Origin of the sequence: Collimonas antrihumi (assembly GCF_018304965.1) — a bacterium.
Lineage (GTDB): Bacteria > Pseudomonadota > Gammaproteobacteria > Burkholderiales > Burkholderiaceae_D > Collimonas > Collimonas antrihumi.
Map to the genome: position 1 here is coordinate 1 of NZ_JAGQED010000025.1, position 57,671 is coordinate 57,671.

48 protein-coding genes and 1 pseudogene (1 of these 49 running past the window's edge) are annotated in these 57,671 nt (G+C 56.6%); 28 read left to right on the forward strand and 21 right to left on the reverse strand.

Translation table 11 applies throughout. The features are described 5' to 3' along the window. Positions 1 to 124: 124 nt before the first annotated feature. A pseudogene (locus KHU29_RS17605) lies at positions 125 to 469 on the reverse strand (helix-turn-helix domain-containing protein); the annotation flags it as partial. Between the two features lie 220 nt (positions 470 to 689). On the opposite strand from KHU29_RS17605, the gene KHU29_RS22260 reads away from it, so the two are divergent. Together KHU29_RS22260 and KHU29_RS17610 are read left to right on the forward strand one after the other, a co-directional pair. Beyond that, positions 690 to 839 (forward strand): site-specific integrase, encoded by a 150-nt coding sequence (locus KHU29_RS22260; RefSeq protein ID WP_246542205.1) that lies wholly within the window; start codon positions 690 to 692, stop codon positions 837 to 839. Positions 840 to 902: 63 nt separating this feature from the next. Continuing rightward, the gene (locus KHU29_RS17610) at positions 903 to 1,250 is read left to right on the forward strand and encodes a site-specific integrase (protein ID WP_343216070.1); all 348 of its coding nucleotides are present in this window, start codon (positions 903 to 905) and stop codon (positions 1,248 to 1,250) included. A gap of 320 nt (positions 1,251 to 1,570) precedes the next feature. On the opposite strand, the gene KHU29_RS17615 is transcribed toward KHU29_RS17610, so the two are convergent. Further along, positions 1,571 to 2,104 (reverse strand): cysteine hydrolase family protein, encoded by a 534-nt coding sequence (locus KHU29_RS17615; protein WP_211454261.1) that lies wholly within the window; start codon positions 2,102 to 2,104, stop codon positions 1,571 to 1,573. Between the two features lie 305 nt (positions 2,105 to 2,409). On the opposite strand from KHU29_RS17615, the gene KHU29_RS17620 reads away from it, so the two are divergent. Continuing rightward, positions 2,410 to 5,304, forward strand: a complete 2,895-nt coding sequence (locus KHU29_RS17620) for an autotransporter serine protease (RefSeq protein ID WP_211454263.1) — start codon at positions 2,410 to 2,412, stop codon at positions 5,302 to 5,304. Here KHU29_RS17620 and KHU29_RS17625 read toward each other — a convergent pair whose 3' ends face one another. Beyond that, positions 5,305 to 5,655, reverse strand: coding sequence for an H-NS histone family protein (locus KHU29_RS17625; RefSeq protein WP_246542206.1), 351 nt, complete (start codon positions 5,653 to 5,655; stop codon positions 5,305 to 5,307). Between the two features lie 147 nt (positions 5,656 to 5,802). Here KHU29_RS17625 and KHU29_RS17630 point away from each other — a divergent pair, with 147 nt between their 5' ends. From KHU29_RS17630 to KHU29_RS17640, 3 genes are all read left to right on the forward strand, one after another. Further along, entirely contained in the window at positions 5,803 to 6,228 is a 426-nt protein-coding gene (locus KHU29_RS17630) for a hypothetical protein (protein WP_211454265.1), read from the forward strand. 170 nt (positions 6,229 to 6,398) lie between these two features. Then, positions 6,399 to 6,713 carry a hypothetical protein gene (locus tag KHU29_RS17635; protein WP_211454267.1) on the forward strand — a complete coding sequence of 105 codons (315 nt, stop codon included), beginning with the start codon at positions 6,399 to 6,401 and terminating at the stop codon, positions 6,711 to 6,713. 113 nt (positions 6,714 to 6,826) lie between these two features. Continuing rightward, positions 6,827 to 8,476: a diguanylate cyclase domain-containing protein gene (locus KHU29_RS17640; RefSeq protein ID WP_211454269.1), complete on the forward strand. Its 1,650-nt coding sequence runs from the start codon at positions 6,827 to 6,829 to the stop codon at positions 8,474 to 8,476. Between the two features lie 89 nt (positions 8,477 to 8,565). Here KHU29_RS17640 and KHU29_RS17645 read toward each other — a convergent pair whose 3' ends face one another. After that, positions 8,566 to 8,934 carry a hypothetical protein gene (locus KHU29_RS17645; RefSeq protein WP_211454271.1) on the reverse strand — a complete coding sequence of 123 codons (369 nt, stop codon included), beginning with the start codon at positions 8,932 to 8,934 and terminating at the stop codon, positions 8,566 to 8,568. 388 nt (positions 8,935 to 9,322) lie between these two features. Between KHU29_RS17645 and KHU29_RS17650 the strand changes: the two genes are divergently transcribed. After that, positions 9,323 to 9,769, forward strand: a complete 447-nt coding sequence (locus KHU29_RS17650; RefSeq protein ID WP_211454348.1) for a DUF1178 family protein — start codon at positions 9,323 to 9,325, stop codon at positions 9,767 to 9,769. 34 nt (positions 9,770 to 9,803) lie between these two features. Here the strand turns inward: KHU29_RS17650 and KHU29_RS17655 are convergent, their stop codons facing one another. The 3 genes from KHU29_RS17655 to gmk all read right to left on the reverse strand — a co-directional run bounded on the left by KHU29_RS17655 (position 9,804) and on the right by gmk (position 13,086). Next, on the reverse strand, positions 9,804 to 12,089 hold the full coding sequence (locus KHU29_RS17655; protein ID WP_211454273.1) for a RelA/SpoT family protein: 2,286 nt from the start codon (positions 12,087 to 12,089) through the stop codon (positions 9,804 to 9,806). Positions 12,090 to 12,183: 94 nt separating this feature from the next. Beyond that, positions 12,184 to 12,387: a DNA-directed RNA polymerase subunit omega gene (rpoZ, locus tag KHU29_RS17660; protein ID WP_092351791.1), complete on the reverse strand. Its 204-nt coding sequence runs from the start codon at positions 12,385 to 12,387 to the stop codon at positions 12,184 to 12,186. A 54-nt stretch (positions 12,388 to 12,441) separates the two neighbouring features. Continuing rightward, complete coding sequence (gmk, locus tag KHU29_RS17665) at positions 12,442 to 13,086, reverse strand: guanylate kinase (protein WP_211454350.1); 645 nt, start codon at positions 13,084 to 13,086, stop codon at positions 12,442 to 12,444. 280 nt (positions 13,087 to 13,366) lie between these two features. On the opposite strand from gmk, the gene KHU29_RS17670 reads away from it, so the two are divergent. From KHU29_RS17670 to rraA, 9 genes are all read left to right on the forward strand, one after another. Next, positions 13,367 to 13,621, forward strand: coding sequence for a DUF2164 domain-containing protein (locus KHU29_RS17670; RefSeq protein ID WP_211454275.1), 255 nt, complete (start codon positions 13,367 to 13,369; stop codon positions 13,619 to 13,621). 141 nt (positions 13,622 to 13,762) lie between these two features. Further along, positions 13,763 to 15,223: a threonine synthase gene (gene thrC / locus KHU29_RS17675; protein ID WP_211454277.1), complete on the forward strand. Its 1,461-nt coding sequence runs from the start codon at positions 13,763 to 13,765 to the stop codon at positions 15,221 to 15,223. A 53-nt stretch (positions 15,224 to 15,276) separates the two neighbouring features. Continuing rightward, a complete protein-coding gene (locus tag KHU29_RS17680; protein WP_211454279.1) occupies positions 15,277 to 16,500 on the forward strand; it encodes a molybdopterin molybdotransferase MoeA in 1,224 nt (407 codons plus the stop codon). A 69-nt stretch (positions 16,501 to 16,569) separates the two neighbouring features. Then, positions 16,570 to 16,827 (forward strand): molybdopterin converting factor subunit 1, encoded by a 258-nt coding sequence (moaD, locus tag KHU29_RS17685; protein ID WP_211454280.1) that lies wholly within the window; start codon positions 16,570 to 16,572, stop codon positions 16,825 to 16,827. Positions 16,828 to 16,888: 61 nt separating this feature from the next. After that, complete coding sequence (locus tag KHU29_RS17690) at positions 16,889 to 17,395, forward strand: molybdenum cofactor biosynthesis protein MoaE (protein WP_211454282.1); 507 nt, start codon at positions 16,889 to 16,891, stop codon at positions 17,393 to 17,395. Beyond that, the gene (crcB, locus tag KHU29_RS17695) at positions 17,392 to 17,766 is read left to right on the forward strand and encodes a fluoride efflux transporter CrcB (RefSeq protein ID WP_211454284.1); all 375 of its coding nucleotides are present in this window, start codon (positions 17,392 to 17,394) and stop codon (positions 17,764 to 17,766) included. Before KHU29_RS17690 ends, crcB begins: the two co-directional genes overlap by 4 nt. Before the next feature lie 101 nt (positions 17,767 to 17,867). After that, the gene (gene clpB, locus KHU29_RS17700; protein WP_211454286.1) at positions 17,868 to 20,471 is read left to right on the forward strand and encodes an ATP-dependent chaperone ClpB; all 2,604 of its coding nucleotides are present in this window, start codon (positions 17,868 to 17,870) and stop codon (positions 20,469 to 20,471) included. Between the two features lie 205 nt (positions 20,472 to 20,676). Then, positions 20,677 to 22,473, forward strand: a complete 1,797-nt coding sequence (locus tag KHU29_RS17705; protein ID WP_211454288.1) for a diguanylate cyclase — start codon at positions 20,677 to 20,679, stop codon at positions 22,471 to 22,473. Between the two features lie 45 nt (positions 22,474 to 22,518). Further along, entirely contained in the window at positions 22,519 to 23,013 is a 495-nt protein-coding gene (rraA, locus tag KHU29_RS17710) for a ribonuclease E activity regulator RraA (protein ID WP_211454290.1), read from the forward strand. 69 nt (positions 23,014 to 23,082) lie between these two features. Here rraA and KHU29_RS17715 read toward each other — a convergent pair whose 3' ends face one another. Both KHU29_RS17715 and KHU29_RS17720 read right to left on the reverse strand, forming a co-directional pair. Further along, positions 23,083 to 25,434, reverse strand: a complete 2,352-nt coding sequence (locus KHU29_RS17715) for a xanthine dehydrogenase family protein molybdopterin-binding subunit (RefSeq protein WP_211454291.1) — start codon at positions 25,432 to 25,434, stop codon at positions 23,083 to 23,085. After that, the gene (locus KHU29_RS17720) at positions 25,431 to 25,895 is read right to left on the reverse strand and encodes a (2Fe-2S)-binding protein (RefSeq protein ID WP_211454293.1); all 465 of its coding nucleotides are present in this window, start codon (positions 25,893 to 25,895) and stop codon (positions 25,431 to 25,433) included. The genes KHU29_RS17715 and KHU29_RS17720 overlap by 4 nt, the downstream gene beginning before the upstream one ends. A 247-nt stretch (positions 25,896 to 26,142) precedes the next feature. Between KHU29_RS17720 and KHU29_RS17725 the strand changes: the two genes are divergently transcribed. Further along, positions 26,143 to 28,203, forward strand: coding sequence for an OPT family oligopeptide transporter (locus tag KHU29_RS17725; protein WP_211454295.1), 2,061 nt, complete (start codon positions 26,143 to 26,145; stop codon positions 28,201 to 28,203). 71 nt (positions 28,204 to 28,274) lie between these two features. Here KHU29_RS17725 and KHU29_RS17730 read toward each other — a convergent pair whose 3' ends face one another. From KHU29_RS17730 to KHU29_RS17765, 8 genes are all read right to left on the reverse strand, one after another. Continuing rightward, positions 28,275 to 28,586, reverse strand: coding sequence for a P-II family nitrogen regulator (locus KHU29_RS17730; protein WP_211454297.1), 312 nt, complete (start codon positions 28,584 to 28,586; stop codon positions 28,275 to 28,277). 83 nt (positions 28,587 to 28,669) lie between these two features. After that, a complete protein-coding gene (locus KHU29_RS17735; RefSeq protein WP_211454298.1) occupies positions 28,670 to 29,056 on the reverse strand; it encodes a copper-binding protein in 387 nt (128 codons plus the stop codon). 134 nt (positions 29,057 to 29,190) lie between these two features. After that, the gene (locus tag KHU29_RS17740; RefSeq protein ID WP_211454300.1) at positions 29,191 to 32,325 is read right to left on the reverse strand and encodes an efflux RND transporter permease subunit; all 3,135 of its coding nucleotides are present in this window, start codon (positions 32,323 to 32,325) and stop codon (positions 29,191 to 29,193) included. Next, on the reverse strand, positions 32,322 to 33,605 hold the full coding sequence (locus tag KHU29_RS17745; RefSeq protein WP_211454302.1) for an efflux RND transporter periplasmic adaptor subunit: 1,284 nt from the start codon (positions 33,603 to 33,605) through the stop codon (positions 32,322 to 32,324). The genes KHU29_RS17740 and KHU29_RS17745 overlap by 4 nt, the downstream gene beginning before the upstream one ends. After that, complete coding sequence (locus KHU29_RS17750; RefSeq protein WP_246542209.1) at positions 33,602 to 34,951, reverse strand: TolC family protein; 1,350 nt, start codon at positions 34,949 to 34,951, stop codon at positions 33,602 to 33,604. The genes KHU29_RS17745 and KHU29_RS17750 overlap by 4 nt, the downstream gene beginning before the upstream one ends. Positions 34,952 to 35,026: 75 nt before the next feature. Next, entirely contained in the window at positions 35,027 to 35,431 is a 405-nt protein-coding gene (locus tag KHU29_RS17755) for a hypothetical protein (protein WP_425514487.1), read from the reverse strand. A 163-nt stretch (positions 35,432 to 35,594) separates the two neighbouring features. Further along, positions 35,595 to 36,758 carry a chromate transporter gene (locus KHU29_RS17760; protein ID WP_211454305.1) on the reverse strand — a complete coding sequence of 388 codons (1,164 nt, stop codon included), beginning with the start codon at positions 36,756 to 36,758 and terminating at the stop codon, positions 35,595 to 35,597. A gap of 2 nt (positions 36,759 to 36,760) precedes the next feature. Further along, complete coding sequence (locus KHU29_RS17765; RefSeq protein ID WP_211454307.1) at positions 36,761 to 37,711, reverse strand: chromate resistance protein ChrB domain-containing protein; 951 nt, start codon at positions 37,709 to 37,711, stop codon at positions 36,761 to 36,763. A 190-nt stretch (positions 37,712 to 37,901) separates the two neighbouring features. On the opposite strand from KHU29_RS17765, the gene KHU29_RS17770 reads away from it, so the two are divergent. Further along, entirely contained in the window at positions 37,902 to 38,555 is a 654-nt protein-coding gene (locus KHU29_RS17770; protein ID WP_211454309.1) for a peroxiredoxin, read from the forward strand. An 80-nt stretch (positions 38,556 to 38,635) separates the two neighbouring features. Here KHU29_RS17770 and KHU29_RS17775 read toward each other — a convergent pair whose 3' ends face one another. The 3 genes from KHU29_RS17775 to KHU29_RS17785 form a co-directional block, all read right to left on the reverse strand. Further along, on the reverse strand, positions 38,636 to 39,754 hold the full coding sequence (locus KHU29_RS17775) for an MFS transporter (protein ID WP_246542219.1): 1,119 nt from the start codon (positions 39,752 to 39,754) through the stop codon (positions 38,636 to 38,638). Between the two features lie 120 nt (positions 39,755 to 39,874). Further along, on the reverse strand, positions 39,875 to 40,957 hold the full coding sequence (locus KHU29_RS17780) for a DMT family transporter (protein WP_211454313.1): 1,083 nt from the start codon (positions 40,955 to 40,957) through the stop codon (positions 39,875 to 39,877). A gap of 38 nt (positions 40,958 to 40,995) precedes the next feature. Next, positions 40,996 to 41,685, reverse strand: coding sequence for an ArsR/SmtB family transcription factor (locus KHU29_RS17785; RefSeq protein ID WP_211454315.1), 690 nt, complete (start codon positions 41,683 to 41,685; stop codon positions 40,996 to 40,998). A 100-nt stretch (positions 41,686 to 41,785) separates the two neighbouring features. Here KHU29_RS17785 and KHU29_RS17790 point away from each other — a divergent pair, with 100 nt between their 5' ends. The 10 genes from KHU29_RS17790 to KHU29_RS17835 all read left to right on the forward strand — a co-directional run bounded on the left by KHU29_RS17790 (position 41,786) and on the right by KHU29_RS17835 (position 55,130). Further along, positions 41,786 to 43,222, forward strand: a complete 1,437-nt coding sequence (locus KHU29_RS17790) for an MFS transporter (RefSeq protein WP_246542210.1) — start codon at positions 41,786 to 41,788, stop codon at positions 43,220 to 43,222. A 130-nt stretch (positions 43,223 to 43,352) separates the two neighbouring features. After that, a complete protein-coding gene (locus tag KHU29_RS17795; RefSeq protein ID WP_211454317.1) occupies positions 43,353 to 44,387 on the forward strand; it encodes an ABC transporter substrate-binding protein in 1,035 nt (344 codons plus the stop codon). Positions 44,388 to 44,469: 82 nt separating this feature from the next. Beyond that, positions 44,470 to 45,807 carry an ABC transporter permease gene (locus tag KHU29_RS17800; protein WP_211454319.1) on the forward strand — a complete coding sequence of 446 codons (1,338 nt, stop codon included), beginning with the start codon at positions 44,470 to 44,472 and terminating at the stop codon, positions 45,805 to 45,807. Between the two features lie 10 nt (positions 45,808 to 45,817). After that, positions 45,818 to 46,633: an ABC transporter permease gene (locus KHU29_RS17805; RefSeq protein ID WP_246542212.1), complete on the forward strand. Its 816-nt coding sequence runs from the start codon at positions 45,818 to 45,820 to the stop codon at positions 46,631 to 46,633. 4 nt (positions 46,634 to 46,637) lie between these two features. Then, positions 46,638 to 47,582 carry an aminotransferase class IV gene (locus KHU29_RS17810; RefSeq protein WP_211454321.1) on the forward strand — a complete coding sequence of 315 codons (945 nt, stop codon included), beginning with the start codon at positions 46,638 to 46,640 and terminating at the stop codon, positions 47,580 to 47,582. Continuing rightward, positions 47,570 to 48,313 carry an SDR family NAD(P)-dependent oxidoreductase gene (locus KHU29_RS17815; protein ID WP_211454323.1) on the forward strand — a complete coding sequence of 248 codons (744 nt, stop codon included), beginning with the start codon at positions 47,570 to 47,572 and terminating at the stop codon, positions 48,311 to 48,313. Before KHU29_RS17810 ends, KHU29_RS17815 begins: the two co-directional genes overlap by 13 nt. Positions 48,314 to 48,540: 227 nt before the next feature. Further along, entirely contained in the window at positions 48,541 to 51,546 is a 3,006-nt protein-coding gene (locus tag KHU29_RS17820; RefSeq protein ID WP_211454325.1) for a Tn3 family transposase, read from the forward strand. Next, positions 51,543 to 51,908, forward strand: a complete 366-nt coding sequence (tnpC, locus tag KHU29_RS17825) for a Tn3 family transposase post-transcriptional regulator TnpC (RefSeq protein WP_211454327.1) — start codon at positions 51,543 to 51,545, stop codon at positions 51,906 to 51,908. Before KHU29_RS17820 ends, tnpC begins: the two co-directional genes overlap by 4 nt. Before the next feature lie 769 nt (positions 51,909 to 52,677). Then, positions 52,678 to 53,454 (forward strand): COG4705 family protein, encoded by a 777-nt coding sequence (locus KHU29_RS17830; protein WP_211454329.1) that lies wholly within the window; start codon positions 52,678 to 52,680, stop codon positions 53,452 to 53,454. 116 nt (positions 53,455 to 53,570) lie between these two features. Continuing rightward, positions 53,571 to 55,130 carry a glycosyltransferase family 39 protein gene (locus KHU29_RS17835; RefSeq protein ID WP_211454330.1) on the forward strand — a complete coding sequence of 520 codons (1,560 nt, stop codon included), beginning with the start codon at positions 53,571 to 53,573 and terminating at the stop codon, positions 55,128 to 55,130. 131 nt (positions 55,131 to 55,261) lie between these two features. On the opposite strand, the gene KHU29_RS17840 is transcribed toward KHU29_RS17835, so the two are convergent. Then, positions 55,262 to 57,671, reverse strand: the 3' portion of a protein-coding gene (locus KHU29_RS17840; RefSeq protein ID WP_211454332.1) for an ABC transporter permease. It continues 245 nt past the right edge of the window; only the last 2,410 of its 2,655 coding nucleotides appear in the window; the start codon falls outside the window, past its right edge — the gene reads right to left on this strand; the stop codon is at positions 55,262 to 55,264.

Genomic DNA, 57,671 nt, shown 5'->3' on the forward strand with positions numbered 1-57,671 from the left:
CAGCAGCCGCTCACGCCATACCGCGCTACGCTCTTGTGCATTCTCCATACGACTTCTCCTCTTCGAAAAAGTCCGATTCTCGGCCGATCGATTCAGCAGCGGAAGGTGGGTAGGAAAGAGCGATTACGTCAGTTTGACCCGCCCGCCATACCCTCGCGAACGCCGCGACCCTGTCATAAGACCCCTCAAAACCCAATTCCTTCAGGTCTTCATGGATCTGCTTCAATGTACGTCGTTGCTTGCGTGATTTGGCCGCCTCAGTCTTTAGCAACGCCGATAACTGAAACGCATATTTGTCGATTGCACTGGGCGAACGCCGCTCTGCGTAGGACGGCTCTGTAATTTCGGTACGCAGATAGCGCCGGACAGTGTTTCTGGAGATGCCAAGACGTCTGGCGATCTCTCTTAAGGGGACCTGGTCGCGAATGTGCCAGCGTCGAATAATGCCTAGTAATGCCACGTCGATCACTCCAATCCCCTACTCAATGTTGTGAGCAGGATTGTGTCTTAAACGTGGGTCAGTTTCGTGTGCAAATTATGCGGCAAAGTGGGTCAATTTTGGATGCAAATCAACAGATTGACGCAAAGATGCGCCGGTCAGGGCCAATCGTGAAATAGCGCTTTTCAGCCACGTCTGGAATTTCGCCCGCGACCAGGGGCTTACGAACAATTCGAACCCATGCAGAGGAGTGAAGAAGTTCAAGGAAGCAGGACGCAACATCTACATCGAAGACGATATCTACAAGATGCTGTGGAAAGCCGCTGAACTGCCTTTGCGCGACGCCCTGGACATCGCATATCTCACCGGCCAACGCCCCGCAGACGTGCGCAAGCTATAAAGAGCCGACATTAAAGATGGTGCGCTTCGCATCAAGCAGAACAAAGGTGACAAGAAACTGCGTATTGCCCTGGAGGGTGACCTCGGGGTTATTATCAAACGACTCAGCAGCCGCAAAGTCATGGGTATGATGTTGATAAACAATGCCGAAGGCAAACCGATGACATATTCTATGATGCGAGGATCGTTTGACCGCGCCAGAGATGCCGCCGTGTTGAAAAATCCACTTCGAGAAAAGGAAATAAGGGCATGCCAGTTCCGCGATCTGCGAGCGAAGGCAGGCACAGATACGGAAGAAAGTGGCGGAATGGAAAAGGCTCAGGCTCAGCTTCAGCTCGGACACACCACGCCGGCAATGACAGCTCACTATGTCCGGAACCGTCTTGGCAAGCTCGTCAAGCCTACAAAATAGCCAATTTTCCGCTCCGCAAAAGAATGTTGACCCGCGCTGTTATTGGGTTTCCAGCTTGCCGATTTTACGCAATTGCGGAGCGGAATTCAGCCTAAATGGTTGATTTATATGAATTCCGCGTCAGACTTAAAATCTCTCGCTCGTAAGGGTGTGCCGGTTCAAGTCCGGCCTCGGGCACCACACTACATTGCAGTAAATGCAAATAAAACGCCGCAAACCAGGTAAATACAAGGTTTGCGGCGTTTTTTCATTAATGGCTGCCTTGCCTGCGTACCTTGTTCGGCAGCCGGCTGAGTCGCAGAGCAGAGCTGTTAAACAGACTAGCTTGCGAAATGTAATTCAGAGGTAGCGACCGCTGTGATTTTCGGGCCGAAACTGTCGATGTGAGGCAGCGTCGCATTTTCGTGCGCCCGTATCTGCAATCCGGTCGCATGCGGCTTGTCGTGTGTAGTGTGGGCATCGGATACCAGCATCACCGGATAGCCCAGTGCGGCGGCGCGGCGGGTGGTGGTGTCGACGCAGAATTCCGAAGCGTAGCCGCAGATCACGACTTGTTCGGTGTGCCATGAAGCAAGCAATGCCTCGAGCTCGGTGCGGAGGAACGAGTCAGGCGTGTTCTTGCGTAGTTTTACGTCGCCTTCCTTTACCTGCAATCCGCGCTGGAGTTGCCAGTCTGCGGAGTTGTATTCGATATCGCTGGCTTCATGCTGGATGAAAATTACAGGAACCTCCGCAGCGCGGGCTTTGGCCGTCAAGGTGTTGATGCGTTCTATGACTGCTTCGGCTTCGAACGGGCGCGGTGTTTGATCAAATAAGCCGTGCTGGACATCGATGACGAGGAGAGCGGTTTTCATGGGTTCCTGCAGAGGAAGGGGGCATGGATCGGGCCAGGTTGCAAGAAAGTAATAATAGCAAAAGCAACAGCAATTCGGGCATTAATACATGTTGTTGTATTTAAAATGTATCCCCAAGAAAACAATTTCTACAAATAAACAAAAATACGGAAATGTTGCAATAAACGCGAGCATAATAAATTGCACAAATGAAATTAAAAGAGATTCTTTTCTTAATACTGATGCGCGACTGAGTATGTGAATGCAGCAAGCCGATATGCCGGTCATGGCCGGATTGAAGTTAGTGCACATATGGGGGAGACGTTATGGGCAAAGAATTGTCTCGTCGGGGATCCTTATCGATTATCTCTGTTGCTGTATTAGTAATTATTTCAGGTTGTGGCGGCGGCGGAGGCGGTAGCAGCAATCCGAATCCCCCGGCAACGCAGGTCCCAAGCACGCCACCTGCTACCGATACGCCACCGGTTTTAACCACGCCACCTGCCAGCGGCAGCGGCAGCGCGACAGCAACCGCGCCGCCGGTCGTGACGCCGCCACCGACGATGTTGAACGTGCTGGATCCCAGCAATGTCAAGGCTGCTCGCAGCCAGGGCTTGACCGGGGCCGGTGTCACGGTCGGCATAATCGATACCGATTTCGATACCGGCGATCCCCAGCTGGCCGGACGCATCGGCAAGACGGTCTACAGCGCCGGCGGTGCCAACGGCAATATGCACGGCACGGAAGTGGCTGAGGTCCTGGCGGGGAGTATGTCAGGTGTCGCTCCCGACGCGTTCTTGCAGGCCGCCGCCGCCGGTGCTGCCGACAACAGTTTGCTGCTCAATAACCAGATATACCAGGATCTGTTTGCCAAGGGCGCGCGGATTTACAATCAATCCAACGGAATCAGCACAGCCGGTGCGTCAGTCGGCCTGGAGCTTGCGCTGCACAGCTTGTACCAGCCTTATGTGGCCCGGCAGGGGTTGTTCATCTGGTCCACCGGTAACGACGGTGCGGCGCAGCCGAATCTGACTGCCAGCCTGCCGAACTTGTTCTCCGACCTGCAAAGCGGCTGGCTGGCGGTGACAGCGGTCAATGCCGCCGGCGGCGGCAACGGCTATGCCATTAGCGACACGGTGCCGGGCGTCATTTCAAGCTACGCCAATCGCTGCGGCGTCGCAGCCAACTGGTGCCTGGCGGCGGCCGGCGATTTCATCTCGGGCACTAGCGGCACGCGCGTCTTCGGTACTTCGTTTGCCGCACCGGCGGTGAGCGGTGCGGCCGCCCTGGTGCAGCAAGCCTATCCCTGGATGAATGCCGACCTGATCCGCCAAACCATTCTCTCGACGGCCACCGACATGCACGATCCCGCCACCTACGGCTGGGGACTGCTCAATGCCAGCAAGGCGGTCAATGGCCCGGCGCTATTTGATCAACGGCTGGCGCTCGGGCCGAACGTGAATGTCCAGTTCGATAACGCCAGTTCGGTGTTCAAGAACGATATTGGCGGCGATGCCGGCTTGAACAAGAGCGGCAGCGGCCAATTGACCTTGGCCGGCAATAATACCTACACGGGTGCCAGCAATATCCTCGGCGGCCGCCTGAATATCACCGGGGCGGTGGCTTCCGGCGTCAATGTCGGTGCATCCGGCCAGCTGGGCGGCGACGGCGGCCGCATCCATGGCAATGTCAACAATAGCGGCCGGGTCAACAACAGCGGCGCCGGCTTGACCATCGACGGCAATTACGTTGCGGTGCCGACGGCGGTGCTGGCCAATCAGCTCAATACCACCTTGACGGTGGGCGGCGCGGCGATACTGGGCAATTCGCACCTGATCGCCACCACCCCGGGCGGCAGCCAGGATCCTTCGGGTTATGTCACGCAGCAGGCCGGCATCACCGGCAAGGTGCTGACCGCTGCCGGCGGCGTCAGCGGTCAGTTCAAGGACCTCAGCTTCGAGGCCGATGGCGTCAGCTTCGTGCCGGGGGTGTTTATTGCGGCGACCTTGTCGTACCAGGCGCAGCAAGTCGATCTGCAGATCAGCCGCACCAATGTGGTCAGCATGGCGGCTGCGGCGTTTGGCAACGATCCTACCCGCCGCAGTGCGGCGGCCAACTTGGAGGCCGGCCTGCAGGCGGCGGATCAGATGGTCGCCAGCGGCAATGTGAGCGGCGTCAACGGCGCGTTCCTGGCCAGTGCGGCGGCGGTGCAGAAGAGCGCCAGCGTGGCGGTGGCGGGGCAGGTGCTGGATAGCTTGTCGGGCCAGATCCATGCTTCGGCCCAGGCGCTGACGTTCCAGCAATCGCAGGCGCTGAATCGCGATCTGGGCAATCGGCTGGCGGCCCTGGGGAGCCAGACTGAGGGACAAGACGGCACCGGCTTGTGGGTCAGCGCCATCGGCGCTTCGGGCAAGCTGAGCGAGAGCGGTTATGCCACTGGCGATACCTCGCTGTGGGGTGGCCAGTTCGGGATTGATACCCACCTTGGTCCGGGCACGATCGTCGGTGCGGCGCTGGCGTATGCCGACAGCAAGGCCAGCTTTGACCGGCTGGGCGGCCAGTCCAAGGGGCGCAATACCGGCGTTTCCCTGTATGGCCGCCATGCGTTTGGCGAGTTTGCCGGTGGCGGCTGGTACGTATCGGGCCGGGCCGGCGTGGCCGGCATCGACAGCACGGTGACGCGTACGGCGGTGATCGGCAATACGGAGCAACACCTGGGGGCGGGACACAGCGATAGCCTGTGGTCGGCTTATGCGGAGAGCGGTTATGTGTTGCCCTTGTCAGGCAACTCCCGGCTGACACCCTACGCCGGACTGACTTACGATCACCTCAAGCGCGGCGGCTTTATGGAAAACGGCGGGGTGTTCGGATTGACGGCAGACAGCCAGGCGTATCGACAAACAGCGGGTTTGCTGGGCCTGCGCGGCGACAGCAGTTTCCAGTGGTCGGGAGGTTTGAGCGTGGTGCAGGCCTACGCGGCCTGGCAGCATGCGTTCACGGCGGGTAGCCTGGATTTCGCTGCGGCGTATGTGGGTGCGCCGGCGGCAGCATTCACGGTGCAGGGGATCGGCTTGCCGCGCAATTCCGGCTGGGCCGGGTTGAGTTTGAATACGGCGGTGGACAAGCGCTGGGGCTGGTATCTCAACTACGATGCGCAGCTGGGCAGCGGCGGCTTGCGTAACAATGTGCTGTCGCTGGGGCTGCGCTTTAAACTCGATTGATTACATTTCGCTGCCGGCTGGCTGCGCGGGTGTTTGCACTTCCGGCGCCATTGCCGGGCTGGTTTTCATGATGCGTTTCTTGCCCATCAGGCCCAGATCCGCACCGGTAATGCCATACTCGTTCATCTTGGCTTTGATTTCGGTGATGACGTCAGCGATTTCAGCTTGACGCAGTTCCTCTGCCTGTTTTCTCAATTGTTCGATTTGTGCTTGCAGCTCTTTGTAGGTCGTCATTTCTGGTGCTTTCTTTCTGCGTTTGGGACGGGCAAGTATACCGTAACCACGTAACGAGATGAATGTGTCCTTGCCGCCGTTTTGCCGCAGATCCGGCTTGCCGTTGATACTGTGCATAGATACATGTTGTTGCAAACCTTACCGATTTGTAGTTACCCTTTTTATTGCTCAAACTATATTGAATACAGGAATGTGGTTTGTGCTGTCGTTGTGGCGTTGTCTTGGCGGTAAGCAAAGCAAACGCCGGAAGTAAAAGGTGTTGCCATGAAGAGGTTCTCAGTTTTATGGTTTGCGGTAGCCGCGTTGATGTTGAGCGCCGCCAGCGATTTTGCGGTTGCGCAAAATCACGGGTTTCAGGGACACGGGGGCTTTCATGGCAACGCCAGCGGCATGCATCATGACGGCATGAACCGCGGCGGCATGAACCATGGCGGTGGAATGGAAGCTCGCCATGGCTTTCATCGGTTTCACGATTTCCATGGCCGCACCAGGATAATCATAGGCGGCCCTTTTTTCTGGCCGCCAATCTACTATGATCCCGCTTTCTATCCTGGTCCGGCGTCATTGATGTATGTACCGCCAGGCGCTGATTTCAGTTACTACTGTAACGATCCGGTCGGCTATTATCCGGATGTGCCGAGTTGTCCTGGCGGCTGGTTGCGAGTGGTTCCCGGCGACGCGCCTTACTAATCAGACTCAGCCCGTGCAAAAACGCTACCCAATTCAAATTGGGTAGCGTTTTTTTACGCATGTCGTGGCCGCAGGGTGCGAGCAAAATTTTGCCAGGCATCTTGCTGCCAATTAACATGGCGCGTACCATGACGTGAAAGTCCATTCAACTTCCTATCCCGGAGACATGCATGTCCATTCATATGATTGAAGCGGTTCGTTTTAACGTAGCTGGCGACCGGGTCGAAGAAGTGCGTTGGGGACGGGCAAAGCCCAAGGATGACGGTTCTATCGGCTGGGAGCACAAAACCTCGGAACAGGATGTCAGCCTGGTGGTTGACGCGCTGCATTTCGGCGATGAGGTTGCCACCGCATTTTCAGTTGATGGAAGAATCGTGCGCGGCCCCAGCATCGCGCTGGTGATTTACGAGCACGGGATCGAGGGTATCGGCATGGCTGAATCAGAAGTATCCGGGCGCACGCTGGCAGATTTGCCGCGATTTTGAGCCGGATTGAATCTGCCATCCGAATCTGCCATCCGAATCTATAATCCATTAACATCCGCTGACTCCGGCCTTTCTTCAAGCAACCGGCTAACGATTTTCTGTATTATTGCCCAATGCGAATATTTCAAAGCTTGAAATTCCGCTTTATCGGGCTCGGCGTATTGCTCATCGTTGCCGGTATCTCACTACGCGTGTTTTTTGCGCTGCCGTTCGCACAAGAACTCCTGCGTGACGAAGTTGCAAATCAGCAATTATCGATTGCTTCTTATGTCGCGCGCGATATCGATCACAGTATCCAGGCAAGACGTGCCCTGATTGGCGAGCTGAGCACGGCGTTGCCGCCAGAACTGCTGCAGCAGCCGGAGAAACTGGCGACCTGGGTCCGTGAACGGCAGCGAGTAAATCCCTTGTTTAATAGCGGTTTGCTGGTGGTGCGGCCGGACGGCGTTGGCCTGCTAGCCGAATATCCGGCACTTGCGGGGCGCAGCAATCTGATCTTTTCGGGTGCCGACTGGTTCCAGGCCGCGTTGCATGCCGATTCCCCTGTGATGAGCAAGCCGGAGCGCGGACGCGTCAACGGTGAGCCGATCTTGATCATGGCGGCGCCGGTACGCGACGCCGCCAGGCGGGTGGTGGCGGTGCTGGCGGGCGTGGTGGTGCTCAATACGCCTGGTTTTCTCGATCGCCTGCAAGAAGTCCGGCTCGGAGCAAGCGGCGGCTTTCTTTTGATTTCGCCGGCCGATAAGTTATTCGTCGGCTCTAGCGACCCTGCGATGATATTGAAGCCGACCCCGGCGCCCGGCGTGAATCTGCTGCACGACCGCGCTATGGCCGGCTTCCGCGGCACCGGGATAACGATTAACGCTAAAGGTGTCGAGGAGTTGTCTTCCATGGCGACGGTGCCAAGTACAGGATGGTTTGTCGTCGCACGGATACCTACTACGGAAGTGTTTCACCCGATTCAAGCCATGCGGAATTTCTTCCTGAAAAACACGCTGGCGGTACTGTTCGGCACGATTGCGATATTGATGCTGGTGTTGCCGCGCTTGTTGCGGCCGCTGACGAGTGCGGCGCTGGCGATGCGCGAAATGGCGGATGGCAAGCGGCCGTTGGCGCCGCTGCCAGTCAAGCGCCGCGATGAAGTCGGCGACCTGGTGCTCGGTTTTAACTACCTGGTGGAACGCTTGTATGAAAAGGAAGTCGCGCTCAAGGCGAGCGAGGCAAGCATGGCGTTCATGGCGCATCACGATGCGCTCACCGGCCTTTACAACCGCGCTGTGCTGGAAGATCGTTTGCAGCAGGCGCTGGCGCGCGCCCAGCGCGACGGCTCGCATTTTGCGCTGCTGTTTTGCGATCTGGATGACTTCAAGCCGATCAACGATCAATATGGACACGCGGCCGGCGACGCCGTCTTGCGCCAGGTCGCCGCGCGATTGCTGGACGAACGAAGAGCTACGGATACCGTGGCGCGCCTGGGTGGCGATGAGTTCGTGATCCTGCTGACGGATCTCAGCGATGCCCGCAGTGGAGCGATTGTCGTGGCTCGGCAATTGCTGGAGTTGCTCGGCATACCTTTCAATGCCGGCGGCAAGATATTTGAACTCAGCACCTCGATCGGTATCGCGCTGTACTGCGGCACCGGCGTCTCAGCGTCGCAGCTGATGTCGCAGGCCGACATCGCCATGTATCGCGCGAAACGGGCCGGCAAGAACGAATTTTGTGTTTTTGATGAAACCTTCGAATCTTTCACGCTGAGAGCGTGAAGTTTGTACAAATGTTGGCACAAGTCGGCACAAGCATTGCCTCACCTGAAACAGTGCTGGTGGCATGCCGACCGGCCGTCTGGCCGGTATCAAAAACTGCTAGAGGATGGCGGAGCGCCGGCAACACTGTTGTCGACCGGAACCATGATGGCATCGCTGCCATGCGCTTCGCGCCATTGCTGGCGATGCCATTCGATCTCAGCCCATTGCTCGACGCGCCGTTTTTCCCATTCGTTGCGTTCACGTAAAACCGGTGCGGCCGTGACGGCTGAAGGTGGATGGAACAGCGGCGCCGGATGCAGTTCTGCGCCATATAACGCCGGCGGCGCAAAAAATGGCGCTGTTCCGGCAGTTACCAGGCCCAGGCTATTATCGGCAACGGCCCGTTTCGGCGCTACTGCTGCAAGGCAGCCCAGCAATAATACGAGCAGTATCCGTCCAATATGTATCCTTCCCATATCGCCTCCCGATTTATTGACTTGATTTGAGACTCAAATTAGAAACGTGCAAGCATATCCAGGATTTCATTCTAGGAAACAAAGCTCAGGTAAGCTAATAAATAATCGCTGAACTGCGCGATTTCGCGGACATCTTTGGCAATGCGCAGCGCAAAGCAGTTGCTGGTGGCAATGTTTGCAATCGAGAAACGATTTTCCAACGGAGATAGCTGATGCAATCACAGAGCGAAAAAGCCCATGTTTTTCAGCAGCTTCACATGCGTGACGGGGCTTTCATCATTCTAAATAAACTTGGCAAATAAGCTTTAATCAGCAGGGGCGGGAAATAAGTTATATGCTGGTTAGTGTAAGATCCCTGTTTTTCCGCGCCGACGAAGTGCCGCTCATTATGAAAGTCTACAATTTAGCTTGTGACCATAATCATCGTTTTGAGGGTTGGTTTGCCTCGGAGGAAGATTTTCTGTCGCAATCGGCGGAGCGGCAGATTATTTGCCCGGTGTGCGACAGCATGAAGGTCGGCAAGCTGCCGTCAGCCCCGCATCTGAATTTATCCGCGGCAAAATCAAATCCTGCCGGCGGCGAGGCTGGTTTGAGTGGGGCGGCAGTGGTGCAATTTCAGCAGCGCCTGCAAGATGTGGCACGTCATGTGATGGAAAATACGGTAGATGTGGGCGCAGGTTTTACCGAGGAGGCACGCCGGATTCATTACAAGGAAATCCCCGAGCATGGAATACGTGGTATTGCATCGGCGGAACAATGCGAGGAGCTGGCGGAGGAAGGCATCGATGTTTTCCATTTGCCGATGTCAATGCCGCCCAAGCGCTCGCTTCAATAATCCATCATTCAATAATTCAGCAGAGCGGCAATTACTACGCGTTGCGGTCTCGCAGAATCCGTGTGACACCGCGGATGCGGCGGACATTGCGCATCAACCTGGCCAGGTGCACCCGGTCTTCGACCTGGATGGTGAAGATCAACTGCGTCATCAGCTGGTCTTTGTCGTCATCCATGTTGACGTAGATGATGTTGGCGTCGGAGTCGCCGATTTCGGCGGCGACCCGGGCCAGGATGCCCTTGTCGTTATGCACCAGCACCTTGATGCGGCAATCGAAGCGGCGATTCAGGTCGTCACCCCACAGCACTTCAATCCAGCGGTCCGGATCCTTGTTGCGTTGGCGCTTGGCGATGTGGCAGTCTTCGGTGTGCACCACCAGGCCTTGGTCGCGCTTGAGCTGGCCGGTGATGTGATCGCCCGGAATCGGCTGGCAGCATGGCGACAGCTGTACCGACACGCCTTCGCTGCCATAGATCACCACCGGGTCCATCCTGGTGGGAGCGACAACCCCTTCCATGTCGAGCAGCGGCGTTTGTAAAGGTTCGTTTTCGAGCAAGCCCATGATATGGCGCGCCACCAGGGTCGCCATGCGTTTGCCGACGCCGATGTCGGCATAGATTTCATCCAGCGACTTGGCGCTGGATTCATTCAGCAGGCGATCGATTACGATCGGCGCCAGCACCGGATTCAGGTTGAGCATCGCCAGCGCCTGCGACAGCAGCCGCTGGCCGAGTTCCACCGACTCGCTCAGGTTGATGGTGCGCAGATGATGGCGGATGGCCGAACGCGCTTTGCCGGTACGCACAAAACTGAGCCAGTTGGGGCTAGGGCGTGAACTGGTCGAGGTAATGATTTCGACGATGTCGCCGTTGTGCAATTCTGTGCGCAGCGGCGCAGCTTCGTGATTGATCTTGGCGGCGATGGTCTGATCGCCGACATCGGTATGGATGGTGTAAGCGAAATCGAGCGCAGTGGCGCCACGCGGCAAGGCGATGATTTTGGATTTCGGCGTAAACACGTATACCGAATCGGGGAACAGGTCGACCTTGACGTGTTCCAGGAACTCAGCCGAATCGCCGGTTTGTTTCTGGATGTCGAGCAACGACTGCAGCCATGCATGGGTGCGCTGCTGCAAATCGCTCAGATTGCCTTCTTCATCCTTGTACAGCCAGTGCGCGGCAACACCCGACTCAGCCACCCGATGCATGTCCTGGGTGCGAATCTGGAATTCCACCGGCGTACCGTAAGGGCCGATCAAGGTCGTATGCAGCGACTGGTAGCCATTCAGCTTGGGGATTGCGATGTAATCCTTGAACTTGCCCGGCATCGGTTTGTACAGCGCATGCAGGGTGCCGAGCGCGAGGTAGCAATTAGCGAAGGTGTCGACCACGATACGGAAGCCGTACACATCCAGCACCTGTGAAAACGACAGATGCTTGTTGTGCATCTTGCGGTAGATGCCGAACAGGCTTTTCTCGCGGCCGTCTATTTGCGCGTTGATGCCGGTTGCCGCCAGCGTGGTGCTGACCGATTCCAGGATCTTGCTGACCACTTCACGCCGATTGCCGCGCGCCGCCTTGACTGCTTTGGCCAAGGTGCGATGGCGCAGCGGGTACAGATGCGAAAACGCCAGTTCCTGTAACTCGCGGTAGATATTGTTAAGGCCCAGGCGATGCGCGATCGGGACGTAGACTTCCATGGTCTCGCGGGCGATGCGACGCTTCTTTTCCGGCACCATCACGCCCAACGTGCGCATATTGTGCAAGCGGTCGGCCAGCTTGACCAGGATCACGCGCACGTCGCGCGCCATCGCCAGCAGCATCTTGCGGAAATTCTCGGCCTGGGCTTCGATCTGGCTCTGGAACTCGATCTTGTCCAATTTCGACAAACCATCAACCAAAGTCGCCACTGGCGCACCGAAGCGTTCGATCAGTTCGTCCTTCTTGACGTCCTGGTCTTCCATGACGTCGTGCAGCAGGGCAGCCATGATCGCCTGGGCGTCAAGTTTCCAGTCGGCGCAGATTTCGGCGACGGCTATCGGGTGTGAAATATAAGGTTCGCCGGATTTGCGCATCTGACCCAGATGCATTTCATCCGAAAAGCGATACGCTTCTCTGACTTTCTTCAGCTCGGCTGGTGTCAGGTAATCGGCAAGCTTGTTGGCCAGATGCGTGATCGAGGCGACGCCAGGTTGGAGCGTGGGCGGATGATCTGGCAAGGGAGGCGTATTAGCGGGTTTTCTGGCTGAGCGGGGGGAGGCCGCCCGTTTTTTAGCGGTTGCGGCTGATGACAGGGTTGAATCTGGAGAGGTCAGGTTCATACTGGTTCGATATCAGCCGCATGAGTTTTACTAGTTGCGGGACAGAGTTTATAAGTCACCGAAGCGTGACGCATTACTCTGTCCTCAACTAATTTTAGCCAGGTACCTTTTTCAGCATTTCGATACCGATCTTGCCTGCAGCGATTTCGCGCAGTGCAATCACGGTCGGCTTGTCTTTTGCGTCAATTTTTGCAGTGTGGCCTTGCAACAACTGGCGCGCGCGATAAGTCGCGGACAGCGTCAACTGAAAACGGTTAGGGATTTGTTTCAAACAATCTTCGATGGTGATGCGGGCCATATATTCTCCGGAAAACGGTGTTGCTAGGTGTTGATGCCAAGTATTGATTCGATACTAACTTAAATTGGCGTGAATGCCCAATTGGGCAAACAAAGACGCGTTGCGCACCGCCTGCTGTGAAAAGCGGCAGCGGGTAGCTTTGACGATCGCTGTTAATTCCGACAGAGCAGTTGCAAACTCTTGATTAATAATAACATATTCAAACTCGGGGGCGTGGGCGATTTCACCGCCGGCGGCAAGAATCCGGCGCGTAATGACCTGCGGCTCGTCCTGGCCGCGCTTTTTCAGGCGGTCTTCCAAGGCTGCAATCGATGGCGGCAGGATAAAAATGCCGACCGCGTGCGGGAATTGTTTCTTCACTTGCTGTGCGCCTTGCCAGTCGATTTCCAGCAAGACGTCGGTGCCGGATTGCATTTGCTCGGCAATTGCCAAGCGTGAAGTGCCGTAATAATTGGTATGGACTTCGGCCCATTCCAGGAATTCGCCTTGTTTGTGGCGCGCACGGAAATCTTCAACCGTAGTGAAATGGTATTCGCGGCCGTCCTGCTCACTCGGGCGTGGTGGCCGCGTAGTGTAGGAAATCGACAGTTTGATGGCTTTTTCTTGTGCCAGCAAGGCGTTCACCAGTGTCGATTTGCCGGCACCGGAAGGTGCTACCACCATGAACAGGCTGCCCGACATGGGGTGTTCATCCGGCATTGCCGAAACAGGTTCAATCGGTGAGGTAGGGAGAAGTGGAGGTGTCATGACAATTGTGTAGTGTGCAATCTTTCAAGCATCTAACATGCCCGAATTCATACCTGAATATAAGGGTGACATTGTATCAGCGCGGCAATAAGGCTGCAGCGTGGATTTGTATCTGTCATATTGGTGGTGTGATAACGGCTGCACGGGGCATGGTGTACATTTATGGGTTTTCAAAAAAGCGTACGCATTCACCGTTCGCTTCAATAATGTAAAAACGATAAGGAAATCCACCGTGGCGATCAAATTACAGCAAAGCGTGCAGAAGGATCTGGTCGGATCGATTCAGCGCTATTTCAAGGAAAACATGGAAGAGCCGATCGGCGACCTGAAAGCGGCCATGCTGCTCGATTTCTGCCTGCGGGTAATCGGTCCCGGCATTTATAACCAGGCGATTGCCGATGCGCAAGCGCATATGGAGGCGAAAGTCTCGGACCTGGCGGTCGAGTGCTATGAAGAGACTGAGGATTACTGGAAGAAGAAAAAATAAGCCCGGCCGGGCTCTGCCGCGCATCCAAAGCTGACAGCGGCATGGTGGCGGACGCTATAATGCAAGCAGGCGGTTATATCCTGGCGCTATCCTGATTTCATCCTTATTTGCAACGCAACTTTACCCAACACCATCCACAATATGCATTATGTCTCGACTCGCGGCCACGCAGCTGCCCAAAATTTTTCCGAAATTCTGTTAGGCGGCCTGGCGCCGGATGGTGGTTTGTACCTGCCTGAGAAATATCCGCAAGTCACCGGCGCCGAGCTGGATCAGTGGCGCAGCTTGTCGTATGCCGACCTGGCGTTTGAAGTGCTGAAGAAATTTGCTACCGATGTGCCGGAGGCGGATTTGAAGGCACTGGCGCATAAGACCTACAGCGCCGACGTTTACCGCAATGCGCGGGCGGGCGAAGACGCCAGCCAGATTACGCCTTTGCGCGTGCTGGAAGAAAAGGACGGCAGCAAGCTGCTGCTGCAGGCACTGTCAAACGGCCCGACGCTCGCCTTCAAGGATATGGCGATGCAATTGCTGGGCAGTCTATTCGAATACACGCTGGCCAAGAACGACGCCAAACTGAACATTTTCGGCGCCACTTCCGGCGATACCGGCAGCGCGGCGGAATACGCGATGCGCGGCAAAAAGGGCATACGCGTCTTCATGCTGTCGCCGCACAAGAAAATGAGCGCGTTCCAGACCGCGCAAATGTTCAGCCTGCAAGACCCGAATATCTTCAATATCGCGGTGGAAGGCGTATTCGACGATTGTCAGGATATGGTCAAGGCGGTGTCCAACGATCATGCGTTCAAGGCCAGCCAGAAAATCGGCACCGTCAATTCGATCAACTGGGCGCGTGTCGTGGCGCAAGTGGTGTATTACTTCCGTGGCTACCTGAGCGCTACTACCAGCAACGATCAAAAAGTATCGTTTACCGTTCCTTCGGGTAATTTCGGCAATATCTGCGCCGGCCATATCGCCCGCATGATGGGCTTGCCGATAGATAAATTGGTGGCAGCCACCAACGAAAACGACGTGCTCGACGAATTTTTCCGCACCGGTATCTATCGGGTCCGCAAATCGGCCGAGACTTACCACACCAGCAGCCCCAGCATGGATATCAGCAAAGCCTCGAATTTCGAGCGTTTCATCCACGATTTGCTGGATGGCGACAGCGAACGCGTGCGCGCTCTGTTCCATAAGGTGGAAACCGAAGGTGGATTCAACCTGGCGGGCGGCCCCGGCAGCGACGGCGACGAGTTTGCCAAGATCGGTGGCTTCGGCTTCCAGTCCGGCAAATCGACGCATCAGGACCGGTTGGACACTATCCGCGATATCGAACAGCGCTATGGCATCACGATTGACACGCACACCGCCGATGGCGTCAAGGTAGCGCGCGAATACGCGACCCCGGGCGTACCGATGATCGTGCTGGAAACCGCTTTGCCGGCCAAGTTCAACGAGACCATCCGTGAAGCGCTGGGGCGCGATGCCGAGCGGCCAGCCGGCTTCGAAAACATAGAAGCACTGCCGCAGCGCTTCGAAGTAATGGCGGCCGATGTGGCGCAGGTCAAGGCTTTCATTGCCGGCCATACCGGCCTATGAGTTTGCTGCAATAAGTTTGCTGTGATCAGAACCAGATGATGCAAAAACCACCTATGTTGTCCGTTGCAGAAGCCCTCGACGTATTGTTGGCCGCGCCGCGTCCGCTGGTCGACAGCGCCGCCATCGAACAGATGCCGACGCTGGAGGCCAATGGCCGGATACTGGCAAGCGCCCAGGTTTCTCAAATCAACGTGCCGCCGGCAGACAATACGCAGATGGACGGTTATGCCGTGCGCGCTGCGGATTGCGCCGGCGGTGCCGCCAGGCTGCAAGTATCGCAACGGATTCCGGCCGGCCATGTCGGCGCGCCGCTGCAGGCCGGCACCGCTGCCCGGATTTTTACCGGCGCCATGATTCCCGATGGCGCGGATGCCGTTGTGATGCAGGAAATGTGCGAGGCCGACGGCGATGCCGTGGTGATCAAGCATGCGCCGGCTTCCGGTGAATGGGTACGCCGCGCCGGTGAAGATATCCGCCGCGGCAGTGTGATCCTGCCGGCCGGCACGCGGCTGCGGCCGCAGCATCTCGGCCTGGCGGCATCGGTCGGCATGGAAACATTGCCGGTGTTGCGCAAAATGCGGGTGGCGATGTTTTTCACCGGCGATGAACTGACCATGCCCGGCCAGCCATTGAAGCCGGGCGCCATTTACAATTCGAACCGATTCGTATTGCGCGGCCTGCTGGAAAACCTCGGTTGTGAAATCAGCGATTACGGCATCGTCCCCGATAATCGCGAGGCGACCCGCGAGGCCCTGCGCGTGGCGGCCCGGGAGCATGACTTGATTCTGACTTCCGGCGGCGTATCGGTCGGCGAAGAAGATCACGTCAAACCGGCGGTCGAAGCGGAAGGGCGTCTGAACATGTGGCAAATCGCCATGAAACCAGGCAAGCCGCTGGCCTTCGGCGAAGTCCGTCGCGCCGGCGGCGGCACGGCTTTCTTTATCGGTTTGCCCGGCAATCCGGTCTCCAGTTTTGTGACCTTCCTGATCTTTGTACGGCCCTTCATTCTGCATCAGCAAGGCGTGGCGGCAGCCGCACTGGCGCCGCAGGCGATCTACATGCGCGCCGATTTCGACTGGCCCAAGGCTGACCGCCGCCAGGAATTCCTGCGCGTAAAAATCAACGCCGGCGGCGGTCTCGATTTATTCCCGCACCAAGGCTCGGGCGTGCTGACATCTACTGTCTGGGGCGACGGCCTGGTCGACAATCCAGCCGGAAAAACCATCGCCAAGGGCGACTTGCTGCGTTTCTTGCCGTTTTCAGCTTTACTGCAGTAAAAATAATAGTAAAAGCAAACAAGGCAAACAACGCAAACAATCTTGTAATTGATCGAAAAAGAGAATGTAATGAAAATCCAGCTGCGCTTTTTTGCGAGCCTCCGTGAGGCGCTTAATGTGTCCCAGGAGACACTGGAGTTGCCGGCTTCGATCGCCACAGTTGGCGAGCTGCGCACTTTTTTGCGGGCGCGCGGTCCGGTCTGGGCTGAGGCGCTGGCGGATGGCAGGGCCTTGCGCATGGCGTTCGATCAGGAGTTGGTGAATGCCGATGCGGCCCTGGCCGACGGCGGCGAGGTAGCTTTTTTCCCGCCGGTTACCGGTGGCTAACGACTGGTGGCCAACTACCGGCGGCTGACATTGGTTTGCTGCTTCCCATGAGGTTTTGACTATGCCCATCCGTGTTCAGACAGAGGATTTCGATTTCGCCGCCGAGCTTGCTCGATTGCGGCTATCCAATCCCAAAATCGGCGCCGTAGTCAGCTTCCTCGGTACCGTGCGCGATTTGAGCGACGGCAGCACCGTCGCCCAGATGGAGCTGGAACATTATCCCGGCATGACCGAGAAAGCCTTGACTGCGATTGTCGATCAGGCCAAGCAGCGCTGGGATATCTTCGATGCGCTGGTGATACACCGCATCGGCCCCTTGCTGCCGCTCGACCAGATCGTGCTGGTAGCGGTGAGTTCGGCGCATCGCGGCGACGCCTTTGCCGCCTGCGAATACATCATCGACTACCTGAAAACCGAAGCGCCATTCTGGAAAAAAGAACACACGGACAAGGGTGCGCGCTGGGTCGACGCCCGTAGCACCGACGATGAAGCGCTGGCCAAATGGGAGCTGGAGGAGTCGGGGGAGCAGGATCCGTTGCCGCTGCCTATGCGCGAAAGCAAGAAGTGAGTTGGCTGGCAGTTGGTATCGGCGCGATGCTGGGCGCCTGGCTACGCTGGGGCGCGAGCATCTGGCTGGGTGCCTATCAGAATCAATTGCCGTGGGGTACTTTGCTGGTGAATCTCGCTGGCGGCTACCTGGCTGGGCTGGCAGTGGGTTTCTTTGAGGGACATCCTTCGCTGCCTGTTGAATGGCGGCTACTGGTAATTACCGGGTTCCTTGGCGGTTTGACTACTTTCTCCACCTTTTCTGCCGAATCGATGGTGTTGTTACAGCAGGGCGAGTATGGTTGGTTTCTTGGGCATACCCTTCTGCATCTCTGCGGTTCGATTGTCTTGTGTATTGCCGGGTTCGCGACCTATCGCGCCCTCACTTTCTAACATATTTACTGAGCTATTCGGGTTTATCTGTTTCTTTGCATGCGGCTTGAAATAAGCAGGCCTGTCCCAATTTTCTATTCATTAGATATTTTGGAGGAACCATGCGTTTCGATAAATTAACCACAAAGCTACAAGAAGCAATCGCCGATGGCCAGAGCCAGGCTGTCGGCAATGATAATCAATATATTGAGCCGGTCCATGCCCTGATCGCTTTATTGAATCAGGACGATGGCAGCGCCACCTCGTTGCTGCAACGCGCTGGTGTCAACGTCGCCGGGCTGAGCGCCGGCTTGAAGGCAGCGCTGGAGCGCTTGCCTAAAGTCTCCGGCCATGGCGGCGAAGTACAGATCGGCCGCGATCTTTTGGCTTTACTCAATCTGGCCGACAAGGAAGCACAAAAACGCGGCGACCAATTCATCGCCAGCGAGATGCTGCTGCTGGCTCTCCTTGACGATAAATCGGATGCCGGGCGTCTGGCGCGTGAAAACGGCCTGACCCGCAAGGCGCTGGAAGCCGCGATTACCGCCGTGCGCGGCGGCGCCAATGTCGCTTCGCAGGATGGCGAGGGACAGCGCGAAGCATTGAAAAAATACACACTCGACCTGACCGAACGGGCCCGCCTCGGCAAACTCGATCCGGTGATCGGCCGCGATGATGAAATCCGCCGCGCGATCCAGATCTTGCAGCGGCGCAGCAAGAATAATCCGGTGCTGATCGGCGAGCCCGGGGTGGGCAAAACCGCGATCGTGGAAGGACTGGCGCAACGGATCGTCAACGGCGAAGTACCTGACAGCCTGAAATCGAAGCGCGTATTGTCGCTAGACATGGCGTCGTTGCTGGCCGGTGCGAAATTCCGCGGCGAATTCGAAGAACGCCTGAAAGCCGTGCTGAAGGAAATTGCCCAGGACGAAGGCCAGACCATTGTGTTCATCGATGAGTTGCACACCATGGTCGGCGCCGGCAAGGCCGAAGGCGCGATAGATGCCGGCAATATGCTGAAACCGGCGCTGGCGCGCGGCGAACTGCATTGCGTCGGCGCCACCACACTGGACGAATATCGCAAGTACATCGAGAAAGATGCGGCGCTGGAACGGCGTTTCCAAAAGATCCTGGTCGACGAGCCTAGCGTCGAAGCCACGATCGCCATCCTGCGCGGCTTACAAGAAAAGTACGAAGTCCATCATGGTGTTGAAATCACCGATCCGGCGATTGTTGCGGCGGCAGAGTTGTCGCATCGTTACATCACCGATCGCTTCTTGCCGGACAAGGCCATCGACCTGATCGACGAAGCGGCTGCCAAGATCAAGATTGAAATCGATTCCGAGCCGGAGGTAATGGACAAGCTTGATCGCCGACTGATTCAACTCAAGATCGAGCGTGAAGCAGTGCGGCGCGAGAAAGACGAGGCATCGCAAAAACGCTTCGCCCTGATCGAAAGTGAAATCGAGAAATTGTCGCGCGAATATGCCGATCTGGAAGAAATCTGGAAATCGGAAAAAGCCAGTGCCCAAGGCAGCAGGCATCTGAAAGAAGAAATCGAAAAGCTGCGCCTGCAAATTGATGAGGCAACGCGCAAGAGTGACTGGCAAAGGGTTTCCGAGCTGAAGTACGGCAAGCTCAACGAGCTTGAAAAAGCGCTTGAGACGCAATCCAGGCAGGACGCCTTGGCGGCCGAGCACCCGAATCCCGACGGCAAGCCGCAACTGGTACGGACTCAGGTCGGCGCAGATGAGATTGCCGAGATCGTCTCGCGTATTACCGGCATCCCGGTGGCCAAGATGATGCAGGGCGAACGCGATAAGCTCATCAAGATGGAGGATGAGCTGCATAAACGCGTGGTCGGCCAGAATGAGGCGATTGTTGCCGTGTCGGATGCTATTCGCCGCTCGCGAGCAGGTCTGAGCGATCCTGACCGGCCGTACGGTTCGTTCATGTTCCTTGGCCCCACCGGCGTCGGCAAGACCGAATTGTGCAAGGCGTTGGCAGGATTCTTGTTCGATAGCGCCGATGCCCTGGTACGCATCGACATGAGCGAATTCATGGAGAAACATTCGGTGGCACGCCTGATCGGCGCGCCGCCGGGTTATGTCGGCTACGAAGAGGGGGGTTACCTGACTGAACTGGTGCGTCGTAAGCCGTACAGCGTGATCTTGCTGGATGAAATCGAAAAAGCGCATCCGGATGTTTTCAACGTGCTGCTGCAAGTGCTGGACGATGGCCGCATGACCGATGGCCAGGGGCGTACCGTGGATTTCAAGAACACGGTGATCGTGATGACCTCGAACCTCGGTTCGCATCGGATCCAGGCGATGGAAGGTGCGGATCCGGCGGCGGTCAAACAAGAGGTAATGGAAGAAGTGAGAAACCATTTCCGTCCTGAGTTCATCAACCGTATCGATGAAATCGTGGTGTTCCATGCTTTGGACGAGAAGAATATAGGCGCGATCGCCAAGATCCAGCTGAAAATTCTCGAGCAGCGCCTGGCAAAAATGGACCTGGGGCTGGAGATTTCAGAAGGCGCGCTGCAAAAGATCGCGGAGGCAGGTTTCGATCCGGTCTATGGCGCCCGGCCTTTGAAGCGAGCGATCCAGCAGCAGATCGAGAATCCATTGTCCAAATTGATCCTGGAAGGTAAGTTTGGGCCAAAGGACATTGTTCATATAAATGTTAACAATGGTGAGATTGTGTTCAAAGCAACAATGTAAGCGCGAATTTTGCCGGCGCAAACAGGTAGAATCGCAACAGGCTTGAATGTGTTGCTTTATGAGAAGAGGTCACATGGCTATGCCGTGTGGCCTTTTTTTAAGCTTATGCTGCTTATTTACTGCTTATTTGCTGCCTATATGTCGCTCATTTTCTGATTTATCTTAGATGAGGCATTGCCATTTTTTGCATTTTGTCGAGGCAATTTTGAAGCGAACGTCACTGCAACGCCTGTTCATTTTGCCGTTTGCAGCGCTACTGTTGTGCCTCGCCGTTTCAGTCGGCTGGCTGCTCTATCAAACCGGTCAGGAAGCTACCGATGCGTTATCGCAGAAGGTCCTGGCCGACATGATGGGAGGCATCAACAGCGTCATCAACAGGCAATTATTCGACGCCGGCGCGGCGTTGCGGGTGGTCGCGCCCGATCAAATTGCCGACGCCGCCAATAAAACCCCGACTCCTATCCCTTTCCCTGCCAGCGTCAGCCGGCTGGAGGAGCGCATGTGGATTGCCAGCGGTCTGTTTCCGGCGGTGGGCGGCTTGATCAGCTTTGCCGGTACGGACGGCCATTACGTCTCTATCCGTAAAAGCGCTGCCAACGAATTCCGGGTCAGGCTGAGAGGCGCCGGCGAGACTGCTGTCCAGATGTATCGCAGTCGCGGCCCCGCGTCAGAAATGATTTTTCTGGAAACGGAACACTACGAGCCGCGCGAGCAGAGCTGGTATTTGAATGCCGTCAGCCAGAAAAAAGATATCTGGTCGCCAGTTTTCATCGATGCCGCCAGCATAGAGCCGGTGCTGATGCTAGCGCGGCCGGTGGTTGGCGCCAGCCAGGAAGTGATCGGCGTGGTGGCCCGGGAATTGTCGCTGAGGCCGCTACGGGAATATTTGCAGACTTTGCACATGGATAGAAACGGCGTCGCCTTTGTGGCTGAGCGCGACGGCGACCTGCTCGTAGCGTCGAACGGAGAAGGCGCCTTCGCCCTGCGCAACGGCGCTCAGAGGCTATCTATAAGAAACAATCTCAACCATGCCGCTTCACCCTTCATGCGCCAAAGCTGGCAATTGGTGCAAGCCTATTTGCAAAAGCACCGTGAAGTGGCGCCGGTTACCGATCCGGTAGATACCTCGGCGGCCAGCCCGCCGACGCCAGGCAAGTTGATCATTGGCGCATTTCCCAGCCAGTATGGACAGATCGAAGTGGCGGCGCAGATTCATCGTGATGCTGCCGGGCTGGAATGGGTGGCGGTAGTTGCGCTGCCGCGTTCGGATTTCTGGGGAGCTGTCAATTCCAGTGTTTATAAGAGCTTGTATCTGGGCCTGCTGGTAATCCTGCTGGCTTTGCTGGTCGGCTATGCGATATTGCGCTGGGTCCTGCGCGATATCCGCAAGCTGACGCTGGCCGTGCGCAACATCGGCAGCGGCCGGCCATTTGCCAAATTGAATATCAACCGCAAGGATGAGATTGGCGAACTGGCAAAGAGCTTCCAGGAAATAGAGCGCCACCTGCGCACCGACCGCCTTACCAGTCTGCTCAATCGCGATACCCTGATCGCGCAAATCGAATTCCGCCGCCGCACGGATGTCGATCCGTCGCTATTCCGGTTTGCCGTTCTGTTTGTCGACCTGGACAAGTTCAAGCAGGTCAACGATCACTATGGTCATGACGAAGGCGACCGGGTGCTGATTGAAGTCGGCTTGCGCCTGCAAAACGCCTTGCGCAAGGAAGATGAGGTGGCGCGTTTCGGCGGTGATGAATTCATCGTCTACCTGCCTGGCGTGGCCGACGAAGAGTCGGCGTTGGCGATTGCGGAAAAGATCTATGCGGTGTTGAACAAGCCGATCCTGATGGGTAACGGCGAGCATTGCCAGATCGGCGCCTCTATCGGCGGCGCCCTGTATCCTGCCGATGGCCTCGACCTGGAAACCTTGTTGAAGGTCGCTGACAAGCGGATGTATAGTGTCAAGAAATTCGGCGGCTTGACGTTTTCGTCGGACGAATGATCTCTTTTCATCACTTCCTTTTCACTCCCTTGCGATGGAGATGCAATGACTTTTTCTACCTGCGATTTATGCGACGCCAATGAAGACAAACTGGGTACTGCCGTTTTGGCCGTGTTGCCCCCAGTGTTTATCTCCTTGGGCAAGCAACTGGCGTTTTACGGTCCGGCGCGTACCGTCAAGGTGCATGAAGACAATGTTCTGGTGCGCAGCACGCTGGAAACTGACGGTAACGGCCAGGTGCTGGTGATCGACGGCGGCGGCAGCTTGCGTTGCGCTCTGGTTGGCGGCAATCTCGGGGTGCTGGCGCAAAAGAACGGTTGGGCCGGCATTGTCGTGAATGGCTGCGTACGCGATTCGGCAGAGCTGAACGCCTGCGATATCGGCGTGCGCGCGCTGGCGTTGCACCCGCAACGCAGTGTTCGCAAAGGGGTAGGGGAGCGTGACATCAGCGTCTCTATCGCCGGCGTGACAATCGCACCGGGCGCATGGATTTATGCCGATGCCGACGGTGTGCTGGTGGCTAGCCAAAACCTGCTGTAACCAAAGCCATCCGGTCCTTTCTGGCAGGGAAAGAAGTGGGGGGCACGCCTTTGTGCCCACCCTGTATGATCAGCTCTTCTTCAGCTGATCCCGGATCGGCAGGTTGCGAATCCGCTTGCCGGTAGCAGCAAAAATAGCGTTGCACAGGGCCGGAGCGATCGGTGGTGTGCCCGGTTCGCCGACACCGCCCAGCGGCATGTCGTACTTGTGCGGCACCATGTGGACCCGCAGGTCACGTGGGGCGCTGAAGGCGCGCAGCACTTCGTATTCGTGGAAGTTGCCTTGCTCCGCGCTGCCGTTCTTGAAGGTGATTTCACCAGTCATCGCCAGGCTCAGGCCCATGATGCAGGCGCCTTCGACTTGCGAACGGATCCGGTCCGGCGTGATCTGCGGGCCGCAATCGATCGCCATGTCGACTCTTGGAATGCTGATCGTGCCGTCTTCGGCAACCACCACTTCAATCACCGCCGCCACATAAGACATGAAGCTGTAAGCCACGGCAAGACCCAGGCCGTGGCCCTTGGGCACCTTACGGCCCCAGCCGGCTTCCTTGGTCGCCAGCTCCACCACTTGGCGCATGCGGCCCGTATCCAGCGGGTACAAGACCGGCGATTCGCCGTAGTTGGTGGTGTCCGACATGTCTTGCGGATTGACCTGCCGCGCCGGGCCGATCAGTTCCAGCAGGAATTCCCTGTGATCGCGCTTGGCCGCCGCCGCCAATTCAGCCACGAACGATTGCACCGCAAATGCGTGCGGAATGTTGTAGACCGAGCGGAACCAGCCGATCCGCGTATGCGCTTCGACTTCCGGCGCTTCGATGCGGATATTCGGAATCACGAACGGAATGTTGATCGCGCCCATGCCGAGTTCGCCAGGCTGTTCACCCTTGGCGCCGGCGACGAAAGTGGAAGCAATGGTCGGCGCCGCGCTGCGGTGCAGCCAGGCCAGCGGTTTGCCTTTGGCATCGAGCGTACTCTCCAGGTGTTCCAGCGAGACGGTGTGGAAATAATCGTGGCGCAGATCGTCCTCGCGAGTCCAGGTAACCTTGACCGGTGCGCCATCCATCGCTTGCGACAGCAACGCCGCTTCGGCCGCGAAGTCTGGCTTGGATTTGCGGCCGAAACCACCGCCCAGCAACGTGACATTGACTTTCACGGCGTCGGTTTTCCAGCCCAGGCGATCTGCCACCGTATCGCGGGTGGCTTGCGGATCCTGCACGCAGGCCCAGACTTCGCATTTGCCGTTAGCGGTGCGGGCCGTGGCTGCCGGCGGTTCCATGGTGGCATGCGCCAGATGCGGGATGTAGTACTCGGCTTCGATATGTTTACCAGCTTGCGCCAGCACCGCCATGGCGTCGCCGTTATTGCGCATCACCTTGGCCGGCTTGCGCGCTGCTTCCTGCAAGGTGGTCTTGAATGCGGTTGAATCGTAGCCGGCATGCGGGCCATTGTCCCAGGTGATCTTCAAGGCTTCACGGCCCTTGATCGCGGCCCAGGTGTTGCGCGCAATCACGGCAATGCCGCCCAGCGGATTGAACTTGGCGGGAGGCGGGCTGCCTTTGAGTTCGATCACGCGCACCACACCCGGGATTTTCAGGGCTGCGGCAGAATCGAAACTCGCCACTTTGCCGCCATACACTGGCGGCCGCGCGATCACCGCATACAGCATGCCGTCGAGACGGGTATCGATGCCATAATGGGTGTTGCCGGCGACGATGTCATGGAAATCGACACTGTTGAACACGTCTTTGCCGATATAGCGGAACTGCGCGGGATCTTTCAGCTGCACCTGTGCTGCTGGCGGCACCTGCAATTTGGCGGCATCGACCGCCAGTTCGCCGAAGCCCAGCTTGCGGCCGCTCTTGGCGTGCAGTACTTCATGGTTTTTGGTGGTGATCTCCGATGCCGGCACGCTCCAGCGTGTAGCGGCGGCCGAAACCAGCATCAGCCGGGCTGTGGCACCCACCTGGCGCATCGGGGTAAAGAAATGGCGCATGCTGCGCGAGCCGTCCGTATTCTGGTTGCCGTAGCGGCTTTCGTCGGCATTGGCTTGCACCACGCGCACGTGGCTCCAATCGGCGTCGAGCTCATCGGCCACTACCAGCGGCAGGCTGGTGCGGATGCCCTGGCCCATTTCAGAGCGGTGGGCAACGATGGTGACGATGCCGTCAGCGCCTATCGATACGAAGATAAACGGGTCGTTGACAGTGCCGCCAGACATGTTGGCGCCGCCGTACTTTTTTGCCGGAGCAGCACCGGCTGCCGCTGCATTGGCCGCCGTCACCAATCCATTCACGCCAACCGTCAACGCCAGGCCGGTAAACGCGCCGACACCCTTGAGCCAGGCGCGGCGGCTTACGGAAGTTACGCCGCTGCCTGTCGTGGTAACGCTATCTTTTTCAAAATCAAAAGCGGCGCTCATTTGGCTACTCCTTTAGCGGCGACTTGTTTGATCGCGGCACGGATGCGCGTATAAGTGCCGCAGCGGCAGATATTGCCGCTCATGGCATCGTCGATTTCCTTGTCGGTGGGCTTGGCGGTGGTTTTCAGCAGGGCGGTCGCCGACATGATCTGGCCGGCCTGGCAATAACCGCATTGCGGCACGCCCAGTGCGATCCATGCTTCCTGCACCGCATGGCCGACCTTGTCGTCAGCCATCGCTTCGATGGTGGTGACTTTCTTGCCGGCAGCGGCACTGATCGGGGTAATGCAGGAGCGGATCGGTTCGCCGTCCAGATGCACGGTGCAGGCGCCGCAGAGGGCCATGCCGCAACCGAATTTGGTGCCGGTCAAGCCGACGTGGTCGCGCAGGGTCCACAGCAACGGCGTGTCTTCCGGTAAGTCGATTTCATGCTGCTTGCCGTTGATGTTCAGGCTTGTCATGGTGGGTTCTACCTTTCCAACTTGGGGGTTGATAACCTGGTGAAAGACAAATTCGCTGTAGCTAAATTGTTGCTAGTGTAATCTAAATGATAATTTTTCGAGTTGATCGCCAATTACTGGCACTGGCTGCCGGCGATTCGATCGGATTTATTGTCCCTTGGCATTGTAGACCCAAGTCAAATTCTTTGATGGCGGGCAACTGTTTCAGGGATAATTGGCAGATTGTAATTTTGGTGATGGAGTTTCGATGTCCGATTTGTTGAATAAAACCGGTCGTATTCCCGACAATGTTTCGCTGCCCGAGCTGACGGTGCGGGGCATCATTTTAGGCGCGTTGATAACGGTCGTATTTACAGCGTCCAACGTGTACCTGGGCTTGAAAGTCGGCCTGACTTTTTCTTCCGCGATTCCTGCCGCAGTCATTTCCATGGCGGTGCTGCGGATGTTCAAGACTGCCAATATTCTTGAAAACAATATGGTGCAAACCCAGGCCTCGGCCGCGGGTACCTTGTCTTCAATTATCTTTATCCTGCCCGGACTGGTAATGATCGGGTACTGGCAGGGCTTCCCTTACTGGCAAACCCTGGCGATTTGTGCCGCCGGCGGCATGCTGGGCGTGATGTTCACGATTCCGCTGCGGCACGCGATGGTGGTGCAAAGCGACCTGCCTTATCCGGAAGGCGTGGCGGCTGCGGAAATCCTGCGGGTCGGCAGTGCGGAAGTTGAACTCGACGCGGTTACCGGCAAGGCCGGGGCCAAGGCAGAAACCGGCATTGTCGACATCATGGCCGGTGGTTTTACCGCCGCCATCGTGACCTTGTTCTCATCCGGCTTCCGGGTGCTGGGTGAAGGCCTCAACCTGTGGTTTGCAGCCGGGCCCGCGGTAGTGCGTTTGTCTGCCGGATTTTCGCTGGCGTTGCTGGGCGCCGGCTACCTGATCGGCATCGTGGCCGGTATCGCCATGTTGATCGGTTTGCTGATTGCCTGGGGCGTGGCAGTACCGGTGCTGACTTCGATGCACAGCATCCCGGACGGCATGACGCTGGCCAAATATGCCACCGGCTTGTGGAGTAAGGATGTGCGCTTCATCGGCGCCGGCACCATCGGCGTGGCGGCGGTATGGACGCTGATCACACTGTTCAAGCCAATGCTGGAAGGCGTCAAGACTTCCTTCCAGGCGCTGCGCGGCGGTAATGGCCGCATCAATATTCCACGTACCGAGCGCGATTTGGCGCCGGGTTGGATCATCGCCGTCACGCTGGCGCTGGTAGCGATCCTGGTGGCGACCTTTGCCAGCTTCCTGAGCGCCGCGCCGTTGTCCGCCGGCATGGTGTGGGGTCTGGTTGCCTACAGCGTCTTGTTCGCGGTTATCTTCGGTTTCCTGATTGCCGCTGCCTGCGGCTACATGGCTGGGCTGATCGGTTCTTCCGCCAGCCCGATTTCCGGCGTTGGCATCGTTGCCGTGGTGTTGATCTCCTTGCTGATTTTGCTGGTTGGCAGCGGTGACGGCCTGCTGGCCTCCGAAAGTGGCAATAAACTAGGGATTGCGCTGGCCATCTTCACCACCTCGGCAGTGATCGCAGTGGCGACTATTTCCAACGATAACCTGCAGGATCTGAAAACCGGCTGGCTGGTCGGCGCCACACCTTGGCGCCAGCAGGTGGCGTTGCTGATCGGCTGCGTGGTCGGTGCCGTGGTAATTCCGCCGGTGCTCGAGTTGCTGTATAACGCTTACGGTTTTGCCGGAGCGATGCCGCGCGCGGAAATGGATGTGGCGCATGCCTTGTCGGCGCCGCAAGCGACCTTGATGACTGCCATTGCGACGGGGATTTTTACCCACCAGTTGAACTGGGACATGATCTTGATCGGCCTCGGACTGGGCGTGGTGCTGGTAGCGATCGATGAAGTATTGCGCCATCGCGGCGGTGTCGCACGCTTGCCGGTGCTGGCGGTAGGGATCGGCATTTATCTGCCGCCGACGGTCGCCTCGACACTGGTGCTGGGCACATTGCTGGCGTGGGTCATCGAACGCATCTTGAAAAAGCGCGCGCAAAAGCAAGGCGTGCCCTACGAGCAGTTCGCTGAAGCGCCGAACCGGCGTGGTGTCTTGCTGGCTTCCGGTCTGATCGTCGGTGAGAGCCTGGTGGGTGTGTTGCTGGCGGCGATCATCGGCTTTACCGGCAGCGATTCGCCGTTGGCGCTGGTTGGCGGCACGTTTGAAAATACCGCGCAATGGCTGGGCTTGATTGTATTTGCGGCTGTGGCGTGGGTCTTCTCGCGTCGGGTATTGACGGCACAGAAGGCATAGGCCGTCGGTGGCAGGGGCTATCGCACACGGTGTGCGATAGCCCCGTACCCGAGGCGCACAAGGACATCCGGTTAAGACTCGGAGCGCGTCCGAATGTGAAACAAAACGTCCACTGGCAACACGGCCAAGATGCCTGCGCCTGGAATATCGGAGTGCGCAACATCAAAAATGGCATTCGTCAACACTTCAACCTTTGACTCCTCCACGAAGATTTCTACTTTGAGGTGTTCCGTCAGATGGTTTTTTGAATAGAAGTCGGTGTACTCACCGAATCCCTTTACCTTCGTCACGGTCATGCCTTGTACGTGCAGCTTGCCGAGTTTGGTTTCCAGTGCCGGTAAAGCGTCGGGACGAATGATGGCAATGACATATTTCACGTTCATGGTGTTCCAATCAATCAATTTCGCCATTTACCGGCGGAGACGGCGCCCATGAACCGGAACAAGGCGCCCGCCCATGGAAACAGTTATTTCACGCTGCTGACAACATAATCCGCGCCCTGTTTGGCAAAATCGATGGTCACTTTCTTGTCGATGGCGAGTTTGTCGAAGAGCATCTTGTCTTTCACAGAGAAGGTCATCGTCATGGCCGGCCAATTCAAGCTTTTGACAGGTCCGTGTGCCAGTGTCACGGTACCCTTAGCCGTATCAACGGCCTTCACCACACCTGTCGCCTGGTGGGTTGTTACCTTTGCAGTGGAGCCGGAATTCATGTTGTCCATCGGCATGTTCTTCATGTCCATACCCTTCATATCCATGGTTTTCGCGCTGCCAGACTGCGCGATAGCCGGTCCAGATACCGCTACGGATGCGGACAACGCCAGAAGCAAGGAGAGGATTGCGGTCGGTTTCATGCTTATTTCCTTTTTTTTAATTGAGAGTGGTGATTTGAAACAGATTGCACCCGTCCGCTAAACAAATAAACAAATATTAAACGGTTGAATGCCGCGCCTGCTTTCATGCGCGCTTACTGCAATTTCTTTACGCTTCAACGGCCGTTGGTAATCTGACGCCGGCGTAACAGCAGATAGACCGCCGGAACCACAAACATCGACAGCAGCGGCGCCGTGATCATTCCACCCACCATCGGTGCGGCGATCCGCTGCATGACCTCCGATCCGGTGCCGGTACCCAGCATGATCGGCACCAGACCGGCGATGATGACGGCTACCGTCATCGCCTTGGGGCGCACCCGCAGCACCGCACCTTCGCGTATTGCATCGAGCAGATCGGCTTCATTGCCGTTACCGTTAGCCAACCGCTCTTCCCAGGCATGTTTTAAATACAGCAACATGATCACGCCGAATTCCGCCGATACGCCGGCCAGTGCAATGAAGCCGACGCCGCCGGCGACCGACAGGTGATAGTCGAGCAGCCACAACAGCCAGATACCGCCGGCCAGTGCAAACGGCAGCGTCGCCATGATCAAGGCCGCTTCGTCGAAGCGCTTGAAGGTCAGGTAGAGCAGGATAAAAATAATCAGCAAAGTGGCGGGCACCACGATTTTGAGTTTGGCGGTGGCGCGCTCCAGATATTCGAACTGTCCTGACCAGGTAATCGAATAACCTGCCGGCAATTTGACTTCCTTCGCCACGACTTGCTGCATGTCGTGCACGGTGGAGCTCAGGTCACGGTTGCGGATATCGACATAGACCCAGCCCGACAAGCGGGCATTCTCGCTTTTGAGCATCGGCGGGCCATCGTTGATACGAATCGCGGCGACATCGCCCAGTTGGATTTGGGCGCCGCGTTCTGTCAGCACCGGCAGCTGGCGCAGTTTCTCGACCGAGTCGCGCACCTCGCGCGGATAACGCACATTGATCGGGAAACGCTGCAATCCCTCGACGGTTTCGCCAATGTTGTCGCCGCCGATCGCCGCCGACACGACGCTTTGCACGTCTGAAATATTCAAACCATAGCGTGCAGCGGCATCGCGGTCGATGTTCACATCGATATATCGGCCGCCGTTCAGGCGCTCGGCCAGTGCCGAAGATACTCCCGGCACGTGCTTGATGGCGCGTTCGATATCCCCGGTAATGCGGTCGATTTCGTGCAGGCTGACGCCTGCTACCTTGACCCCGACCGGACTTTTGATACCAGTCGCCAGCATATCGATCCGGTTGCGTATCGGCGGCACCCAGATGTTCGATAATCCCGGCACCTTGACGATGCGGTCCAACTCCTGGATCAGCTTGTCCGGCGTCATCCCAGGCCGCCATTGGTCGTGCGGCTTGAACTGGATCATGGTTTCAAACATTTCCAGCGGGGCTGGGTCGGTGGCGCTCTCGGCGCGGCCGGCTTTGCCGAATACGCTTTCTACTTCGGGCACGGTTTTAATCAGCCGATCGGTCTGTTGCAGCAGTTGCTGCACCTTGCCGGCCGACAGCCCAGGCAGTGCCGACGGCATATACAAGACATCGCCTTCATCTAACGGTGGCATGAACTCGCCACCGAGCTGCGTCATGGGCCAGATGGTTAAGGTGGCTATCAACAATGCGACCAGCACGGTGAGTTTCGGGAATCTCAACACAATATCAAGCAAGGGACGGTACAGTGTGATCAAGAAGCGATTCAGCGGATTCTTTTGTTCGTCCGGGATCCGGCCACGAATCAAGTAGCCCATCAAGACCGGGATCAGCGTCACCGCCAGCCCTGCAGCGGCCGCCATGGCATAGGTTTTGGTAAAAGCCAGAGGAGAAAACAAGCGTCCTTCTTGCGCTTCCAGCGTAAACACTGGAATGAACGAGAGCACAATGATCAGCAGCGAGAAAAACAGCGCCGGACCGACTTCGGCTGCGGCATCGCCGATGACGCGCCAGTGGTCATTGCCTTTCAGCTTTTCACCGGGATGCGCGTGGTTCCAGGCTTCGATATGTTTGTGGGCATTCTCGATCATCACGACGGCGGCATCGACCATGGCGCCGACCGCGATCGCAATCCCGCCCAGCGACATGATGTTGGCGTTGACTCCCTGGTAATACATGACGATAAAGGCGATCAGGATGCCGATCGGCAGCGTGACGATGGCAACCAGCGCCGAGCGGAGGTGAAACAGGAAGATGGCGCACACCACGGCGACAACGATGAATTCCTCGATCAGCTTTTCTTTCAGGTTGGTGACGGCGCGCTTGATCAGGTTCGAGCGGTCGTAGGTAGGAACGATCTCGACACCGGGCGGCAAGCTGGCCTTCAATTTCTGCAGCTTGGCTTTCACGGCATCGATTGTTTCCAGCGCGTTTTTACCGGAGCGCATGATGATGACCCCGCCGGCGACCTCACCTTCGCCGTTCAGCTCGGCAATCCCGCGCCGCATTTCCGGCCCCACCTGGATGCGGGCGACATCACCCAGCCGCACCGATACCCCGGCGTCGGTCGTCATCAATGGAATCTTGCGGAAATCGTCCAGCGATTTCAGATAGCCTGATGCACGCACCATGTATTCGGCTTCGCCTAACTCCAGTACGGAACCGCCGGTTTCCTGGTTGGCTTTCTGCACCGCGTCGACGATCCTGCCGTGCGGAATGTTGTAGGCGCGCATCTTGTCCGGATCGAGCACGATCTGGTATTGACGCACCATGCCGCCGATACTGGCGACCTCCGAGACATTCGACACCGCTTTCAACTCATACTTGAGGAACCAGTCCTGCAAGGCGCGCAACTGAGACAGATCCATCTTGCCGCTATGATCGACCAGCGCGTATTCGTAGACCCAGCCGACGCCGGTGGCATCCGGTCCGAGCGCGGTTTTGGCTTGCGGCGGCAGGCGCGATTGCACCTGGTTGAGATATTCCAGCACCCGCGAACGAGCCCAATACGGATCGGTGCCATCTTCAAACAGAACATAGACGAAGGAATCGCCAAAAAACGAATAGCCACGTACTGTCTTCGCCCCCGGCACCGACAGCATGGTGGTGGTCAGGGGGTAGGTCACCTGGTTCTCGACAATCTGTGGCGCCTGGCCCGGATAACTGGTGCGGATAATGACTTGCACGTCCGATAAATCCGGAATGGCATCCAGCGGCGTGCGCGCCAGCGACCAGATGCCCCAAGCCGTCATTATCAGCGTCGCCAACAGCACCAGGAAGCGGTTGGCGATGGACCAGCGGATCAGCTTTGCGATCATTGCGCAGCTCCTGGCGGTGTGCGGGGTGTGCTCGAGCCTTCCATCCGTGTTTCGGTACCCTTCAAGCTGGCTTCGGAATCGATCAGGAACTGGCCGGAGACGACGACCTGTTGTCCGGCATCCAATCCCTTGCGGATTTCGGTCTGGCCGTTGGTCTCAGTGCCGATTTCAACATCGACCGGGGAAAATTTGCCGTTACCTTGCGCCACCATGACGACACTGCGGGTTCCGGTCTGAATCACGGCTTCAGTTGGCACTAGCAAGACGTCCTTGCGCGCGGCAGAAGAAAAATTGATCGTCGCAAACATGCCCGGCACCAGTTGGCCCGACGGATTAGCCAGCTCGATGCGCGCCTTGAGCGTGCGGGTCGCCGGATTCACATCCGGCAGGATCGCGCTGACCTTGCCTTTGAATACCGTTCCTTGCAGTGCCGGTGTGCGCGCTTCGACCATGTTTCCCGGGCGGACTTGTGCCGCCAGGCTCTCCGGCACGTCGGCATTTACCCATATTGTATTGAGGCCGTTGATCTTGAACATCGATGCACCGGCCATCACGGTCATGCCCTCACGCACGGCAAGTTCCGAGACCACGCCATCGATGGGAGCGAAAATGGTCAGACGAGCGTGTACTTTGCCACTCGATTCCACAAGGCGGATTTGGTCATCCGTCATGCCGACCAGGCGCATGCGTTGGCGCGCACCGCCAAGCAGGCTATCCATGCCATTTCCCTGCATGCGCCTGACCGACAGGTACTCTTCTTGCGCCGCCACCCACTCAGGCACATACAATTCGGCCAAAGCTTGCCCCTTGCGTACCGGATCGAGAGGCGCGCGAACATACAGCCGTTCAACGAAACCATTGCTGCGCGCCGGTACTACTGCTGCATCGCGTTCGTTGTACGCCACACTTCCTACCGCTACGACTGCCGAGGTCAAATTGCCCTTGGTGACTTCAGCGGTACGAATGCCGAGATTTTGCTGGATGCTCGGACTGATATTGACTTTGCCGTCGTCGCCGGCATCGTCGGCATAGACCGGGACCAGTTGCATATCCATGAATGGCGATTTGCCGGGCTTGTCGAATTTTTGGTCCGGCACCATCGGGTCGTGCCAGTACAGTACTTTTTTGTCGGAGTCGCCGGCTTTCAGTTCGTTGGACGGCGACGTTACCATCTTCTTGCCATGATTCATGCCAGCCCAATACAAGCCGTAGCCGGTTGTTCCGAGGACAGCAGTAATGGCGGTAATTGCAGCGGCGAGGAATAGCTTCTTGTTTTTCATGGCGTGTCCTTGTTCATCCCCGGATGCATCATCACATCGTCGATGGGAAAGAGAAAATCGAGTTGCGCCCACAGGCGATCGGTTTCGCTCGCCAGTTGCAATGCCTGGATCCGAACGTCGATCACATTGCGCCGTGCCGTAAGCACGTCAGCCAGACTGGCTTTGCCGCCGCGGTATGCGGTTATCGCGGCCAGCGTGCGTTGATTGGCCAACGGGATCAGCTCACGCTCATAACGGGCATACCGCTCGCGGTCGTTTTGCCATTCGTCGATCATGGTGCGGGTCTCGGCGACATGGGCGCGCAGCATGTCCTCGCGCTCGGCCTTCGCTTGCTCCACTATCGCCAGCTTGGAAGAGAGTTCACGATCCTGGCGATTCTTGCGATCCCACTGCAGCGGGATCGAGAGGCCGATGGACACCATGTTGGAGAAAGCCGCACTGCGTTGCTGGAACGCCATTTCCACTGTCCAGTCCGCTTTTTCGCTGGCTTTCGCCAGTTTTGCTTCCGTCTCGGCCACATCGACTTTTTTGGTCAGGACGGCAATTTCCGGATGATGCGCAAGGTCGCTGTCGAGCGTTGCCGGATCCAGTCGGATGGCATCGGTAGCGGGCTTGTCGGCCAAGGAAAGATCCGAGACATTCCCGATCCAGCGCGCCAGCATGGTATTGGCATTGCGCACGCGACGCCGGATTTCACTGGCGCGATCATCAAACGCCGCCATTGCGCTCCGGGCCGCGAAAACGTCGGCCTGACTGCCACGGCCGGCCCGGTAAGCCCCTTTGGCCGATTGCATTTCAAGTTTGGCTTGTTCACCTTGTTCCGCGATGACCGCCGCCATCGCATCCGCGTAATACCGGTCGAGCCAGGCCAGGGCTGTATTGCGCTCGATGGCGGCGGTTGCCACGGTCTTCTCGGCCAGGGTCTTTTGCGCTTCAAGCTCGAAGCGGTTGGAACGCAGCTGGCGTTTGTCAGAGCGTGTGATTTCCTGCATCACGCCAACCCGGCGCATGGTCATGAAATCGTTGTTGAGACTGCCGCGGTCACGGCCAGTGACCGGCAGGTTGTCGATGCCGACCTTCAATACCGGATCAGGCAACTGACCCGCTGCGACCGCCATGTCACGCGACGCGGCGGCGGAAAAATCCTGCGCTGCAAGTTGACGCGAGCGCTCTACGGCGCGACGTTGGGCCTCGGCTAGCGTCAGTGGCGCTTCAACCGCGTAGACATTGGCCGCCAGCATCAGCGCCCCGGCAAGTGCGGCAAGGCCGGTTTTTACGAAAAGACGACGAACCGCATTGCGCCCCGGATAGTGCGCAATATGCGGAAATGACAGCAGGAATGACATGAAACCTCCAGATAGCAATAGACAACATCGGGCGTGCACGCGGCACGACGATGGCGGACTAGGCGATCTGGGGAGTTAAATGCGGAAACAGCAGTTGCGTATGGACAGCGGCGGCGCGGTGGATCGCACCAGAAGAAGAGAATTGGGTTGGGCGTCGTTGGAATTGTCGACGATTTCTATATTTTGGAACACCAGCGTCAGTGCGGCGGCCATAAAGGGCTGCACATGTGGCACAGATGGCCTGTCCAGCGACTGGTTGCCTGCTTGGTCATTCGCGTGGCAGAGACTGGGTTGTTCTTTATCCACACCGGCGCACCCGCTCATCGCCTGCTCACTATCCATGGACATCGACACTGATTCATCGATTTGTCCCGCGTTGAGAGTCGGACAGGCATAACCCGCCACAGCAAGCTGCATGAACAGCATGCTGACCAGCACGATGAGCGCGGCAATCAAGCGGGATGGGCGGGAGAGTTTCACTATTTTCAATTTTTGCTTGATTTATAGTAAGCAGCAACGGTATTTGTTGTCAAGCAATTGAGAGCCCGTAAATCAATCTTGATGGCGCATGGTCGTCGCTGAAGTTCTGCGACAGCCCCAGCGACGTCCAGGCAACACGCCTGGTTCTTGTCGCTAAATCGCTTCAATGATGCATCAAGGGGTAAATCGCTATCCCGATCAGCGCAGCGCCAATCACGACAACGGGCTCAGGTAGTTTCTTGAATTTCCACAACAGCGCTGTGGTCACAAGCGCCAGCAGAGCGGTCGGGATGTCGGTGATGGACCTTTGCGCTATCACCACCACTGAACCGGCGATGGCGCCGATCGCTGCCGCAGTGATGCCATCCACGAACGCAATGAGTGCCGGCAGCTTGCCGTATTTCTTGAAGTATGGCGCGGCGATTACGGTCGCCAGGTAGCAGGGAACAAAAGTCCCCACGGCTGCCAGGATGGCGCCTGGCAAGCCGCTGATCAGGTAACCGATGAAACCAGTGGTGATGACCACAGGCCCGGGCGTAATCATGGCGACGGCGACGGCATCGACGAATTGCTTTTCGGTGAGCCAGTGATGCTCTGTAACAACGCCGCCGTAAAGGAACGGTACGATGGCCAGGCCCGAGCCGAATACGAAGGCGCCGGCCTTGGTGAAGAACAGTGCGATCTGGATCAGCGTATTGGCATCGGTTGCGGAAGCCAGGGCAATATTGGGTAATTGCGCAGGTAGCAGGACTGCCAGGTGCGATGTGCCGAACTTAGGCTTGCAGCGGATCACCCAAACCAGCACTCCCGCACCAATGAACAGCAAGGCGATTTCCGACTGCGTGATGATAGTCACGGCCGCTAACAGTATGAAGATGCCCCACAGTAATTTGTCGCGACCGATGTTCTTGCTGGCTAGCTTATGCGCGCTGATGGCCATGATGCCGATCACCGCTGCTCCCACACCGTAGAACACGGATTGCATCCAGGCCAGTCCGCCGAATCCGACGTAGGCCCATCCCAAGGCGACCACCATCAGGAATGAAGGCAGCACGAAGGCCAGTCCTGCCACCGTCGCGCCGCGGATCCGGAAGTGCACGAAACCGAGGTAGATGCCCAGTTGCGCGGCCAGTGGGCCAGGTGCGATCTGCGCCAGCGCCAGCCCTTCTTTGTAGTCGGATTCGCTGATCCAGCCGCGCCTCTCCACCAGGTCTCGGTGCATATAGCCAACCAATGCGACCGGCCCGCCAAAGCCAAACGTACCCAGGCGCAGAAAGTACAGCATGAGCTGCCACAAGGTGTAGCTTGGCTTGCTTGTTTCGTCCATGACTACGATTCCTGTTGTGATGTGGTTTCTTTTTGAAAGGCGGTCAGCAGTCCGTCAAACATGCTGCTGGCTGTCGCCTGAAGTTGATCGTCATCCTTGATGGCTTCACGCAAGCCGGCGAGAACGCTTTCAATCCCCGCAGACTCGGGCGGTTGCACGCCGCCGACATCGAGGTAATGCACCAATGCACCGATACGCTTGAGTGCTGCCTGCTCAAGGCCGAAGCTTGCCAGCAACACCTCAAAGCTGACGCGGCTGCCGACATGGCTGAAGGTGGCGCCGTCGAAGTCGAAGCCGAGGGCGTCAGCCGGGCAGTCGGCGGGAGCCGCCAGCCATAGCAGCCGGGCCTGCGGGTCGATGAAGCGGCGGATCAGCCAGGCGCAGGCCAATCGATCTACCCAAGGACGACGGCGGGTTGCCCAAGTGCGGCCCTGATATTGATCAACTGAAAGAAGGAGAATGGTGCCGTCGACCGGGTGAGGTTCATCTGGAGCCAAGACACGGGCCGCAGCCAGTTCCAACTCTTGCAGTGTCGCATCGGTTTGTCGTTGGGCCTCACTGGGAAAGAAATCGATATCGGCCATATTGGCAAAGGTCTTGCGCAGCTTTCGAATCTGCTTGAACGCTTCCAGCACGGTGTCGGTCGTCAGCATTTCACGCACCTTGGCCACTTCTGCCAGTAATGCAGCGTAGTCTTCGCTGCGGTCGAACAACCCAACGAAATTAGCGCCTTCGGGCTCTTCAACCCGCAGCACAATGGCGGTGCCGCCGCCTGACAACACATCGGCGGCAACCGCTTCCAACGTATTGCGGCACGTTTCGCGCTCTGGCATCAGATAGACGCCATCACGTAATACGGCGGAGCCGGATGCTTTAAGCGCGCGCCATGCGCGCATGCGCACCGTTGCGTTTTCTGTCGGCAGGCTGGTAATAAGCGATAAATAAGTATTCATGTAGATAATTCTACGTGTGGGTAGGTTAATCTACAAGTTTACTTTTCTTGCGAACATAGATGCCTATGAAAACCAAGCCGATTGACTAGAATGATTGTTCCGGGACGCTCAATGAGACGCTGCACGCAGAGATTGACAAGGCCGTCGTCGCAGGATTGATTCCGACATACACAAATAATGGAGGCTGAAAATGACAATTCGCATAGGTGATGTAGCTCCGGATTTTACTGCCGAGACCACTGAAGGAAAGATCCAGTTTCACGAATGGATCGGAGATCAATGGGCCATCCTGTTTTCCCACCCGAAGGATTTCACCCCGGTTTGTACTACCGAGCTGGGTTATATGGCTCGCCTGAAACCGGAGTTCGACAAACGCAACACCAAGATCGTGGGACTGAGTGTGGATCCTGTCAGCGACCACAATGCCTGGGCCACGGATATCGAGGAGACGCAAGGTCACGCGGTCAACTATCCGATGATCGGCGATGCCGATCTGACGGTCGCGAAACTCTATGACATGATTCACCCCAACGCCAGCGGCGGCCAGCGCAGCGCGGCTGACAATGCTACCGTGCGTTCGGTATTCATCATCGGACCGGACAAGAAGGTCAAGGCAATGTTCGTCTACCCGATGAGCTCGGGCCGCAATTTCGATGAAGTATTGCGCTTGCTCGACTCGATTCAGCTCAACGCCAAGCACACTGTGGCGACGCCGGTGAACTGGAAACCCGGTGAAGACGTCATCATTCCGACTTCGGTTTCCGACGAGGATGCCAAAAAGAAATACCCACAGGGTTTCAAAACATTGAAACCGTATTTACGGTTGGTGGCGCAACCGAAGTAACAGAACCTGTGAACTGGGAAGAACCAGCTGGTCTTCCCAGTCCGGCACAACTTGGACGTGTTCGTCCACAGGGTCAGGACTCAACGCAAGTCGGCAGCCTTGGTTAAGGCGGCTAGCGCCAGCGCACAAAAAATCGCGCCGGAATAAAAGGTGAACGATGCGCCAAGCCGGTCCCACAACAATCCAGCCAGTACGCTTGCCAGCAACATGGCAAGTCCGCTCACCAGGTTGAAGAAGCCATACGCGGTACCGCGTAAATCGGCCGGCGCCGTATGCGCCACCATCGTTGCCAGCAAGCCTTGTGTGATCCCCATGTGGAGCCCCCAGAGGGCGACACCTGCCAGTACGACACCCCAATGATTGCTGGCGGCCAGCACCAGGTCGGCGATGATCAAAACCACCAGGCCGAACGCGAGTAGTCTCCTATGGCTCATTCTGTCGGAGAGTTTACCGAAGGGGTATGCAGACAACGCGTAGATCAGGTTCATGGCCACCATAACGAGCGGCACCATGGCAACTGGAATACCGCTCTGTTGCGCACGCAGAACCAGGAACGCTTCGCTAAACCGCGCCAGCGTAAATACGGCGCCTATGCCAACCACCCACCAGTAAGAGCTCCCGAGTCGAAGCAGGTTTTCGCGTCGAATCGGATTAGTGCGCTTTTCAGTTTGCAGATGTTCCGGTTCGCGCAAGCCAACGAACAGCAGCGCAACCGCCATCAAGCCAGGAATGACTGCTACCCAGAACACCGCGCGAAAATCGTTGGCCCAAAGCAGCATCAAACCAACCGCCAACAAGGGACCAAGGAATGCGCCCACCGTATCGAGAGACTGGCGCAGGCCAAATGCGGCGCCGCGCAGGTGCGCCGGGGTAACGTCTGCGACCAATGCATCCCTCGGCGCACCTCGTATCCCTTTGCCAACCCGATCCAGGAGACGAGCTGACAGCACGATGCCGACCGTTGGTGCGATGGCAAAAAATGGTTTGCTGAGAGCCCCCAACGCATAACCGAACACCGCCAGCCCTTTACGCTTGCCCAGATAATCGCTCAATGTGCCGGAGAACACCTTGACAATCAGAGCGGTCGATTCGGCCAGGCCCTCCACCAACCCGACAGCCAAGGCGCTGGCGCCGAGTGTCGTCACCATGAATAACGGTAGCAGGCTATGGATCATTTCCGAAGAAATATCCATCAGCATGCTAACGAATCCGAGTATCCAGACCCCGGCGGGGATCTGGCGCAATATGCTGAGTTTGGCGGTACTGGTAGTTTGCAAATGCATGCTCCTTGGAAAAACAGGATAGTTCACCAGGATGGTTCAATGGCTATGCCGATGATGTATGTCCGGGTAATGCGCGTGGCTATGGCTGATGGGCAGGTGGCGGTGAGGGTGGCTGTGCGGTTCGCGGCCATCCCAGTCAAAGTCGTGTTGGTGCTGGTGGTGCACATCGTCCGGATAGTGCCGGTGGCTGTGCGCATGCTCGGTTTCTTCATGCGTGTGCAGATGCTGGTGGCTTTCAGTCAGGTGCAGCCAGATGCCGATTCCCATCAATCCTGCGGCCAGCCAGAACCAGCCGCCCACCGTGTCATGCAACACCAGCAGGGAAATCGCAGCACCGATGAATGGTGCGGCCGAAAAGTAGGCGCCAGTTCTTGCGCTACCCAGGTGGCGTAACGCTAAAACGAACAGCACCAGGCTGACGCCGTACCCGCAAAAACCGATGAGCGCCGCGGCGCCGATACTGGCGATGGCGGGCAATTGCGCGCCCAGCAGCAAGGCCGCGCTGAGATTGACTACGCCGGCGACCATGCCTTTGAGCGCGGCTATCTGGACCGCATCGCTGGCGGAGATCCGGCGTGTCAGATTGTTGTCGATTGCCCAGCACAGGCAGGCTGCCAGAATCGCCAGAGGCCCCCAAGGGACACCAAACTCCGGTACTTGCTGCCATGACAGCAAGATCCCGGCCAATACGATGGCGAGCATGCCCAGAACAATCCGGCGATCGAAATTTTCCTTGAAAACAAACCAAGCAAGAGCCGCAGTCAGGACGCCTTCCATATTCAACAACAAGGAAGCACTGGAAGCAGGGGTGATCGAAAGGCCGAGCATCAGCAGGATCGGGCCGCAGATCCCGCCGCTGAGGATCACCGCGCCGAGCCAGGGCAGGTCGGCTTTGGACAATGCGCCACTGCCAGCTTGATTACGTAATTGATTACCCAAGTGATTACGTAAGCGCGCGTGTCGTATTACATACCATAACGATAAGCCGAGACCGCTGCCGAGATACAGCAGGCCGGCCAGCATGACCGGTGAGACTTGCCCCACAAGCAGTTTGGCAAAAGGTGTGCTGGCGCCAAATAGCGCCGCCGCCAACAATGCGAAGAGAACACCTTGATGCATGGTTTTACCTTGAGTCTTACATTGAATTACCGTGTCACTTATTCCTGATGCAGTGCAATCCCGAACTGTTCCGCCAACGCGGTGTGGCCTTCCGGCGTAATCCCTACCACGCGTGAATTCTTGGTTCTGGTCAGCCACCCGAGCTCGATCATGCGCTTTGCCAGCGTTGCTCCCAAGGCGCCTGCCAGATGATCCCTGCGCTCGCTCCAATCCAGGCAGGGATAAGCAAACTGGCGTCGGCTTTTCCGTAGTTCTCCGGTATCGATACCAAGGCCGTTGAACCAGGCTTCGCCCTCCGCCGACAGCGAAAATACCCCATCGTCGGCATCCAGCAAGCCGCGTTCAAGCAGCACCTCGGTCAACCGGGTGCCAAGTTTTCCTGCCAGGTGGTCATAGCAGAAGCGTGCGGTGCAGATGGCGTCGTTGCCGGTAGCCGGGCCGATACGTTTACGTTTCGGCGCAAACACCATCAACGATTCGATTAGGCGCGCCACCTCCGGCGAGGCCAGGCGAAAGTATTTGTGCCGGCCCTGAGTGGTCATGTCGAGCAGCTTGTCTTCCAGCAGTTGGCGCAAATGCGTAGTCGCGGTGGCAGGTTTGATTTCGGTGCCGTATGCCAGTTCCTTGGCGGTCAGGGCGCGTCCTTCCATCAGCAGCGACAGCATGCGGATGCGGGTCGGATCACCGATGGTGCGGGCTAGCCGGCTGAGGTCTGGTTCGTCGTTCATAGTTTGATGGTAACCGTACTGTTGTTGTGTGACAAGCGGCCCCAACTGGCTCAGAATCAGGACTTGATCGCTTACACAATGACACAATGGAGTCGCTGCAATGACATCTCCCCAACCGGTGCAAGTATTAGATCGAGATAGCACCACTCCTGTTACGCAAACGCCGACATCAACGCCGGCAGCAGGCTGGACCATAGCGGCCAGCAGTTTCGCCTTTATCATCGTGCAGCTGGATATCACCATCGTCAACGTGGCATTGCCGCAGATCGGCGCCGATCTGAACGCGCGTGTCTCGGCCTTGCAGTGGGTGGTGGACGCCTACACCCTCGGTTTTGCCGTGTTTCTATTGTCGGCCGGAGCTTTGGGCGACAAATTCGGTTCCAAGCGCCTGTTCCTGGCCGGCTTCCTGTTGTTTGCCCTGGCTTCGGCCGCCTGCGGCCTGTCGCCCAATGCCGCCTTTTTGAATATTGCCCGGGCAATCCAGGGAATCGGCGCGGCGTTGCTGGTGCCTAGTTCTTTGGCGATCCTGAATCGTGCTTGTGCCCACGACAAGAAACTACTGGCCAAAGCCATCGGCCTCTGGACCGCGGCAGGCGGCGTTTCGATTGCCGCCGGCCCGGTGTTAGGCGGTTTACTGTTGGCGACTGCCGGATGGCGCAGTATTTTTTGGGTGAATATTCCGATTTGCATCCTGGGTTTCATGCTGACCATGCGCGTGGTGCCAACCATGGCAGCCAAACAGCACACACATTCCTTCGATTTCCTGGGGCAGATACTGGCGATTTTTGCGCTGACGGGACTGGTTGGCGCGGTGATCGAGCTTCACCCGTTAGGCTTGGGACACCCGCTGGTGTTGTCCGGATTCTGCCTGGCGCTGGTCGCCGGCGCCGCCTTCATCATGGTGGAAAAAAAGGTGGCGCATCCGATGCTGCCTTTGAATTTCTTTCATCAGACCAGTTTTACAGCAGCCGTCTTGTTTGGGGTGCTGGTGAATTTTTCCTACTACGGCGTGATTTTCGTGATCAGTTTTTATCTGCAAAAAGTGCAGGGCTACAATCCGATGCAAGCGGGGTTGGCGTTTTTGCCGCTGACCGGCACCTTCATTCTTTCAAACCTGGTCAGCGGCTGGCTGATCGGGCGTGCCGGCATACGTTTGCCGATGGTGCTGGGCGGTTTTATCGGCGCCTTGGGGTATGGTTTACTCGGGACGATCGGGATTGCGACAGACGCCAGTTTCCTGCAGATGCTGCCGGGTTTCGTGCTGATCCCGGCCGGCATGGGACTGGCTGTGCCGGCCATGACGACCTCGATATTATCGAGTGTCGAGAAAGCTCGGGCCGGGACCGCATCTGCAGTACTCAATACCGCCAGGCAGGTCGGCGGAGCGGTCGGAGTGGCGGTATTTGGCGCACTGGTCAGCGATAGTTTCGGCGGGGATGCGATTGCCGGCGTCAAAATTGCGATGTTGACGGCGACAATTTTGCTATTGATGGCGGCCGGGATGGGTTATCTGGTTCGGTCAACTAACGGCAAGTGAGTTGAACGCACACAGCTAAATTCGGATGTCTTTCAAAAAATAAACAACAAATGTATTTTAAAAAATGCATGACTTTATTTTAAAATAGGATATATCATATAAAATATATTAAAAAAATGGAGATAGCCTGATGAAACATTTATTGACCTTGGTATTAATTCTCATCGTTGGTTTGAGCGGTCAGGTATTTGCCCGAGACTTGACCGTAGTCTCTTTTGGCGGCGCCACGCAAGACGCCTTTAATCGCGCTTACTTTCAGCCGTTCTCTGCACAGGCGAAGAAGCGGATCGTACAAGATAGCTATACGGGCGGCATTGCTCGTCAAAAGGCGATGGTGGAGTCCGGCAACATCACGTGGGATGTGGTGCACATGGATGAAAATGAAATGGCGTTAGCGTGCGACCAAGGCTTGCTTGAAGTGATCGATTTCAAGCAGTTGTCAAATGCCAGGGACGTCGCCCCGGTTGCGCTTTCCAAGTGTGGCGTGGGCGCGTTTGTCTGGTCGGAAGTCATCACCTACGATAGTAAAAAATTCGGTATGGATGGGCCTAAAACCTGGGCCGAATTCTGGGATATAAAAAAGTGGCCCGGTAAACGCGGTTTGCGCAAGCAGGCCCGGATGACAATTGAAATTGCGTTGATGGCAGATGGCGTCAAGCCGGCTGATGTGTACAAATTGCTCGCGACGAAAGCCGGACAGGACAGGGCATTCGCCAAGATGGACCAGATCAAGTCGAGCATTCAATGGTGGGAGTCTGGCGCACAACCGCTGGAGTGGCTGGCGTCCGGAACTGTTGTTGCAACTGCCGCCTATAGCGGACGTATCGCGATTGCAAACCGCGAAGGCAGTAATTTTCCGATCAGTTGGGACAATCAGCTATACAGCATGGATTACTGGACCATCATCAAGAACACGCCTAACAAAACGGCTGCGCTTGAGCTGTTGAACACGATGCTGAGCGCTGATAGACAAAAGAATTTCACCGATCTGATTCCTTACGGCATCGTCAATACGCGTGCTATCGACATGATCAAGCCGGATGTCCTTGCGCAACTGCCCACAGCGCCGCAAAACCTGAAGACGGCGCTGCTGCTGGATACCCATTTCTGGGTGGATCATGAAGAAGAGATCATGGCGCGATTCAATAAATGGATTGTGCAGTAAATAACAACCAAAGCGCGGCGGCCGATACGGTTCGGGTCGTTACGTACTCAGTTGTATCATCGCCACCATGAAGGATCGCGTTTTGCCTACACCGTCCGTTCCAGTATCGCTGCAGCAGGCGATACGCCAATCGACACAGCGCAAGCGGACTATCTCGTTATTGCTGATGGCTCCGCTGACGTTGTATATCGCTATATTTTTTATGCTGCCGATAGGAATGATGTTTTATCGCGCAGTCGCCAATCCGGAAATGATCGAAGCCATGCCGCGCACCGTTAAGGCATTGGCGGCGTGGCGAACTACGACCGCATTACCGCCGCCAGAGGTGTACCAGGCAGTGGGTGATGATCTGATTGCCGCCAGCGGTAGTAAGCCGCTCGGTGAAATGGCCCGGCGTTTCAATTACGAAGCCAGTGGCTATCGTAGCCTGATTCTGAAAACCGCCAGGCACTTGTCGCAGACAGATGCAGCGCCGGTTCCGGCGTGGAATCCCAATGCGGTGGCCGTGAATGATTTGCTGGCTCCAATTGCTGCAAACAGCGATGCCGTCAATGTCGCCGCGCCAGCACTGCCAGACATGCGATCGCGCCTGGGGGCGATCGATGAACGCTGGAGCGACCCCGATCTCTGGCTTTCCCTGCGTCGTGTGGCACCCGCCTATACCCCGTACTACCTGTTGACGGCGCTCGACTTACGCATGACAAACGATGGCGGTATCGGCCGTATGCCAGAGGACCAGCGCATTTACCTGAATATCCTTTTCAAGACAGTCAAGATTGCTTTGGTAGTTACGTTGATATGCCTGTTCGTCGGTTATCCGCTGGCTGCACTGATGGTCAAAGCGCCGAAATGGTTTGGTTTTCTATTGCTGATGGGGGTGATGTTGCCTTTCTGGACCTCGCTGCTGGCGCGTACCACTGCCTGGATCGTCGTGTTGCAAGAAGGAGGGCTGGTGAACAAATTGCTGTTGGCGCTGAGCCTGATCGACAAACCGGCGGAGCTGATATTCAATGCCACCGGTTTGTACATCGTCATGGTCCACATCCTGCTGCCGTTCATGGTGTTGCCGATTTATAGTGCGATGAAAGGCGTTGCACCGCAGTTCATGCGTGCATCGGCGTCGCTCGGCGCACACCCGGTACGCGGCTTTTTCCGGGTATACCTGCCGATGACCATGTCGGGCGTCGGCGCCGGCGCATTGCTAACGTTTATCGTCGCGGCAGGGTATTACGTTACGCCGTCGCTGGTCGGCGGCGCCAAGGAACAGATGCTGGGTTATTTCATCGCGTTCTATACCAATACCACCATCAACTGGGGTATGGCATCGGCATTGGGTATCGTGATGCTGAGCTGCATCATGCTCATATATATCATCGCCGCACGCACCATCGGTGTCCGTCAAATCGTAGGGCTGCGTTAGGAGTTTTATCTTGAATCATTCGCATCTATGTCTGATAAGCAAGTCGCTGCACTATGTGTTTGGTGCAGTGATGATGGCGTTTCTGATCGTACCCCTGATAGCCGTGGTGCCGATCTCGTTCAGTGCCGGCAGCTTTCTTTCCTATCCGCTTCCGGGTTTTTCGACGCAGTGGTACCAGACGGTATTTACTTCGGGGCCGTGGATGGATGCGTTGCGCAATAGTTTGATCGTTGGTGTCGCTTCGACCATGCTGGCGACCGTGATCGGCACGCTGGCAGCGCTAGCCTTCGCGCGCCGCAATCTACCGGCGGCGCGTACCTGGCTGGCGTTTATGATTTCACCCATGATCATTCCATCGGTGATCAGCGGTTTGGGTATGTACTTCCTGTTCGGTCAGGTCGGTCTCGCGTCCACGTTGCCAGGGTTGGTACTGGCGCACGCTGTGCTGGCAACACCGTTTGTCTTGATCACAGTCACGGCGACATTGCAAGGCTTCGACATGAATCTGCTGCGCGCCGCCGCCAGCCTGGGCGCATCGCCGATACGCGCTTTTTTCAATGTTGCGATCCCACTGATTTCACCTGGCATGATTTCCGGTGCGCTGTTTGCATTCATGACTTCGTTTGATGAAATCGTCGTCGCACTGTTCATCAGCGGTCCGTCTCAACGCACTTTGCCGCGACAGATGTTCGACGGTATTCGCGACAGCATCAACCCCTCCATCCTGGCGATGTCGTCCTTCTTGCTTCTACTGGCAGTGTTCGTTCTGCTGGCTGCCGCTTGGATGGCGCGTCAATCAAAACAACATCTCACTAGCAACGGATAATCACATGAATGTTCTTGATCCCCGCAACAATCACGGCGTCGCCTATGTGGACGATGCATACATGCCGGTCCACGAAGCGCGCATGCCGTTGCTCGATCGTGGTTTTGTCCGTTCCGACGCCACCTACGATGTCGCTCACGTATGGAAGGGCAGCTTTTTTCGGTTGGATGATCATATCGATCGATTTTTTTCATCGATGCATGCCCTGCGTATGGCATTGCCACACAGCCATGAGGAGATTGCAGCCATCCTGATCGAGTGCGTGCGCCTGAGCGGCTTGCGCGACGCCTACGTGCAGATGACATGTACACGTGGTGTGCCACCGCCGAGCTCGCGTGACCCCCGCGATTGCAGCAACCGTTTCTATGCGTTTGCGACGCCATTCGTCTGGATCGCCAATGACACGCAGCGTCGCGATGGGCTACCCATGGTGCTGAGCAGCGTGACACGGATTCCACCGGAATCGGTGGATCCCCGCATCAAGAATTTCCACTGGCTGGATTTGACGATGGGTATTTTCGAGGCATACGACCGGCAAGCCATCGTAGCTCTTTTGCACGACGGGCATGGCAACGTTACCGAAGGCGCCGGCTTCAACGTCTTCGTCGTCAAAAACGGTGTGCTGTCGAGTCCGGCACGAGGCGTTTTCGAGGGGATGACGCGTCGGACGGTAAGCGAATTATGCGTATTGCTGGAACTGCCCTGCGAATTTCGATTGGTCAGGGTGTTGGAGATGCTGGACGCAGACGAAATATTTCTTACCAGTACTGCCGGAGGCATCATGCCGGTTTGCTTGCTTGATGGCAGACCGGTTGGCACTGGTATGCCAGGGCCGATCACCGCATTGTTGATGTCGGAATACTGGGCTCGCCAGGAACAAGGCTGGCTTGGCACGCCTGTGACGAATTATCCGATAAACGCGAACGGGAACGGCGCATGTACATCGTAACCGGCGGTACCCACGGCATAGGCGAAGCTGTCGTCAGGCGTTTGGTTGCAGCAGGTGAACGCGTATTGTTTACCGGGCGCGAACAGGTTGCCGGTGCAGCGTTGGAAGCCGCACTTGCCGGCGCCACCTTCGCACGTGGCGACGTCTCGATCGAACAAGATTGCATCAATGCCGTGGCGCAGGCGATGGAACTTGGTGGCGGCAAGTTGAAAGGCCTGGTCAACAACGCCGGCACATCTTCGCGCGCCAAATTTCGCGAAGCTACAATCGACGATTGGGATCGGGTGTTCGCCGCCAACGCCCGTTCGACCTTTCTGTTTACGCGTGAAGCCTTGCCCGGGTTGATTGCGGCGCGGGGAGCGGTGGTCAATGTGTCATCGATTGCGGGTAAGGTGGGGGAAGAAGGCCTTGCCATTTATTGCGCATCGAAAGCCGCCGTGTTGGGACTGACGCAGGCGCTGGCGCTCGAGTATGGTAAGGAGGTTCGCTTTAATGCTGTGTGCCCGGGCCAGATCGCCACGCGCATGATGGACAAGGTGGTTGCCGACAGCGCTCGCCTGGCAGCACTGACCTATCGCATACCGGCCGGGCGGCTGGCGGAGCCAAGCGAGGTGGCGGAAGCGATTTACTGGTTGTTGTCATCGGCCGCCAGCTATATCAACGGCGCGGTACTGACTGTGGATGGCGGCGAAACAGCAGGTTTGCGTACCCCGGCGCTACTTAACTCCTGATTTGTTTCCATCCTTGCCTAGTAGGGGTCATGCCGAGATAAGGGTAAAAATAACCCATAACACTTTTAGTTATATGTGAGAGATAATTTGTTTTTATTTTGCATAAGTGATCGTTTCCGCGCTCTTGCATGGGTGTGGTAAAGCGAGCGTTTGCATCCCCCACCTGGTACGTTTCTTTTTCTTGATCGCTGCGATAATATTTCCCATTTCGCCCACTCGGAGGCTGGATGGCATCGATCGAACGTACCGCGTATCCTCGTTTTCCCAACGTCCTTCCAAGTCGGGATATTCAGGCTTACTACACGCCCTCTCCGGAGGAAATTGAATGGGTTCGCAGCCTAGCCCGCGGTCAGGACACCCAGCTCAGTGTGCTGGTACTGCTTAAATGCTTCGAACAACTTCACTACTTTCCACCAGTCGCGGATATTCCTCCAGAAATTGTTTCGCATATCGCGGCTGTGCGCGGATTTCCGGTTGCCAATACAGTCGTCTACAACAGCGCGACCACGCTATACCGCCACCATGCCGCCATACGCAAATATCTTGGCGTCTCCCCGTTCGATGGCCCAGATGCCAGAAAATTGGCCATTCGTGTCGCCCGGGAGGCGGCTCAGGTGGTGGATATGCGGACTGACATTATCAATGCGATCGTAGAAGAACTGATTGGCTGCCACTACGAACTGCCTGCTTTTAGTACGTTGGACAAGATCGCCGAACAGGTTCACACAACTGTTCAAGACCAGCTTTTCAAACGTGTCGCCAAACGACTCACTAGCGAACAGCATGATTATTTAGAAAACTTGCTGGCCACCGAACTCGCACAACGACAGACGCAGTTCAATCAGATCAAGCGTAGTGCCAAGCGCGCGTCTAAAAAGCATCTGGAAAACCTACTCGACCATCTCACTTGGCTGGAATCCTTAATTGAAGTTGACCAGCCTCTGGAAGGTATTCCGTTATCAAAGCTCAGGCATTTCGCCAGCCAGGCGATGGCGTTAGACGCCGCGGAATTAAAAGGCTTGAACGTAGAAAAGCGCCACACCTTGATTCTTGCTCTGATCCGCAGCATGCGTGTGCGAGCACGCGACGATTTGACTGAGATGTTCATCCGCCGCATGGCAGTCATTCACAAGCGTGCCAGAGAGGAGTTAGCCAGCATTCAGTTGCGCCAGCGTGCGCTATCTGAGCGCCTTGTCGAGAAATTGGACAGCGTCCTTGATATCTTGGTAGACGATCTCGGCGACCAGAGAACTGGCTTAGAGATACGCAAACTCCTGGCGCCCGGCGGCAACCTGGAACGTTTGAGAGAGGAATGCGAGGCCATCCGGGTATGGAGCGGGAAGAATCATCTGCCGTTATTGTGGAAGCCGTTTACGAGCCATCGCGCCATCATTTTCCGGATTGCCCGCGTGCTTGTCTTTGAGTCGGTTACGCAGAACCGGGCATTGCTGGATGCGCTCAACGTGGTGTTGGAAAACGAAACTCGTCGTACTGACTGGGTGGAGGACGTCGTGGATCTTTCATTTGCAACCGACCGGTGGCATAAATTGGTCAAGCGTCCTCACGAAGACGGTGAACCTACCAACCGGCGCTATCTGGAACTGAGCGTATTTTCACATTTGGCTAGTGAGTTACGCTCCGGCGATGTTTGCGTGGCTGGATCTGAAACATTTGCAGACCACCGGCAGCATTTGCTATCCTGGGAGGAATGCCAAAAGATGCTGCCCGCTTATTGCGAAAAAATTGGGCTCCCCGATAATGCCAAGGATTTCGTCGCCGTACTCAAAAAGAAACTTGCTGACAAAGCCGAAGAGGTTGATCGTGAGTTTCCGGATCATCACGGCGATGTCGTTATTGGCCCTACCGGCGAACCGGTGCTGAAGCGGGTCACCGCCAAGGAAATCCCCGCATCAGCGATCGCATTGCAGAGTACGATCATGAATCGGCTGCCGACCCGCAATTTACTTGATGTGTTGGCCAATTTGGAGCATTGGGTACGGTTTACGCGGCATTTTGGACCGATTTCCGGCAGCGATCCCAAACTTAAACGTGCGGCAGAGCGTTATCTACTGACCATCTTCGCATTGGGATGCAATCTGGGGCCGAATCAGGCTGCCAGGCACTTGGCAGGTGACGTTACGCCGCACATGCTGTCCTTCGTGAACCGTCGGCATATGACGGTCGAAAATCTGGATGCAGCCATCCGCGACCTGAATGAACTACACCTGCGCCTGGATTTACCTAAACTCTGGGGCGACGGCAAGTCAGTAGCGGCTGACGGGACACAGTACGATTTTTACGAAGAAAATCTGTTGGCCGGCTTCCATTTCCGATATCGGAAAATGGGCGCGGTCGCTTACCGACATGTAGCCAATAATTATATTGCGGTATTTCGCCATTTCATCGCTCCCGGTGTCTGGGAGGCGATCTATGTCATTGAAGGCTTGCTGAAGGCCAAATTATCGGTGGAAGCTGACACTGTCTACTCGCATACCCAAGGACAATCGGCCGCCGTCTTTGCTTTTACGTATTTGCTCGGGATCAATCTGATGCCGCGTATTCGCAACTGGAAAGATCTGGATTTGCAGCGCGCAGATAAGAAGACGCGTTATAAGCACATTGACCGTTTGTTTACCGAGACGACCGATTGGGGCCTGATTGAATCGGAATGGCAAAACATGATGCGCATTGCGCTCTCCATCCAAGCTGGCCGCATTGCGTCACCACTCTTGTTGAAGAAATTAAGTGCGCACACTGGACGCAGCCGCCTGTTTGCCGCGGTACGTGAGTTGGGCGGTGCAGTACGCACCATCTTTTTACTCAAATGGATTTCGGATATCAAGTTACGGCAAGAAGTGACCGGCGAGACCAATAAAATGGAATCCTATAACGGCTTCGCAAAATGGCTCTCCTTTGGGGGCGACGTGATCGCACAGAACGATCCAGAAGAACAACAAAAGCGGCTGCGCTACAACGACCTCGTAGCGGCTGCCGTGATCTTACAGAATACGGTGGACATGATGCGCGTCGTTCAAACATTGGTCGCCGAGGGGCATGAAATCGACATCTCCGACTTGACGTTCTTGAGCCCTTACATTACCAGCGGGGTCAAGCGATTCGGTGACTACCACCTCAACCTCAAACGGACACCAGAACAATGGATCCGCGATACTTTATTTCGCAAAGCGGCAACTGAATCACGTCGAAAGGGAAATGAAGGGGAAAACGCATGAACACCCCAAATGACAAAACGGTCAACACGCCATACGGCACAGTCAATGCCAATACTTTGCATACGCTGGAAGATAGTTATGACACGGCTGGATTGCTGCGCATGGTCGATCAGCTGGACGCCATTCGCGCGCGACTTGGTGGGATAGACGGTGCACGCGACGATCTACTACGCTTACACGCAATGGCTCACACCGTAGTCAACGGTGCACGACTGGTTGTGCCAAACGATGGAACGAGTATTTGGGAGGCCGCCGACGAGTTGGTTTCTGAATTCAAAGACTGGTCCAGGGCATTTGCGGGTTTTGCCCGCCAGTTGGAACCGTTGGCCGCCTTAACCCCACAAGACGGAGATGCCGTCTGATAAGAACTCAGGCGGATAGTTGGACCAACAGGCTTTCGTCCTGAGAGCTTGAGCGCAACGTCAACGCTTCAAAGCATTTGAACAGCAAGCTACCCTTCTGACGTTCGCTTGTTCGCTGAAGAATTACAGGCGTGGGCCAAGTCCAAAGAAGGCAAATAAACCTGTTCTGACGTTCAGAAGAAATAGAAAAAGAACGGCGACGATCAGGACGCCACCCGGCAGCAGTGCGGTGCGCAGATGACTGATGGCGGCAACGATAAAAATTGGCTGGGCGAAAAATATTCGGAAGAAAAACGATCTGATCGGCGGCCGATACCGGCTTTAACCCGTTCAGCGCTTTCTCGACTGATTCCGTGAATAACCGGAAAAAGGAACTACACATGTGCCAAGGTGCAGCGACACATGGAACAGATCGAGGCCAGCATTAGCTGGTACCTCGTTGGGCTCGACATGACAGATCAGGAGGAGCCCTCTGTCGCGCAAGCCAAGACGGCACGATAGAACCGACGAGTCGCGCTAACCTTGCGCGATCGCCTCCAATCGCGAAATTTTCTCCTCGTCCCTGTTTATGCAAAGGTTTCTTATACCCATCCGGAGAGTTGGTCACATTTGGAACCCGACGCTGGCGGCATAACGCCTTACACTCCCATCAATTCGTGTGGTCGAATTCTTCCGGTTTGCAGAAAAATCCTATGTTTCCCCTAAGTTTCACGGGCCATAGTGACCGCTACAATTGATGCACCCCATCGATCTTTCAGGAGAAAACCTCATGAACAGGCCTCTGAGTAAAAGCACGGTGCGAATGCTGAACAAGGTTCCAGAAGTCACGATTTTCTTCTGGATCATCAAAATCATGGCGACGACCGTCGGAGAAACAGCGGCGGATTTTCTGAAGGTTATTTTACATTTGGGTCTGACTGGCACCTCGCTGATCATGGGGGCGTTGCTTCTGATTTTTCTGATCACTCAGATCCGATGCATGAAATACGTGCCTTGGGTTTACTGGGTCACCGTCGTCTTGCTCAGCATTTTCGGCACGCTCATTACAGATAACCTGGTGGATAACTTTGGCGTGACGTTACAAACTACCACTGCCGTATTTGGCGTGGCTTTATTGGCAACGTTTGCCGGTTGGTACGCTAGCGAGAGAACTCTGTCGATTCACACCATTTACACTTCCAAACGTGAGCTCTTTTACTGGGCGGCCATCCTGTTCACGTTTGCCTTGGGTACGGCGGCGGGCGACCTTGCTGCGGAAGGTCTGCGCCTCGGTTACGCGGTGTCAGCGCTGATTTTCGGTGCGCTGATTGGTGCCGTCACCATTGCCCATTACGTCTTCAGGCTCAACGCGATCTTAGCGTTCTGGATTGCCTACGTTCTCACTCGCCCGTTTGGGGCATCGTGCGGTGATCTATTGTCGCAACCTGCTAGCAACGGCGGTTTGGGCCTGGGAACTGTCGGCACGAGCGCTATCTTCCTCTTGACCATTGTCGGGCTGGTAGCGTATTTGACGATTGACCAAAGAAAATTGCTCGTGCAGGAATAATGGTGAACTGAACCATCTACGTCCATACTAAACGGTTGAAAAAAGACCTTTTATTAAAGAGGTCATTTTCACTTTCACGATGAATTATCAATAAATATGCAATTGATTGATTTTATATGATGGCTGTATTGACAACGCTCTATAAAACATTACAAGCCAAAGAGACACTGAAGCGCGAGCAGACACTCGTACTTTCATTTGCCGGTGCTGTGTTCATCCATGTGATGGTGTGGACTTTGCTGCCAATGATGTTGCAAAACAACGCCTCTCTCGACATGGTCGAAGGACTGGCCTGGGGGCGTGAATGGCAACTTGGCTATGAGAAGGATCCACCGCTCTTCGCATGGGTGATTGAACTCATCACGACTTGGTCTAATAAGGGGCTCTGGATCAGCTATCTCGCCGGACAACTGTGCGTAGCGACCGTCTTCTTTTCCGTGTGGCAGCTCGGGCGACGCATTGCAACGGATGCTGAAGCCCTGGTTGGTGCGCTCCTGCTCGAAGGTGTTTACTATTTCAATTTCCCAACTCCAGAGTTCAACGATATTGTCCTGCAGATGCCTTTTGCGGCGCTGTTTGGCTGGCTGCTGCACAAAGCTATTACCGGCAATCGTCTAACCGATTGGTTCTTGAGCGGAATCGTCGCTAGCCTGGGGCTATGGTCACGCTATTCGATGGGCGCTTATCTTTTGCCGCTCGCCTTGTTCATGATTGCCCATCCAGTGGCTCGCCGTCGTCTGGCATCACCCGGTCCCTGGATTTTAGTGCTGACTTCGACGCTGTTATTTCTTCCACACTTATATTGGATAGTTAAGAGCGGCTTTGTCTCAATCGAATATGTGGGAAGACGTGCGCCGGAAATCACAAAGATAACGGCTTTTCTAAAGTGCTTCCTTTCATTTCTAGGCGCGCAACTACTAGCGCTTCTTCCCATGCTCTTGATGGCAATCATGCTATGGCGTTGGAAATCATCCCGTACCTGGTTACAGCTAAAGTGGAAAAATTTTGATCAGGCTTATGTCACTACGCTAGCACTTGGGCCAATCGCTATCTCGTTATTCTTGTCCATCATCACGGCACGGCCGCTCAGAGCGATGTGGGGTGCGCCACTATGGTGTTTCGGGGGTCTTTTTATTGTCATGGCAATACGCCCGGCGTTAACAACAAAGAGATTGCGTTATTTTGGCCGCGCTTGGTTTGTTGTGTTATTGCTACCAATAGCGTTTTTCATTCTTGACCAACTCTATGCACCGAAAATCACAGGAAACGAAAAAAGAACGCACTTTCCCGGTACAGAGCTTGCCCAGACCGTGGCGGATAGATGGCACGCGGCCATCAAAAGCCCTCTGAAATATGTCGCAGGTGACACTTGGTATGCTGGCAACATCTCTTTTTATTCAAGCGAACGGCCTTCCACCATGTTTTCGCATGGCAGTTTCCGTTTTAGCCCTTGGATCGACCCACAAGATCTAAAACGTTCTGGCGCCGTACTGATTTGGGATGCAACGCATGAGGGAGATGCTATTCCAGCAGCGCTCGCGACTCAATATACAAATGCCATGCTGCAGCCTCCCGTGACCCTGGATGGCGATGTTTCGGTGTACCGCATCGGATTGGCGTTTGTCACGCCGAAGACTCTCGAAAATCTCGAAACAATAGAGCATAACGAAAAGTAAATGTGAATTCTAAAGTTGCCTTCGCTGAGTGATAGGATCGTACTTTTGGTGCAGATTGATACGGAACGCGACCAAAAGCCGTTGTCAACAGAATGATTCGGTGACAGTTCAGTGCACATATGTGCATATCGTTAAAGCTCGCGCATTCGTTGTACTGCCGGGACGCGCGTTTCCCACTGAGCGCCAATCACTGCGACAACAACTGAGACAATCGCCACACCGACCAGGGCGGCCAAATAGAGCCACGGCACACTGAGCAACTCGGGCGGGGGATCGAAAACACCCGTCAAGAGCTTGACCAACATCCAAGCGAGCGCAAAGCCGGTCAGTATTCCGGCGCTAGTCCCGGCGATCAAGAGCAATGCGGCTTCGCTCCAGAGAAACGCGCCGAGCTGACGGGGTTTCGCTCCGAGCGCCGAAAGAATGGCGAAGGTGCGCCGTCGGTCGGCAAGTCCGAGAGCAAGAATAAGTCCTGTTGACCCGGCCACCAGAAGAACGGCGATGCCAAGTTCCAGGCGCGTCAGTCCGCCAAGATCGACCGCGGTCAGGCTGGATCCGATGAGGTGCCGGGCTTGACCAAGGTCGGTGACCTTGACCCCTGGCAACGCGGCGACGAGAGCCCGCGCTGCCGCCGCAACTTGCACGGGCGCAGTGGATGTCTTTAGCAGAACGAGTTCGGCCGCGTCGGCATTGGTCTGCTGTGCAACGTAGCGGGCATTGGCCACCAGGAAAGAGTCACGCGGCGCGGTCGGAAATTCACGCACCACGCCAATGAAGTGGAATCTGGCAACGCGATACTGATGATCCTGTGCATTTTGCAGCCGCAGGTTGATCTCATCGCCGACATGTAGTTGGAAATCCTTGACGGTTTCCTCCGAAACAAGAATGCCGTCAGGAGTTCGCGCAAGCAGGTCGAGCGTCTTTTTTGCATTTCCGCCCTCGAAGTACGCATCCGACATCCGCGTTGCATCCCCAATGTGCGTGGCGTCTATCCCGTACAGGTCTTGCAGGTCGGTACCAACGTAGGCAAGCCGGTGCTGCATCGGTTGCGCAGCACTCACGCCGGGTAGGGCTGCCAGCGCCTTGAGCTTGGTTGACGCCGGTGTCTGTGACGTACCCGTGACCGTTACGTCCGCACCATTCGTGAGTTCGGCGTCGACGCGCGTCTGCGCATTGTAGGTTGTGTTGAAGACGGCCGTCGACGTCGCGAAAGCAAAGGCCAGCGCAACCAGGACGATACCCTGCGTCATTCGTTTGCGCTGCCGGCTGATGGCGGCGGCAACGACTCCCGAAAGGGACCCCGCGATAGGCTTCAGCCATCTGGCCAGGCGTTCGCGCCCGCGACCGAGCCCCACCAGGCACAACCGGATGGTTAGCAGCCCCAGACCCAGCCATAGCAAGACCGGCGCGAGAAAGGCCTGGTAATCCACCGAGGACGCGGGCGTTCCTTCGGGTGCCAGCACCACCTGATAGCCGGTACTCCATGTTCGCCAGAAGATGAGGGCCGACAGGGCAATGAGAATGAAGTCGAAGCCGATGCGTTGCCAGAGTCGGGCGCGTTCGTTGCCGATTGTCATCCGGGCCGCCGCGACCGTTTTCTGTCTCGCATCGAGCCATGCCGTTGCGAGAATGGCGGCAGGGGCAAGCAGAACGCCAGCCAAGACAGCGGCGGCGATCCAGCCGATGGCGGACGCGGCGAAAATACCAGCGCCGAGCAGCATGCGGGACAAGAGCGTGGCCAGCAATAATCCGGTAATTGTGCCGCCCATGCCAACGCACGCCGCTTCGACCGTCGCCAGTTGCATGATTTGCGTGCGCGCGGCCCCCCGAATTCGCAACAGTGCTTGATCGCGTCGGCGCCGGTCGGCGCCGGATGCCACCACCGCGATCGTCAGAAAAGCAGCCAGGAGTGCCCCCGGTGCGCCGAGAAACAAAAATAGCACTTTGGCATACAGTGCGTCACTGCGTACGGCATCGAGCCTCGCCGCCAGATTGTCGGCCACGATTGCGTTACCCGCAATGCGTGCCTCAAGGTTTCTCGCCGCCCTTTGCACCGCTGCAAAAGCTGCCTGCGGATCGTCCGGAAGGCTGGCATGTGCCAGCTGTACATGCAGTTGAACGCGAATAGAATCCGGCTGGATGGCCGCCTGCGGATTGAACAGGCGGTGCCACGCGTCGATGGGCATCAACAGGACATTGTCCGGGGGCGCTTGCGGTGCCGCCCCAGCCGGAATCCCAACGGTCTGGAATATCGAATCAGCATGCGGCAAATCGACAATTCCAGCCACACTGACCTCGGCTGCCGCAAGGCCGGCACGATGGATCGTCACAGAATCGCCGACCGTCACATGCAAGTTGGCCGCCGTTTGTTGTGTGACGAGAACGCCATCCAGGCTGCCAAGCAGCGTCCGCAACTGCGCCGGATAATCATCGACGTAGGACGCATCGAAGCCGAGCACCTTGCCTTTGCCGGTGGTCTGCACGGTCGCACCGGTATGGGCTTCGAACCCGTCCACATCGGCATAACCAACCGTTTGCAGC

Coding starts and splice junctions, on each gene's coding strand:
- KHU29_RS17765 (WP_211454307.1), bottom strand. CDS start 37,711: ATGAATACTTATTTATCGCTTATTACCAGCCTGCCGACAGAAAACGCA.
- KHU29_RS17750 (WP_246542209.1), bottom strand. CDS start 34,951: ATGTCATTCCTGCTGTCATTTCCGCATATTGCGCACTATCCGGGGCGC.
- KHU29_RS17625 (WP_246542206.1), bottom strand. CDS start 5,655: ATGCACAGTATCAACGGCAAGCCGGATCTGCGGCAAAACGGCGGCAAG.
- KHU29_RS17680 (WP_211454279.1), top strand. CDS start 15,277: ATGTTGTCCGTTGCAGAAGCCCTCGACGTATTGTTGGCCGCGCCGCGT.
- KHU29_RS17725 (WP_211454295.1), top strand. CDS start 26,143: ATGTCCGATTTGTTGAATAAAACCGGTCGTATTCCCGACAATGTTTCG.
- KHU29_RS17655 (WP_211454273.1), bottom strand. CDS start 12,089: ATGAACCTGACCTCTCCAGATTCAACCCTGTCATCAGCCGCAACCGCT.
- KHU29_RS17830 (WP_211454329.1), top strand. CDS start 52,678: ATGAACAGGCCTCTGAGTAAAAGCACGGTGCGAATGCTGAACAAGGTT.
- KHU29_RS17780 (WP_211454313.1), bottom strand. CDS start 40,957: ATGCATCAAGGTGTTCTCTTCGCATTGTTGGCGGCGGCGCTATTTGGC.
- KHU29_RS17640 (WP_211454269.1), top strand. CDS start 6,827: ATGCGAATATTTCAAAGCTTGAAATTCCGCTTTATCGGGCTCGGCGTA.
- KHU29_RS17645 (WP_211454271.1), bottom strand. CDS start 8,934: ATGGGAAGGATACATATTGGACGGATACTGCTCGTATTATTGCTGGGC.
- gmk (WP_211454350.1), bottom strand. CDS start 13,086: ATGCCGGATGAACACCCCATGTCGGGCAGCCTGTTCATGGTGGTAGCA.
- KHU29_RS17650 (WP_211454348.1), top strand. CDS start 9,323: ATGAAAGTCTACAATTTAGCTTGTGACCATAATCATCGTTTTGAGGGT.
- KHU29_RS17630 (WP_211454265.1), top strand. CDS start 5,803: ATGAAGAGGTTCTCAGTTTTATGGTTTGCGGTAGCCGCGTTGATGTTG.
- KHU29_RS17835 (WP_211454330.1), top strand. CDS start 53,571: ATGATGGCTGTATTGACAACGCTCTATAAAACATTACAAGCCAAAGAG.
- KHU29_RS17815 (WP_211454323.1), top strand. CDS start 47,570: ATGTACATCGTAACCGGCGGTACCCACGGCATAGGCGAAGCTGTCGTC.
- rpoZ (WP_092351791.1), bottom strand. CDS start 12,387: ATGGCCCGCATCACCATCGAAGATTGTTTGAAACAAATCCCTAACCGT.
- KHU29_RS17820 (WP_211454325.1), top strand. CDS start 48,541: ATGGCATCGATCGAACGTACCGCGTATCCTCGTTTTCCCAACGTCCTT.
- KHU29_RS17735 (WP_211454298.1), bottom strand. CDS start 29,056: ATGAAACCGACCGCAATCCTCTCCTTGCTTCTGGCGTTGTCCGCATCC.
- KHU29_RS17720 (WP_211454293.1), bottom strand. CDS start 25,895: ATGACAAGCCTGAACATCAACGGCAAGCAGCATGAAATCGACTTACCG.
- KHU29_RS17810 (WP_211454321.1), top strand. CDS start 46,638: ATGAATGTTCTTGATCCCCGCAACAATCACGGCGTCGCCTATGTGGAC.
- moaD (WP_211454280.1), top strand. CDS start 16,570: ATGAAAATCCAGCTGCGCTTTTTTGCGAGCCTCCGTGAGGCGCTTAAT.
- KHU29_RS17775 (WP_246542219.1), bottom strand. CDS start 39,754: ATGCTGATGGATATTTCTTCGGAAATGATCCATAGCCTGCTACCGTTA.
- rraA (WP_211454290.1), top strand. CDS start 22,519: ATGACTTTTTCTACCTGCGATTTATGCGACGCCAATGAAGACAAACTG.
- KHU29_RS17795 (WP_211454317.1), top strand. CDS start 43,353: ATGAAACATTTATTGACCTTGGTATTAATTCTCATCGTTGGTTTGAGC.
- KHU29_RS17760 (WP_211454305.1), bottom strand. CDS start 36,758: ATGGACGAAACAAGCAAGCCAAGCTACACCTTGTGGCAGCTCATGCTG.
- KHU29_RS17785 (WP_211454315.1), bottom strand. CDS start 41,685: ATGAACGACGAACCAGACCTCAGCCGGCTAGCCCGCACCATCGGTGAT.
- KHU29_RS17730 (WP_211454297.1), bottom strand. CDS start 28,586: ATGAACGTGAAATATGTCATTGCCATCATTCGTCCCGACGCTTTACCG.
- KHU29_RS17715 (WP_211454291.1), bottom strand. CDS start 25,434: ATGAGCGCCGCTTTTGATTTTGAAAAAGATAGCGTTACCACGACAGGC.
- KHU29_RS17770 (WP_211454309.1), top strand. CDS start 37,902: ATGACAATTCGCATAGGTGATGTAGCTCCGGATTTTACTGCCGAGACC.
- KHU29_RS17615 (WP_211454261.1), bottom strand. CDS start 2,104: ATGAAAACCGCTCTCCTCGTCATCGATGTCCAGCACGGCTTATTTGAT.
- KHU29_RS17635 (WP_211454267.1), top strand. CDS start 6,399: ATGTCCATTCATATGATTGAAGCGGTTCGTTTTAACGTAGCTGGCGAC.
- KHU29_RS17745 (WP_211454302.1), bottom strand. CDS start 33,605: ATGAAAAACAAGAAGCTATTCCTCGCCGCTGCAATTACCGCCATTACT.
- thrC (WP_211454277.1), top strand. CDS start 13,763: ATGCATTATGTCTCGACTCGCGGCCACGCAGCTGCCCAAAATTTTTCC.
- KHU29_RS17690 (WP_211454282.1), top strand. CDS start 16,889: ATGCCCATCCGTGTTCAGACAGAGGATTTCGATTTCGCCGCCGAGCTT.
- KHU29_RS17790 (WP_246542210.1), top strand. CDS start 41,786: ATGACATCTCCCCAACCGGTGCAAGTATTAGATCGAGATAGCACCACT.
- tnpC (WP_211454327.1), top strand. CDS start 51,543: ATGAACACCCCAAATGACAAAACGGTCAACACGCCATACGGCACAGTC.
- KHU29_RS17620 (WP_211454263.1), top strand. CDS start 2,410: ATGGGCAAAGAATTGTCTCGTCGGGGATCCTTATCGATTATCTCTGTT.
- clpB (WP_211454286.1), top strand. CDS start 17,868: ATGCGTTTCGATAAATTAACCACAAAGCTACAAGAAGCAATCGCCGAT.
- KHU29_RS17740 (WP_211454300.1), bottom strand. CDS start 32,325: ATGATCGCAAAGCTGATCCGCTGGTCCATCGCCAACCGCTTCCTGGTG.